This window comes from Thermus sediminis, from assembly GCF_003426945.1.
Taxonomy (GTDB): Bacteria; Deinococcota; Deinococci; order Deinococcales; family Thermaceae; genus Thermus; species Thermus sediminis.
On record NZ_QURO01000004.1, the window covers coordinates 273,828 to 330,910 of the forward strand.

Annotated in this window: 44 protein-coding genes, 3 pseudogenes and 1 CRISPR repeat array (2 of these 48 cut by a window edge); of the genes and pseudogenes, 19 read left to right on the forward strand and 28 right to left on the reverse strand. The window is 67.6% G+C overall.

Annotation, left to right across the window (positions count from 1 at the left end; all coding sequences use genetic code 11):
* The 6 genes from ATI37_RS02140 to ATI37_RS11560 form a co-directional block, all read right to left on the reverse strand.
* Positions 1–173, reverse strand: partial view of an ABC transporter ATP-binding protein gene (locus ATI37_RS02140; RefSeq protein ID WP_117236908.1) — the 5' portion only. 862 nt of this gene lie to the left of the window's left edge; 173 of the gene's 1,035 nt are visible here — the first part of the coding sequence; it begins with the start codon at positions 171–173; the stop codon falls past the left edge of the window.
* 186 nt (positions 174–359) lie between these two features.
* Entirely contained in the window at positions 360–1,649 is a 1,290-nt protein-coding gene (gabT, locus tag ATI37_RS02145; RefSeq protein ID WP_117236909.1) for a 4-aminobutyrate--2-oxoglutarate transaminase, read from the reverse strand.
* A 76-nt stretch (positions 1,650–1,725) separates the two neighbouring features.
* On the reverse strand, positions 1,726–3,105 hold the full coding sequence (locus ATI37_RS02150) for a PucR family transcriptional regulator (RefSeq protein ID WP_117236910.1): 1,380 nt from the start codon (positions 3,103–3,105) through the stop codon (positions 1,726–1,728).
* Positions 3,105–4,769, reverse strand: a complete 1,665-nt coding sequence (locus tag ATI37_RS02155; RefSeq protein WP_117236911.1) for an ABC-ATPase domain-containing protein — start codon at positions 4,767–4,769, stop codon at positions 3,105–3,107. Before ATI37_RS02155 ends, ATI37_RS02150 begins: the two co-directional genes overlap by 1 nt.
* Positions 4,770–6,086 carry an aminotransferase class III-fold pyridoxal phosphate-dependent enzyme gene (locus ATI37_RS02160; protein WP_117236912.1) on the reverse strand — a complete coding sequence of 439 codons (1,317 nt, stop codon included), beginning with the start codon at positions 6,084–6,086 and terminating at the stop codon, positions 4,770–4,772.
* A 686-nt stretch (positions 6,087–6,772) separates the two neighbouring features.
* A complete protein-coding gene (locus tag ATI37_RS11560; protein WP_157969072.1) occupies positions 6,773–7,027 on the reverse strand; it encodes a hypothetical protein in 255 nt (84 codons plus the stop codon).
* Between the two features lie 171 nt (positions 7,028–7,198).
* Between ATI37_RS11560 and galK the strand changes: the two genes are divergently transcribed.
* Complete coding sequence (galK, locus tag ATI37_RS02170) at positions 7,199–8,242, forward strand: galactokinase (RefSeq protein ID WP_117236913.1); 1,044 nt, start codon at positions 7,199–7,201, stop codon at positions 8,240–8,242.
* Here galK and cas6 read toward each other — a convergent pair.
* The 7 genes from cas6 to cas10 form a co-directional block, all read right to left on the reverse strand.
* The gene (gene cas6, locus ATI37_RS02175; protein WP_117236914.1) at positions 8,228–8,971 is read right to left on the reverse strand and encodes a CRISPR system precrRNA processing endoribonuclease RAMP protein Cas6; all 744 of its coding nucleotides are present in this window, start codon (positions 8,969–8,971) and stop codon (positions 8,228–8,230) included. The genes galK and cas6 overlap by 15 nt on opposite strands.
* Positions 8,972–9,061: 90 nt before the next feature.
* Positions 9,062–10,465, reverse strand: coding sequence for a TIGR02710 family CRISPR-associated CARF protein (locus ATI37_RS02180; protein WP_117236915.1), 1,404 nt, complete (start codon positions 10,463–10,465; stop codon positions 9,062–9,064).
* Positions 10,458–11,585, reverse strand: coding sequence for a type III-A CRISPR-associated RAMP protein Csm5 (csm5, locus tag ATI37_RS02185; RefSeq protein WP_198665487.1), 1,128 nt, complete (start codon positions 11,583–11,585; stop codon positions 10,458–10,460). Before csm5 ends, ATI37_RS02180 begins: the two co-directional genes overlap by 8 nt.
* A complete protein-coding gene (csm4, locus tag ATI37_RS02190) occupies positions 11,582–12,286 on the reverse strand; it encodes a type III-A CRISPR-associated RAMP protein Csm4 (RefSeq protein ID WP_232822418.1) in 705 nt (234 codons plus the stop codon). The genes csm5 and csm4 overlap by 4 nt, the downstream gene beginning before the upstream one ends.
* A gap of 171 nt (positions 12,287–12,457) precedes the next feature.
* Positions 12,458–13,189 (reverse strand): type III-A CRISPR-associated RAMP protein Csm3, encoded by a 732-nt coding sequence (gene csm3 / locus ATI37_RS02195; RefSeq protein ID WP_117236917.1) that lies wholly within the window; start codon positions 13,187–13,189, stop codon positions 12,458–12,460.
* A gap of 10 nt (positions 13,190–13,199) precedes the next feature.
* Complete coding sequence (gene csm2 / locus ATI37_RS02200) at positions 13,200–13,601, reverse strand: type III-A CRISPR-associated protein Csm2 (protein ID WP_117236918.1); 402 nt, start codon at positions 13,599–13,601, stop codon at positions 13,200–13,202.
* Positions 13,602–16,016 (reverse strand): type III-A CRISPR-associated protein Cas10/Csm1, encoded by a 2,415-nt coding sequence (cas10, locus tag ATI37_RS02205; RefSeq protein ID WP_117236919.1) that lies wholly within the window; start codon positions 16,014–16,016, stop codon positions 13,602–13,604.
* 69 nt (positions 16,017–16,085) lie between these two features.
* Between cas10 and cas1 the strand changes: the two genes are divergently transcribed.
* From cas1 to ATI37_RS02220, 3 genes are all read left to right on the forward strand, one after another.
* Entirely contained in the window at positions 16,086–17,033 is a 948-nt protein-coding gene (gene cas1, locus ATI37_RS02210; protein WP_117236920.1) for a CRISPR-associated endonuclease Cas1, read from the forward strand.
* Between the two features lie 363 nt (positions 17,034–17,396).
* A CRISPR array of direct repeats spans positions 17,397–18,630; the repeat unit is 36 nt; unit sequence GTTGCAGAACCTTTAGCCCCGTAAGGGGATTGCAAC.
* 56 nt (positions 18,631–18,686) lie between these two features.
* Positions 18,687–18,962, forward strand: coding sequence for a CRISPR-associated endonuclease Cas2 (gene cas2, locus ATI37_RS02215; RefSeq protein WP_117236921.1), 276 nt, complete (start codon positions 18,687–18,689; stop codon positions 18,960–18,962).
* Between the two features lie 9 nt (positions 18,963–18,971).
* Complete coding sequence (locus ATI37_RS02220) at positions 18,972–20,177, forward strand: TIGR02710 family CRISPR-associated CARF protein (protein ID WP_117236922.1); 1,206 nt, start codon at positions 18,972–18,974, stop codon at positions 20,175–20,177.
* Positions 20,178–20,362: 185 nt separating this feature from the next.
* Here ATI37_RS02220 and ATI37_RS02225 read toward each other — a convergent pair.
* The 3 genes and pseudogenes from ATI37_RS02225 to ATI37_RS02235 form a co-directional block, all read right to left on the reverse strand.
* Positions 20,363–21,439 (reverse strand): annotated as a pseudogene (locus tag ATI37_RS02225) (TRAP transporter substrate-binding protein).
* A gap of 59 nt (positions 21,440–21,498) precedes the next feature.
* Entirely contained in the window at positions 21,499–21,864 is a 366-nt protein-coding gene (locus ATI37_RS02230; RefSeq protein WP_117236923.1) for a response regulator transcription factor, read from the reverse strand.
* Positions 21,842–24,742: an ATP-binding protein gene (locus tag ATI37_RS02235; protein WP_117236924.1), complete on the reverse strand. Its 2,901-nt coding sequence runs from the start codon at positions 24,740–24,742 to the stop codon at positions 21,842–21,844. Before ATI37_RS02235 ends, ATI37_RS02230 begins: the two co-directional genes overlap by 23 nt.
* 101 nt (positions 24,743–24,843) lie before the next feature.
* Here ATI37_RS02235 and ATI37_RS02240 point away from each other — a divergent pair, with 101 nt between their 5' ends.
* Genes ATI37_RS02240 through ATI37_RS02250 form a run of 3 tightly spaced genes read left to right on the forward strand, consistent with a single transcriptional unit; the run spans position 24,844 to position 27,697 of the window.
* The gene (locus ATI37_RS02240; protein WP_117236925.1) at positions 24,844–25,989 is read left to right on the forward strand and encodes an acyl-CoA dehydrogenase family protein; all 1,146 of its coding nucleotides are present in this window, start codon (positions 24,844–24,846) and stop codon (positions 25,987–25,989) included.
* A gap of 11 nt (positions 25,990–26,000) precedes the next feature.
* Complete coding sequence (locus ATI37_RS02245; protein WP_117236926.1) at positions 26,001–26,744, forward strand: electron transfer flavoprotein subunit beta/FixA family protein; 744 nt, start codon at positions 26,001–26,003, stop codon at positions 26,742–26,744.
* A gap of 11 nt (positions 26,745–26,755) precedes the next feature.
* Positions 26,756–27,697, forward strand: coding sequence for an electron transfer flavoprotein subunit alpha/FixB family protein (locus tag ATI37_RS02250; RefSeq protein ID WP_117236927.1), 942 nt, complete (start codon positions 26,756–26,758; stop codon positions 27,695–27,697).
* 30 nt (positions 27,698–27,727) lie between these two features.
* Here ATI37_RS02250 and ATI37_RS02255 read toward each other — a convergent pair whose 3' ends face one another.
* A complete protein-coding gene (locus ATI37_RS02255; protein ID WP_232822419.1) occupies positions 27,728–28,132 on the reverse strand; it encodes a hypothetical protein in 405 nt (134 codons plus the stop codon).
* Between the two features lie 100 nt (positions 28,133–28,232).
* On the opposite strand from ATI37_RS02255, the gene ATI37_RS02260 reads away from it, so the two are divergent.
* Positions 28,233–29,795, forward strand: coding sequence for an acyl-CoA carboxylase subunit beta (locus tag ATI37_RS02260; protein ID WP_198665488.1), 1,563 nt, complete (start codon positions 28,233–28,235; stop codon positions 29,793–29,795).
* Positions 29,796–30,154: 359 nt separating this feature from the next.
* Positions 30,155–30,814: a uracil-DNA glycosylase gene (locus ATI37_RS02265; protein ID WP_117238485.1), complete on the forward strand. Its 660-nt coding sequence runs from the start codon at positions 30,155–30,157 to the stop codon at positions 30,812–30,814.
* Here the strand turns inward: ATI37_RS02265 and polX are convergent.
* Positions 30,792–32,518: pseudogene (gene polX / locus ATI37_RS02270) on the reverse strand (DNA polymerase/3'-5' exonuclease PolX). The gene ATI37_RS02265 and the pseudogene polX sit on opposite strands and share 23 nt — an antisense overlap.
* Positions 32,519–32,593: 75 nt before the next feature.
* Here polX and ATI37_RS02275 point away from each other — a divergent pair.
* Positions 32,594–32,842 carry an HTH domain-containing protein gene (locus tag ATI37_RS02275; protein WP_117236930.1) on the forward strand — a complete coding sequence of 83 codons (249 nt, stop codon included), beginning with the start codon at positions 32,594–32,596 and terminating at the stop codon, positions 32,840–32,842.
* On the opposite strand, the gene ATI37_RS02280 is transcribed toward ATI37_RS02275, so the two are convergent.
* Positions 32,808–33,806 carry a dihydroorotate dehydrogenase-like protein gene (locus tag ATI37_RS02280; RefSeq protein WP_117236931.1) on the reverse strand — a complete coding sequence of 333 codons (999 nt, stop codon included), beginning with the start codon at positions 33,804–33,806 and terminating at the stop codon, positions 32,808–32,810. The genes ATI37_RS02275 and ATI37_RS02280 overlap by 35 nt on opposite strands.
* Before the next feature lie 79 nt (positions 33,807–33,885).
* Positions 33,886–37,389: a pyruvate:ferredoxin (flavodoxin) oxidoreductase gene (nifJ, locus tag ATI37_RS02285; protein ID WP_117236932.1), complete on the reverse strand. Its 3,504-nt coding sequence runs from the start codon at positions 37,387–37,389 to the stop codon at positions 33,886–33,888.
* Between the two features lie 64 nt (positions 37,390–37,453).
* On the opposite strand from nifJ, the gene ATI37_RS11640 reads away from it, so the two are divergent.
* Together ATI37_RS11640 and ATI37_RS02290 are read left to right on the forward strand one after the other, a co-directional pair.
* A complete protein-coding gene (locus tag ATI37_RS11640) occupies positions 37,454–37,591 on the forward strand; it encodes a hypothetical protein (RefSeq protein WP_198665489.1) in 138 nt (45 codons plus the stop codon).
* Positions 37,592–37,622: 31 nt separating this feature from the next.
* A complete protein-coding gene (locus ATI37_RS02290) occupies positions 37,623–38,849 on the forward strand; it encodes an aminopeptidase (RefSeq protein ID WP_117236933.1) in 1,227 nt (408 codons plus the stop codon).
* 97 nt (positions 38,850–38,946) lie between these two features.
* Here the strand turns inward: ATI37_RS02290 and ATI37_RS02295 are convergent, their stop codons facing one another.
* Both ATI37_RS02295 and ATI37_RS02300 read right to left on the reverse strand, forming a co-directional pair.
* Positions 38,947–40,185, reverse strand: a complete 1,239-nt coding sequence (locus tag ATI37_RS02295) for a PLP-dependent transferase (protein ID WP_117236934.1) — start codon at positions 40,183–40,185, stop codon at positions 38,947–38,949.
* A gap of 9 nt (positions 40,186–40,194) precedes the next feature.
* Entirely contained in the window at positions 40,195–40,608 is a 414-nt protein-coding gene (locus ATI37_RS02300; RefSeq protein ID WP_117236935.1) for a universal stress protein, read from the reverse strand.
* Between the two features lie 95 nt (positions 40,609–40,703).
* Between ATI37_RS02300 and ATI37_RS02305 the strand changes: the two are divergent.
* From ATI37_RS02305 to ATI37_RS02315, 3 genes and pseudogenes are all read left to right on the forward strand, one after another.
* Positions 40,704–41,696, forward strand: a pseudogene (locus tag ATI37_RS02305) (ABC transporter substrate-binding protein).
* Complete coding sequence (locus ATI37_RS12410; RefSeq protein ID WP_117236936.1) at positions 41,683–42,429, forward strand: ABC transporter ATP-binding protein; 747 nt, start codon at positions 41,683–41,685, stop codon at positions 42,427–42,429. The pseudogene ATI37_RS02305 and the gene ATI37_RS12410 overlap by 14 nt, the downstream one beginning before the upstream one ends.
* Positions 42,414–43,169: an ABC transporter permease gene (locus ATI37_RS02315; RefSeq protein WP_117236937.1), complete on the forward strand. Its 756-nt coding sequence runs from the start codon at positions 42,414–42,416 to the stop codon at positions 43,167–43,169. The genes ATI37_RS12410 and ATI37_RS02315 overlap by 16 nt, the downstream gene beginning before the upstream one ends.
* Here the strand turns inward: ATI37_RS02315 and hslO are convergent.
* Positions 43,166–44,191, reverse strand: a complete 1,026-nt coding sequence (hslO, locus tag ATI37_RS02320; RefSeq protein ID WP_117236938.1) for an Hsp33 family molecular chaperone HslO — start codon at positions 44,189–44,191, stop codon at positions 43,166–43,168. The two genes, ATI37_RS02315 and hslO, sit on opposite strands and share 4 nt — an antisense overlap.
* Positions 44,192–44,227: 36 nt before the next feature.
* Between hslO and cysS the strand changes: the two genes are divergently transcribed.
* On the forward strand, positions 44,228–45,676 hold the full coding sequence (cysS, locus tag ATI37_RS02325; RefSeq protein WP_117236939.1) for a cysteine--tRNA ligase: 1,449 nt from the start codon (positions 44,228–44,230) through the stop codon (positions 45,674–45,676).
* A gap of 184 nt (positions 45,677–45,860) precedes the next feature.
* Here the strand turns inward: cysS and ATI37_RS02330 are convergent, their stop codons facing one another.
* The 5 genes from ATI37_RS02330 to ATI37_RS02350 form a co-directional block, all read right to left on the reverse strand.
* Positions 45,861–47,594 (reverse strand): acyl-CoA dehydrogenase family protein, encoded by a 1,734-nt coding sequence (locus tag ATI37_RS02330; RefSeq protein ID WP_117236940.1) that lies wholly within the window; start codon positions 47,592–47,594, stop codon positions 45,861–45,863.
* Positions 47,595–47,605: 11 nt separating this feature from the next.
* Entirely contained in the window at positions 47,606–48,799 is a 1,194-nt protein-coding gene (locus ATI37_RS02335; protein ID WP_117236941.1) for a thiolase family protein, read from the reverse strand.
* Positions 48,800–48,811: 12 nt separating this feature from the next.
* Positions 48,812–51,103: a 3-hydroxyacyl-CoA dehydrogenase/enoyl-CoA hydratase family protein gene (locus ATI37_RS02340; RefSeq protein WP_117236942.1), complete on the reverse strand. Its 2,292-nt coding sequence runs from the start codon at positions 51,101–51,103 to the stop codon at positions 48,812–48,814.
* 68 nt (positions 51,104–51,171) lie between these two features.
* Complete coding sequence (gene mfd / locus ATI37_RS02345) at positions 51,172–54,108, reverse strand: transcription-repair coupling factor (protein WP_117236943.1); 2,937 nt, start codon at positions 54,106–54,108, stop codon at positions 51,172–51,174.
* A 24-nt stretch (positions 54,109–54,132) separates the two neighbouring features.
* Positions 54,133–54,969, reverse strand: coding sequence for a DegV family protein (locus tag ATI37_RS02350; protein ID WP_117238486.1), 837 nt, complete (start codon positions 54,967–54,969; stop codon positions 54,133–54,135).
* 52 nt (positions 54,970–55,021) lie between these two features.
* Here ATI37_RS02350 and ATI37_RS02355 point away from each other — a divergent pair, with 52 nt between their 5' ends.
* The 3 genes in view from ATI37_RS02355 to ATI37_RS02365 are tightly spaced (each overlapping or abutting the next) and all read left to right on the forward strand, a layout consistent with a single transcriptional unit that may run on beyond the window.
* Positions 55,022–55,600: a pyroglutamyl-peptidase I gene (locus ATI37_RS02355; protein ID WP_117236944.1), complete on the forward strand. Its 579-nt coding sequence runs from the start codon at positions 55,022–55,024 to the stop codon at positions 55,598–55,600.
* Positions 55,597–56,643, forward strand: coding sequence for a glycosyltransferase family 4 protein (locus tag ATI37_RS02360; protein WP_117236945.1), 1,047 nt, complete (start codon positions 55,597–55,599; stop codon positions 56,641–56,643). The genes ATI37_RS02355 and ATI37_RS02360 overlap by 4 nt, the downstream gene beginning before the upstream one ends.
* Positions 56,636–57,083, forward strand: partial view of a glycosyltransferase family 4 protein gene (locus tag ATI37_RS02365; protein WP_198665490.1) — the start only. It continues 629 nt past the right edge of the window; the window shows 448 of its 1,077 coding nt (coding positions 1–448); it begins with the start codon at positions 56,636–56,638; the stop codon falls past the right edge of the window. Before ATI37_RS02360 ends, ATI37_RS02365 begins: the two co-directional genes overlap by 8 nt.

The following is a 57,083-nucleotide window of genomic DNA, read 5'->3' on the forward strand; positions in this document are numbered from 1 at the left end:
ACGATACGCAGGAGGGTGGTTTTCCCGCACCCGGAAGGCCCCAGGAGGGTGAAGAACTCCCCAGGGCGCACCTCTAGGGAAACCCCTTTTAGCACCTCGTGGTCCCCAAAGCGCTTGATTAGATTCTCAAGAGCCAACCCAGCTTCCTTCGCCTCTTCCACTTTGGTGGTCATCCTAACCCCGGCCCGACGCACACCGCCTCCTCCAAAAAATTCCATACAGTAAGTCATTCCCAAGGAGCCAGGCCCTTTTGCGAGGCGGAGTCTCGCCCCAATAGGAAAAGCTCCATACCATCCAGTGAATCTGGTCCAGTCTAGCTTTGAACACCCCCACCTGCACCGGCCTCAGACGCGGTGTGTTCATAGGCTAGCCTCTAGGGCCTCCTCCATTCGCCTAAGCCCCTCTTGGGCCTCTTCCAGAGAGGCTACCAAGGGAACCAGGATCCTTAAGACGTTGCCGTACATCCCCGCCTTGAGGAGGATGAGACCCCGATCCCTGGCCGCCTCCAGCACCGCCTGGGCAAGCTCTGGGGCAGGCTCCTTGCTTTTCCGGTCCCGCACCAGCTCCAGGGCCACCATGGGCCCCAGGCCCCGCACCTCCCCCACCTGGAGGAAGCGCTCCTGAAAACGCAAAAGCCCATCCCAAAGGACCTTGGCCAAAACTTCCGCTCGATCCAAAAGGCCCTCTTCGGCAAAGACATCCAACACCGCAAGCCCGGCGGCGCAGGCCAGGGGGTTGCCCGCGTAGGTCCCCCCCAGGCCCCCGGGCATAGGAGCGTCCATGACCTCGGCCCGCCCCACCACCCCCGAAAGGGGAAGCCCCGCGGCCACGCTTTTGGCGAAGGTGAGGAGATCCGGCACCACCCCGCTATGCTCAATGGCCCACATCCGCCCGGTGCGGCCAAAGCCGGACTGAATCTCATCAGCCACTAGGAGGATACCGTGGGCCTCGGTGATCCGGCGCACCTCCTTTAGGTACGCAGGCGACAGAGGAATAAATCCGCCCTCGCCCAGGATGGGTTCCAGGATCAAGGCGGCCACCCGCTCCGGGTCCACCTGGGTGCGGAAAAGCTCTTCGAGGCCCTCCACGGCCAGGCCATCGGAAACCCCCCGGTAAGGGTAGGGGGCGGGGGCGTGGTAGACCTCGGGGGCGAAGGGGCCGAAGTTCTGCTTGTAGTAGGAAGCCTTCCCCGTGAGGGACATGCCCAGGAGGGTGCGGCCGTGGAAGCTGTGGGTGAGGGCTACCACTGCTGGCCTGCCCGTATACGCCCGGGCGACCTTGACCGCGTTCTCTACCGCCTCCGCCCCCGTGGTAAGGAAGATGGCCTTCTTAGGAAAAGCCCCGGGAGAAACCTGGGCCAGGCGCTCCGCCAGGCGTACGTAGGCCTCGTAGGGGGTCACCTGGAAGCAGGTGTGGGTGAAGTGCTCTAGCTGGGCCCGCACCGCCTGAAGGACCCTCGGGTGGCCATGGCCCACGTTCATGACCCCAATGCCCCCGGCGAAGTCCAGATACTCCCGGCCGTCCACGTCCCAAAGCCGTACCCCCTTGGCCCGGGCCACGAAAATAGGGTGGGCCTGGGCCACCCCTCTCGGGACGTAGCGCTCTCGCAGTTGCCAAAGGGCTTGGTTGCGCCATGGGGTTTCGAGCACCTCGCCTCCTTTGAGACCGAAAGTTACGCCAAACCCCCGGCCCCTTCAATGTCATGGAAAGACAAAGTCCGGCGCTCTAATTGGTTTGAAGTGACCAAATCCGGGCGGCCAGCTCCAGGAGAAAGCGGTTATCGGGATCCTCCAGGGAGAGTCCCAACCGCTCCTCTAGCCGCTTCAAGCGGTAGCGCAGGGTGTTAGGGTGGACCCCCAAAGTCCTGGCCGCCTCCTGGAAGCGGAACCCCGCCCAAACCCAGGCCAGCAAGGCTTCCCGCTCCCTCCTAGGCAGCGGGCGAAGGATGTCTAAAAGCTCTTGGCGGGACTCGGGGTCCCCAAGAAGGAAGCGAGGGACCAGATGATCCTCGTAAAGGTAGACTCCCTCTTGGGCGAAAACCCGAAGGCGTTCCACCTCTGCCAAGGCCTGGACTAGGCGGTCCAGCGGGTGGGGGCGGGAGAAGTGGAGAGGCCAAGGACGGCCCAGGCTTTGGAAAAAGGCTTTGGGATCAAATACCTCAGGCAGAAGGAAGCGTAACTGGTTTAGGCTCAAGGAAACCACGGGCCTCACCCCTGAAGCCGCCAGGAAGTCCTTCACCTCCCCCAAAGCCCGTTCCCGCTCCTGGAAGCCTCTTTCAGAAAGGGGAAGGCTCAGGGGAAGGTGAGCGACGCCCAAGCGGTACCGCTTTTCCAGGTCCAGGCCAAAGGCCCGCACCCGCTCCAGGGTGAGGGCCTCCTGCCGCCCCTCCAAAAGGGCATCCAAAAAGGCGTATCCAAGCCTGGCCTCCCGCTCGGCCAGGGCCCGCTCATGGGCAAGGATAAGCCCGGCTACCAGGGCGGCGTTTTCCAAGGCCCGAGCCTCTACCTCCTCTGCTGTCCCCTCTAGGACCAGATACCCAGCCGGCCCCCGACCCAAGGGCACGGGCACGGAAAACCCTTCCCCAGGAACCTCGCTCCAGCGGACCTCCTTTCCCATGAGGCGGGAAAGCTGGGCCAGAAAAGAGGCCAAGTCTTCCCGCTCCAAGAGGGCGGCCATCAGGGCTCGGTGCAGGGTCTGGGCCCTCTTCTGCACCTCCAGCTGCTGGGCCAGAAGCCGCCTTAGAACCTCCTCGCTTACCTGAGCAAAGGGTATCTCCCAAGGAAGCTCCAGCACCGCCACCCCCGCCTGAGCCAGGACGGAAAGGACGGGTTCGGGAAAAGCTTCAAAGAACTGGGGCACCGCCAAGGCGATGGCGGCGGGCTCCGCTACTGCAAGCTCCTGGGCGAAGCGCCTCAGAGCCGAGGTTTCCCGGGGCCAAGCGTACCCAGTGGTGAGGACAAGCTGCCCAGGCCGAACCCAAGGAGCAGGCTCGGGCAGGTCCACCACGTGAACCCAGCTCACCCGCCTCCCTGGGTCCCCGGCCAAGAGGCGGGCCCGGGCAAGGGAAGGAAGCTGTAAAAGCTCGGCCAAGGGAAGGCCCGGCATTACCCCCCCACCTGACGCACCAAAAGCCCCCTCAGGCGGTTCACCGCCCCCCCAAGCTCCAGGGGGCGCACGAAGGCCAGCTCCGGGGCCTCCTCCAAGGCGAAGAGGTCCTCCACCTCCAAGGCCCTTTCCACCAGGGCCTTTAGGGGGGTCCTGCCGTCCGCGAGGCCCTGGAGGCGGCGAAAAAGGGCCCCCAGGAGGCGCACCTGGGCGTTCTCATGGAGGTCCAGGGCGGAGAGGTCCACCACCTCCTCCCCGTAAAGGAGCTCCTTTACGCCCCGGCCCTTGACCCGTTCCCGGCTTCCCCGCCTAGGGTCAAAGCTTTCGGGCAGGGGGGCCCGGGGCATGACCCTAAAGGGATACCGGGGCTCGCCGTAGCGGCGGCCCGTGGGGTGGCCCCGGGCTATGGCCCTGGCCTCCCCCGTCACCTCCTTGGGGATGTACTCCTCCATGAGGACCACGGTGTCCGCCAGGTCCAGGTAGTCCCCCACGCCCCCCACCACCAGGACCAGGCTCACGCCCAGGACCTTAAAGTCCCCCACCCGGTCCAGGAGGGGGGTGAGGGTCTCCCGCCGCACCAGGGCCTGCATGCGGGCGTCCCGCACCAGGAGGTTGGTGGCCGAGGTGTCCTCGTCCAGGAGGAGGGTCCGGGCCCCAAGCTCCAAGGCCTCCAGGATGGCCGCCGCCAGGCTGGTGGAGCCCGAGGCGTCCTCGGTGGAGAAGCGGGCCGTGTCCTGGCCCAAGGGGAGGTCGTGGACAAAGGGCCTGAGGTCCACCCCCTTGACGCTCCTCCCGTCCTCGGACTGGACCCTTTGGGCCAGGGCCTCGGTCACCACCCACTCCCGCCCGTCCCCGGGAACGTGGGGGTGGACCCCGTGGACCAGGGCCTCGAGGAGGGTGGTCTTCCCGTGGAACCCGCCCCCGGTGATGAGGGTGAGGCCCCGGGGAAGCCCCATGCCCAGGACCTCTCCCCGGTGGGGGACCTGGAAGCGGACCCGGAGGGAAGGGGGGCTTTGGAAGGGGATGGCCCCCTTGAGGGGCCTCTGGCTCACCCCGCTTTCCCGGGGGAGGATGGCCCCCTCCCCCACGAAGGCCACGAGGCCCCTTTCGGGAAGCCGCTCCTGGATGTGGGCGAAGTCCTCCGCCTGGCGCACGTGGGCCAGGAGGACCCCCCGGTCCAGGTCCTCCAGAAAGCCCCTAAGGTGCCCCTCCAGGGCCCCAAAGAGCCTCGCCGCCTCCTTGCCCAGGATGCGCCGCCCTTGGGCGGGAAGCCCTAGGCGGAAGCGCAAGGAGAGCCCTTCCCCCAAGTGGGCCCCGGCCCGCTTCAGGACCTTGGGGCTCTCCACGGCCACATGAACCTCCCCCGAGTGGCCGCTTCCTCCGATCCGGGGGAGGGCCTTTAGGCGGGCCTTGAGGCTCCTTAGGAGGAAGTCCTCCAGGGCGATCTGGCCCTCGGGGCGGGCATAAACCCTAAGCCCCGCCACCCTCCCCTCGGGGTAGCGCACCTCCAGGACGCTGGGGGTGGCGAAGGGGTCCCCTTGGACATGGACGAAGCGGAGGGTAAACCCCTCCCCCTGCCACAGGCCCCTCAGGTCCTTGTAGAAGGGGTAGGGCCGGCCCTCCAGGGAGGCCAGAAGGGCCAGGAGGTCGCCGTAGCGCCGCACCTAGCCCACCTCCACCCCCGCCCGCCTAAGGGCCCGGCCCAGGCGCTCCACCCCTTCCCGGAACTCCTCCTCCCGGATGGTGAGGGGCGGGGCCAGGATGAGGACGTTGTGCTTGGCGAAGAGGTAGACCCCCTCCTGGAGGAGGGCCTTGAGGAGGGCCTGCATGGGGGGGCTATAGGGGGCGTGCCAGGGGGAAAGGGGTTCTTTGGTGGCCCGGTCCCGCACCAGCTCCACCCCATAGAAGGCCCCAACCCCCCGCACCTCCCCCACCCAGGGATGGGCCTCCAGAGACCTTAGGGCCTCGAGGAAAACGGGCTCAAGCCGCCCTACCCTTGCAAAGACCCCCTCCTCCCGGTAGGCCTCGAGGGCCGCTAGGCCCGCGGCCACAGCCAGGGGGTGGCCGGAGTAGGTGTGCCCCGTGGGCAGGGGGACCTCGTCAAAGGCCTGGGCCAGCCCCTCCCGCACCAGGACCCCGCCTAGGGGCACGTAGGCCCCCGTCACCCCCTTGGCGAAGGTGATGAGGTCCGGCACGACCCCAAGGCGCAGGGCGGCGAAGCCCGTCCCCACCCGGCCAAACCCCGTCATGACCTCGTCAAAGACCAGAAGGATCCCATACCGGTCGCAGATCTCCCGCACCCCCTTCAGGTAGCCCTCGGGGTAGACGATGACCCCGTTGGAGCCCACCACCGGCTCCAGAAAGAGGGCGGCCACCCGCCTGGGGTCCTCGTGGAGGAGGACCCGTTCCAGGTGGTCTAGGGCCCTCTGGGTCTCCTCCCTGGGGTCCTCGGTGTAGAAGGGGCTCCGGTAGGGGTAGGGGGCGAAGAAGTGGACCACCCCGGGGATGGCGGGCTCGGCGGGCCACCTGCGGTTCTCCCCGGTGAGGGCGGCGGCGCCATGGGTGGCCCCGTGGAAGGAGCGGTAGGCGGAAAGGACCTTGGGGCGCCCCGTGAGGTGGCGGACGAACTTGAGGGCATCCTCATTGGCCTCGGCGCCCGAGGGGGTGAAGAAGACCCGGGCCCCCTCGGGCCAGGGGGCAAGGTCGGAGAGGGCCTTGGCCAAGAGGGCCCTCTTGTCGTGGAAGAGGCTTGGGGCGGCGTAGGCCAGGGTGGCCGCCTGCTCGGCGATGGCCCGGACCATCCTGGGGTGGGCGTGGCCCAGATTGGCCGCCACCAGGCCCGAGGAAAGGTCCAGGTACCGCCCCCCTTGGGCGTCGTAGAGCCAGACCCCCTCCCCCCGGACCACGAGGGGCGGGTCCAGGGACCCCTGGGGAAGCCAGGGGGTGAGGACGTGCCGCCTGTGGAGGGCCTTGAGGTCCATGGCGGGGATTATACGCCAAGACCCTCACCGCCAGTGCCCGGAAGCCCGCACAGGGACTCCTCCAGCCTGCCCCCCGTTCCACACCCCCCAGGATTCCCCCAAAGACGGGTTCTCGCCAGAAGCTCCCCATCTCAAAGGAACGCTTTTGGAGGCGGAAGGTCTCCCCCGTGGTCGGTTCACGGGCGTGGGTCTGGTCGGAGAATGAGGTTGGTCCGGGAGTGGCGCATCCAAAGCATCGGACTCCTCACCCTGCCTCAGCGGCGGCCAAAGAGGGGAATACCTAAAGGTTCCTTACGCCTTGCCGCGGGAAGGACCCGTGGGAGGCCTCCAGGAAAAGGGTACCCGCCAAGTGTGGAACCAATCCCACCCCACGGCCCATGGCCACGAGAAGCATTTCCATCTGCCGTTGCCAAGTTTCCCGCAGTCATTCTAAGTACCTGGCCACACGGCTTTGGCCCTGGAAGGGATTCGCCCTCTGTACCTGCCAAGAAGCCCCGGTTTCCCAGACCCGAAGCCCCTAGGCCTAGGCTGGCACCCCCTCAGGCCTCCCGGCGCAGTGGTGGCGTCTCCCCCAAGGGGACCGGAAAGGGCCATGGCGTTGAGGTAAATGTTCTCCACTTGGAGGGCCCCCTCCCCTTTGGCCGCTGGGAAGACTGGGGAGGGAGGCTCTCCCCCCTGGGCGCCGGTCAGACCCCAGGAACTCCAGGAAGCGGAGGAGGCCCCCCATCGGCCAGGACCACCTTCCACCCCCCGGGCAGATCCAAGGCGAAGCCGTGGAGACGGTCCGTCACCCCCTCCGCGTGCCCCCGGCAGAGGAGGGCTCCGAAAAGGCCCAAAACCCTGGGAAAGGGTTCCACCGCCAGCGGGGTCTCCACAGGCGCCACCCCCCGGGGCAGAAGGGCGCCATCCGTGAGGAAGCCCACGGAGAGGACCACGCCCACGGCCCCTGCGACCCCTGCCTCTGGCCGGACCCCACCTACGCCGAGGCCATCGCCAAAGAGCTTTGCCCCCTGGATCCCGCAGGGTCTCCACCGAGGCCCTGGACGATGAAGCCCGAAGCTATCTGGACCTTCTGGAGGGCAACCTGAGGGCCCTTTGCCCATAATGGGGGCATGGGCTTCAAGGAGATCTTCGGCGCCCTTCCCGAGGCCAGCGCCCAGGCTCCGGGACGGGTCAACCTCTTGGGCGAGCACACGGACTACCAGGAGGGCTACGTCCTCCCCACCCCCCTCCCCCACTGCACCCAGGTGGAGGCAGGAAGGGCCGAGGGCCGGGTGGAGGCCTACAGCGAGAACTTCAAGGAGCTTCGCGCCAGGCCCCTCACAAGCCCCCCCCAAGGGGACTTCCTGGACTACCTCCTGGGGGTCGTCTGGGCCCTTAGGGAGGCGGGGCATGGGGTGCCCGGGGCCCGGTTCTACGTGCGGAGCCAGGTGCCCATGGGGGCGGGGCTTTCCAGCTCCGCGGCCCTCGAGGTGGCGGCCCTCAAGGCCCTGAGGCTTCTTTACCGTTTACCCCTCTCTGACCGGGAGGTGGCCCTGCTGGCCCAAAAGGCCGAGGTGGATTACGTGGGCGTGCGTTGCGGCATCATGGACCAGATGGCGGCGAGCCTTGGCGAGGCGGGCAAGGCCCTCTTCCTGGACACCCGCACCCTGGCCCACGAGAACCTCCCCCTCCCCCCGGGAACCCGGGTGGCCGTCCTGGACCTGGGCCTGGGCCGCCGCCTGGCGGAAGCCGGCTACAATGAGCGGCGCCGGGAGGCCGAGGAGGCGGCGAGGCGGCTTGGGGTGCGGGCCTTAAGGGACGTGGCCGACCTCTGCCTGGTGGAAAGCCTCCCCTCCCCCCTGGACCGGCGGGCCCGGCACATCGTAGGGGAGAACCTCAGGGTCCTAAGGGGCGTGGAGGCCCTAAGGCGGGGGGACGCCCGGGCCTTCGGGGAGCTCATGACCCAAAGCCACCGCTCCCTGGCCCAAGACTACGAGGTGAGCCTCCCCGAGCTGGACGCCCTGGTGGAGGAGGCCCTAAAGGCGGGGGCCCTGGGGGCCAAGCTCACGGGGGCGGGGTTTGGGGGAGCGGTGGTGGCCCTGGTGGAGGCCCCCCGCTACGCCGCCTTCCAGGAGGCCCTAAAGGCCCGCTTTCCCAGCCTAAGGACCCTCTAGCTCCGGCGAAGCCTCCGCGTAAGGCCTCACCAGGCCGTAACCTAGGCCCGTCTTGGCCCCCAACCCGCTAAAGAAGGCGAAGCGGCCCAGGGCGGTAAGCCAAAGGGCCTCCTCCTCCGTGGCCCTGGGAAGGTGGTAGACCACCCGGCCCACGAAGCCCACGGTGTCCACCTCCGCCCGGGCCATCCGGGTCCTCCCCTCCAGGAAGCGCACCGTGGTCCGTTCCAAAAGGCCCTCCCGCACCCCCTCGGGAGCCCTCAAGGGCCCGAAGGCTTCCAGCCTGCGCAGGAGGCTTTCCAGGACCAGGCGCGGCTCAGGAAGGGGGTACTGGACCCCCTTCCGCCGGAAGAAGGTGGGGGTGTGGAAGCGCAGGGGCAGGTTGGGGCTTCCCGGCCCCTGGAAAAGGCGGGGGTAGGTGGTGAGGCCCGCCCAGGGGTGGCCTTCCTGCAAGACGGCCCTCACCCGGTAGGGCCTGCCCAGGCGCACCTCCTGGCCCTCGAGGCCAAAGAGCTTTGGGGAAAGCCGGGCGTAGAGCTCCTCCTTAAGGAGGCTCACCCGGGCCCAAGGCTGGCCCCTCCAGACCCCGAAGCCCAGGGCGAAGGGGTTCTCCCCTTGGTCGTGCACCTCGGGAAAGGCCTCCTTGAGGAGGGTGTAGAAGAAGCCCCGGAGGCCCAGGGGCTCAGGCGTCCCCTCCCCTTCCAGCACCAGGACCATGGCGGCCAGGACCATTCTCTCCTTCCTCCGCTCTGCCAGTTCAGAAAAGCCTCTTGGAAACCTTCTGCCAGGGCCCCTATTAGCTTGGGCCAGCACGGGGTGGTATCAGAACCCCAGGGGCACGGGCTCCAGGCTCACGCCCAAGAGGCGGCTACCCTTCAGCCTGGCCTCGAGGTCCTGAAGGAGCTCCCCCACAAGCTCCTTCAGGGGCTTGATCTGCCCTTTCTTGGGCACGTCCAACCCGTGGATGAGGAGGGAGGAGTTCCTGGCCTGCAGGACGCCCACCAGGCCCTGGAGCTTGTCCAAGCCCTTCCGGGAGAGGAGGGGGTCCTCAAGGGCCCGAAGGAGGGCAAGGAGATGCAAGAGGCCCAGCTTTCGGGGAAGCTCCACCTCCGCCTCCGGCTTTCGGGTAAGCTCCGCGAGGGCCTTCCGCAGCCGGGCCTCCTCCTCCGGGGTGAGGTCCGGCTCCTCGGCCCTCCGTCCGTAAAGGGAAAAGAGCCTCTCCTGGAGGAGGAGCTCCAGGGCGCGGTAGGCGTAGAGGGCCGCCAGAACCGGCCTCTCCTCCCTTTCCGAAAGGAGCCTTAGGGAGCGGGCCAGGCCATACACGCCCTCCCTCCTCCCCAGGTCCTGGGTCTCCAGGAAGTGGCTAACAGCCTCCAAAAGGTCCACCTGGCTTCGCAAGGAAGCTCGGTTTTGGTTGAGCGGGTGGTCCAGCCAGGCATTCTCAGAAAGGCGAACCAAAAGGCTCTTGCCCTTCTTTTGGGCCTCGGCGAAGTCCAGGGCGCGCCAGGCGGCGTACATCTCCACCAGCTCTTTGTAAAGACTCCAGTGCAGATTACCCGTCCCTCCGACCATCTCCCCGAAGTAGGCCGCCGCCCGGGGGAACTCCTCCTTTTGGTAAAACTCTTTGGCGAAGAGGGCATCCACCTCTCCCAAGGCCTCGTGGGGGTCCTTAAGGATAACGAGCTTCTCCGTCCCGGCTTTAGGACGCCTGAGCTCGGGGTCATAGTCCTCGTTGTCCACGTAGACCACCCGCACCTTGGGGTAAAAGCGCCGGAAGAAGAAGCCCACCGCCGCCAGGCCCGCGCTCATGGCCTTGGTGCCGCTCGTGAGGTCCAGGGCCAAGGACACATCCCCGTGCTCGTCCAAAAGCCGCTTCACCTCCCGGTAGATGGCGGTCACGTCGCTCTTGCCCACCTGCACGGCCTGGATGGCCCTACCCGTGTCTGCCCGTAGGCGCTCCAGATGCTGGGCGCTTTCCTTCGTGTGGAGCACGTAGACCCGCCCGGCCCCCGTGCCCAGGATGGCCAGGATGGTGGCCTCGGGGCTGGTACCCAGGGTGTGCACGGACACGGCGAAGGTCTTCCGGTCCGGGTAGACCTCGGGGGCCTCCCGCCACTTGGCCAGGAGGTGGGGCCAGACCATCTCCTGGTACAGGCCCTCGCGATCGCCGCCAGCGCGGACAGCCTGTTTGTAGGTTTCCCAGAGGGTTTGCAGGTCCTCAGGCATGGAACCTCCCCACCATCCAGCCTAACGGCAATCCATCCCGAGGGTTTTGGCTTCCCACGGTCTTCCTGGTCTTGGGCTCCTGGGCCTCAGGGTGGTCCTCGGGAAGGAGAAGGGCAAGCCTTAGGGAAAGGCGGCCCGAGCCAAAGCCCACCCTCAGGGGGAAGACCTCCGGGTCCTCCAGGCGAGAAAAGAGCTCCTCGTAGACCTTGAGAGCGTTTTTAAGCCCGTGGTCCTCGGCGAAGTCCCGCTCCCACTCCGCCACGCGCCCGTAGTATTCCCGCAGGGCCCTCACCAAGGCTTCTGGAGGGATGGGCATGGACACCCCCCTGTGGCGGCTTAAGCCCCCGTGGTAGCGGAAGCCCAGGGTGAAGCGGCTCCCCTTGCGGAAGGTCTCCGCCAGGAGGACCAGGCCCGTGGTGTCCTTCTTTGGGTGGAATACCCCAATGCGGTTCAAGAAGGTCTCCTGGGGGGCGGAATCCGTGAGGCGCACCGCCCGGAAGGGGTCCCGGTAGAGGTCAGGCCTCCCATTCCCGGCGTATCCAAGCACCACGGCTTCAAAAGCTTGATTTTGCTCTTGATTTTTCTTGGGCTTCAGGGCCCGGGGAGGATAGATGCGGACCTCCTCCTGAGCTCGCCTTGGCCGCAAACGCCAGGCTCCTCCGTCAAACTCCGCCACCTGGTCCCCTTCCACCAACACCTGGAAGAGCCAGGCGGTGCGCAGGGCCCCCTTGACGCTGGAACCCGGCAGGTACGGGCCTAAGGGGGAATAAGGAAGGGGCCGGTACTCCAAAAGGGCCTCTTCCGTAGCCTTCTGGATGGTATTCAAGAAGGCCGTGCTGGCGGGGAGGGTTCGGACCACGGCCTCCTGAGGGAGCTGACCCTCCTGGTAGAGGTAGCGCAGGACCTCCTGGGCCGCCTTGGGGCCTTGGGCCACCTTTTCCAGGTACTGGCGCCGCCTGGCCTCAGGCAGGGCGAGGAGAAGGGTGCCGGGGTCCAGCAGGTGGACCTCCTTCTTCTGGAAATCGGGTACGTAGGCGTAGGCGGGATAGGTCTCCCCCGTACCCACATGCACGGGGCTTAGGGCCTCGAGCTCCAAGCGAAAGGCTTCCAGAAAGCTCATACCCTCACCCCCAAGGGGAAAACCCCCAGGAACTCCCATACCCTGGCCCCTGCCTCAGGGGGCTCCTCGGGGGTGGTGTCCAGAAGGAGGTCCTTGGCCTCCCGGTACACGCTCCCCTCCCTGGTGCGGAAGTAGGGGCTCTTGAAGGGCCTGGCCCCCACGTACCCGCCACCCAGGCGGCCCCAGTGGGGCTCCAGCTCGTAGTAAAGGGCCCCCTCCAGGGGGCCAGGGGCCAAGGTGGCGTAGGCGTTGGCCCCTTGGGCCTCGGGGAGCTCCGCCCCAAAGGGGCCCTCCACCCTAAAACGCCCCAGGCCCACGCTGGCCCCTCCGCCAAAGCCCATCTCCCCCACAAAGGCGAGTGCGTCCCGCAGTTCAAAGGGGGGCTCCCCCATCATGTAGAGGGCGTAGGGGGTCCTGGGGTCGGGAAAGAGGAGCTCCTGGGTGAAGAGGATGCCCCTTCTGGCCGCCCCCGTGGCCCGCTCTATGCCCACCCGGCTCCGGCGGAGGCGCCGGGGCTCAGGCGGCGCCTTGGGGCCCTGCACCTCCGGGGATTCCAAAAGGGCCTCCTCCCCCTTCTCGGCTACCTTCTGAAAGGTTTCCAGGGTAATGAGCCTCAGGTTTTTCAAGGCCTTGCGGAGCACCGTGTCCTCCACCTGGACCGGGGGGACCTTGGGCCTGGGGAGCCAGCCCTCGGGGTACACGCTGGAAAGGCGGAAGGGGGGTCCTGGCGAAAGCGCTCCAAAAGGCCTTCCAGGGCCTCCCGCCCGTGGATGTAGCGGTACCACCAGAGGAGGTGGCCGAGAAGGGTGGGCGCCCGGGGAAGCTCCTTGAGGGGCCCTTGGAAATAGAGGCGGAAAAGGGTCGCCCGCATGCTAGCCCTCGAGGGCCACTTCCTCCAAAAGTAGCCTGTCCCTTAGGGGAAGGCCCTCCTGGGCCTCGAGGGGCTTTTCCGGGTGGAGGAAGTAGACCTGGCCGTACCCCCGGCTGATATGCCCCCCCAGGCCGTCCATCTCCAGTAGCTCCAGGGCCCTCAGCAGGTACTTTCCGAAGTACTCCTCGTCCAGGTCTTCCAGGACGCGGTAGGCCATCTCCACGCCGAAGCGGGCCCCCGCGGGTACCCTCTCCGTGGTGCGGGGGTTAGCATACCCGCCCAGGCGGGGGATGAAGACCTCCTGCTTGATCTCGGTGTAGAGGCCGCTCCGGGCCGTGGTGCGCTCCAGCTCCCGCTTGGAGTCCTCCAGAAGGTAGGCGTCCCGCACCAGGAGCCGGGTGGGGCCCCGTTCCCGGGCCACCCTCAAGGAGGCCTCGTCGTTCCCCGGGGCGAGGCCGAAGATGCGGGCCACGGGGTCCTTGGGGTCGGGGGAGGCGTAGACGTGGTTGTCCTTGGCCTTCAGGATGTAGTCCCCCCCCAGGGACCACTCCAGGAGGTAGCGGAGCTTCCCCTTGAGGCTGGAGCCCGGGATGTAGGGCTCGTCGGTGAGGGGGTTGCGGATCACCGGGTTATCCAGGTCCCCGATGGCCATCTGGTCGCGGCTCATGCCGATCCTGAGGCCCGTCTTAGCCAGGAGCACCGAGCGGATGCGGATCACCTTCTTGAGCTTCATCCCCGTCCTCCTACTTCCCCGAGGCGTAGAAATAGGCCAGCACCGCCTCCACGTACTTCATCATGGCCTCAAAGTCCTTGGGGCTCCGCTTGCCCGCCTCCAGGGCCTCCTCCATGAACTCCACGAACTCCTTGGCTTCCTTTAAGGGGCCCTTGGGTCGGGTGTTGTAGAAGAGCTTGGCCTTGAGGAGCTCCAGCTGGGGCACGAGGCGGGCGAAGGCCAAGGCCTCGTCCCCCTTGCGGTCCCTTTCAAAGCGGCTCTCCAGGGCCCGGAGCTCCGTGAAGTAATTGCGGAACTGGCTGGAGCTGAGCTTGCCCTTGGCGAGTCCCTCGGCCACCTCCCGCGCCCGCTCAAAAACCTTGGGGTCTAGAACCCCCCGCTCCTTGTCCTTGAAAAACTCCAACGCCGGCATTCACGCCTCCCTTTCCAAATAGAGTCCCCACTGGACCCAGACCGGCAGGTGGAGCCAGACGGGGTCCATATGGTCCAAAAGCCTTAGGTACCGCTTCCACGCTCCCTCGTCCCGCTCCCTGACCCGCCTCAGGGCGTAGGCCAGGAGGGGCTTGTAGCGCATCCTCTCCCCCTCGTCCATGTTCTGCCCCCACAACCGCCGCCATAGGGCCAGCCACCGGTAGGCCTGGGCCTGGGAGACCCTCCCCTCCCGAAGGTCGCGGGAAAGGTCTTCGGCCCGGGCCCTAAGCCCGGGAAGCTCCCGCCAGGGCACCGCCTGGCCGAAGAGGAAGAGCCTTCCCCGCCCCGCCTCCTTGGCGGCCTTCTCCGCCCGGGTGAGGAGGCGGGAAAGCTCGGGGATGGGCAGGCTGGGCCCCGCCAGGACAAACCCCCCGGAGAGGGTCAGGGCCTCGTGCTGGGTGAAGAGACCGTAGAGCCGTTCCAGGTCCAGGGCGAAGTCCAAGAGGACGTTCCAAGGGCCTAGGAGGAAGAGGTCGTCCCCCCCGGAGTAGACGCTGTAGATGAGGGGGTAGCCCTCCCCTTTCCGCCTGGCCTCGAGGGCATCCCACCCCAGGCGCTGGGCGTAGAGGCCCGGGTTTTGGATGAGGGTGAGGACCTCGGTGGCGAAGAAGACCTCCAGGGTGCGGGAGAGGGCAGCGATGCGGCTTGGGCTGGCTAGGTCCCGCCCCTCCCTGCGGAACCCGGTGGCGAAGGCCTCCCCCATCCGGTCGGCGTCCAGCATGAGGGCCCCCAGGTAGGGGGCGCCTTGGGAAAGGGCCGCCAGCTCCCCAAAGGTGAGGACCCGGTCCTCCCCTCCTTCCTCCTCCTCCAAAAGCCCCTCCTCCCGGGCCCAGGCGGTGTATTCCTCCAGGGACATCCCCTTGACCCTTAGGGCGTGGGCCACCCGGGGGAGGTGGCCCAGGAGGGGCTTCACCTCGGAGGGGGTGGGCCGGGGAGAGAAGTCCAGGTCCGCCCGGAAGGCGTGGAGGGCCCCAGGCCCCTCCTCCAGGGCCACCTTTAGGCCGGGAAAGGCGAAGAAGGGCCTTGGGGCCTCCCTGGAATGGAACCCCACCCGGTCCCGCTTGGGGAGAAGCCCCCCCACCTCCTTTTCCCGCTGGCAGTCCCCGCAGAGGCTTCCGGGCTCGTCCCGGAGGGCGGGCCGGAGGCCGCAGGCGGCGCAGGGCCTTAGGGCCTTTCTCACCGCCTCCTGGGTGCTTTGGAGCACGGTGAAGGGCCTAAGCTTGGCCCGGGCCAGCTCCCCGTGAACCCGCCCGAGGAGGGCACCGAAATCCGCGAAGTCCGCGCCCCGGAAGGCGAGGTGGGCCAGGTGGGGCACCAGGCTTCCTCCCCGTTCCAAGGCCCACCGCTCCCAGGCCTCCTGGGCCTCCGCCAGGGCCCTCGAGGCCTCTTGGGTGTTGGGCAGAAGGAGGTAGAACTTGCCCCCCGCCCCCATGATGCGGTTCAGGGGGGTCAGGCCGAGCCGCCGGAGGATCCCCAAGGCCATGGTCTCGGCCGCCAGGCTCACCTCCAGGCTCCTGGCCCTGAGCCGCTTGGCGATCCCCCCCACCCCCGTCTCCGCCCCGGAGATGCGGTAGATGTGCCCCTGGATGCCCCCCAGGTCCCCCACCACCAGCAAAAACTTCTCCCCATCCCGCCGCAGGTCCTCCACGGAGGGGTTCCCCCCGTGGTAGAGCCAGAGGGCGTGGGCGATGGCGGCGGTGAGGCGCAGGTGGTCGTAGAGGCTCACGTCCGGTTCGGACTGGGTGTCGGCGGGGACCAGGGAGAGGACCTCCTGGAAGGCCAGGGCCAAGTTGGCGAGGAGAGCCTCCTTGCCCAGGGAGAGGTGGGCCATGGCCCGCAAGCGCTCCTCCAGCCTCTCCACAAGCCGCCTGTAGGTGTCCTTGCTCACCTGGGGGGAGGCGGACGGGTAGAGGGCCCCAGGGGCGAGGCCCACCCGGCCCTCGTCCACCGGAAGGTACCCCCCTCCCCTTCCCTCCTTCCCCTGGAGGCGGAGCTGGCTGAAGGGGGGCCTCAGGGGGACCTCCGGAGGGCTTCCCCCTTCCCCACCCTCCTCCCGCTCCTTGGAGGCGTAGGTGTCCGCCAAGGCCACGCACCAGGCCTCGGGGGTCTGGGGCTGGTACTGGGGCCGGTCCCGCCAGCCCTCGTGGTGGCGGCTTGCGGTCTGGGCGAGGCCCTCGAGGTCCAAGCCCGCTCCTTGGAACAAGGCGGCGTGCCTGCGCACGAAGTCGGCGGTGTAGGCGGTGTGGGTGCGGTCCGGCATCCCCTCGTCCCACTCCCCCCAACGGGCCCGGGAGTAGAGCTTGCCCACGTCGTGAAGGAGACCCGCCAGGGCTAGGTCCAGCCCATCCCGGTTCATGCCGTCCAGAGTATACCCATCCTTCCGCCCCCCATGTGACATTTGCACATGCCGCAGTATACATGGGCCATGACCCTGCACCTCACCCACCAAGGGGCCACCCTGCGGCTTAGGGCGGGCCGCCTCCTCCTGGAAAAGGACGGAACCACCCTAGGGGACTTCCCCGTCCGCCAGGTGCGCCAGGTGGCCCTTTGGGGCCACGTGCGCCTCTCCACCCCCGCCCTCACCTTCCTCCTGCGCCAGGGGGTCCCCGTCCTCTACCTCTCCCAGGAGGGCCTCCTCTATGGCGTGGCCGGGCCCTCCGCCGACCCCGACCCCACCCACCTCCGGGCCCAGCTTAGCGCCCCTTCCCTTCCCCTGGCCCGGGCCTTCGTAACGGGGAAACTCCGCTCCGCCCACGCCCTCCTCTCCCGCTATGGGCTTGCCCAGGCGGTGGCGGTGAAGGAAGCCCTGGCCCAGGTGGAAAGGGCCCGGACCCTGGAAGCCCTGCGGGGGACAGAGGGCCTGGGAAGCCGGGCCTACTTCGCCGGGCTGACGGAGCTTTTGGGCCCCCACGGCTTCTCCGGCCGAACCCGGAGGCCCCCCAAGGACCCCGTGAACGCCGCCCTCTCCTATGGCTACACCCTCCTGTTGGGGCGCGTTTTGGTAGCGGTGCGCCTGGCTGGGCTCCATCCGGAGGTGGGCTTCCTCCACGCCGAGGGGCGGAGGAACCCCGCCCTGGCCCTGGACCTCATGGAGGAGTTCCGCGTGCCCGTGGTGGACCAGGTGGTCCTCGCCGCCTTCCGCCGGGACCAGCTCACCCCCGCCCACGCCGAGCCCCGGCAGGGGGGCGTGTACCTGAACGAGGAGGGCAAGAAGCGCCTCATCGCCCTAGTGGAGGCCCGGCTCGCCGAGGAGGCCACCCACCCTCTGGGCTTCCGCAAGACCTACGGGGAGCTCATAGAGCTCCAGGCCCACCGCCTGAAGGCGGCCCTCCTGGGGCGGAGGCCGTACACCCCCTTCTACCTCTGGCGGTAGCGGGGCCTTTACTACACTTATCAGCAAAATTGCGATGCAAACGGCCTTCTTCGCGCTTTGAAAAACGAAGACCCTTTGGCAGGCCGCTTTTTCACCTACTTTTTGACCCCGTCTAAGGTTGCTATGTGTGCTATACTTTTCCTAACCCGGACCTCCGGGTGGGGACCTTGAAAGCCAGTTCTTCCCTTGGGGATGGGCAATATGCGTTTTCATCTTCTCATCGGCCCTTTCTCCTGTGTGATTTCATGGGCACAAACCCCCAAAAACCCCCGTTATTCGCCTTATGCATATTCCAAACTTCATCTTTCTCATAAACCCCCCCTCCGGCGGCCCCGTCCAGGACGGGATTCTTAGAGGGGTAGAGTTGCAGAACCTTTAGCCCCGTAAGGGGATTGCAACCAAGATCCAGGTTCAGTTGCTCAAGGCCTTCTTGCATGAAGGTTGCAGAACCTTTAGCCCCGTAAGGGGATTGCAACTCATAGATGCGGTAAACTACCGCGTCGTCTTCCTTATCGGTTGCAGAACCTTTAGCCCCGTAAGGGGATTGCAACTTTTGTATTCGTCCAAGGCCTCCATGGCCCACCACGGGTTGCAGAACCTTTAGCCCCGTAAGGGGATTGCAACTTGGCGAGTAGACCGAAGTCCCTATCCTGCAGGGCCTTTTGTTGCAGAACCTTTAGCCCCGTAAGGGGATTGCAACCCAGTTTTTTCAGGACCTCGGAGTCGTTGCGGAGCATGTAGTGTTGCAGAACCTTTAGCCCCGTAAGGGGATTGCAACTGTTTTACTTCGCCAACGATACCCTGCGGTTTTGGGTGGGTTGCAGAACCTTTAGCCCCGTAAGGGGATTGCAACAGGTCACGGTTACCCGGTTGAAGGGGATCTCCACCCCAGTTGCAGAACCTTTAGCCCCGTAAGGGGATTGCAACTCCCATCCCACTTCCACGCTACCTTTGACGAGGGGGTCTCCTGTTGCAGAACCTTTAGCCCCGTAAGGGGATTGCAACTGATTGCGGTGGGCGACCCCAGGCAACAGATCTACGCGTTGCAGAACCTTTAGCCCCGTAAGGGGATTGCAACCCACCACCGGCCTTTGGCCGGCGGGGAGGACGCCCCCCGTGTTGCAGAACCTTTAGCCCCGTAAGGGGATTGCAACCCATTCTTCCTTGAGGAGGAGAGGGTGGATCACACCTCGTTGCAGAACCTTTAGCCCCGTAAGGGGATTGCAACAGGACGTGCGGGCGGAGCTCCTCATGGAGGGCCAAGGGTTGCAGAACCTTTAGCCCCGTAAGGGGATTGCAACCCTTCCCGCAACTCCACCCACTCCTTGGCGGACTCGTGTTGCAGAACCTTTAGCCCCGTAAGGGGATTGCGACATCACTATCTGGGCCAGGATGTGGGAGACGTTGGGGAGAGTTGCAGAACCTTTAGCCCCGTAAGGGGATTGCGACTCGAAGTGGTCCCCCCGGCCCTTGCTCACCGTCACCAGTTGCAGAACCTTTAGCCCCGTAAGGGGATTGCAACCTGAGGTCAAGCGGGGCCAGAGGAGATTCGGGGCCAGATGTTGCAGAACCTTTAGCCCCGTAAGGGGATAGATACACGCGAACACTGACGCTTGCATCCCAGGAGTCAGGGCCTTGGGGTAAAATGCCCCTATGCCCAAGCGGCTCTACGCGGTGGCCTACGACGTGGCCGACGACACCCGGAGGGTTAAGCTGGCGAACCTCCTGAAGAGCTATGGGGAAAGGGTCCAGCTTTCCGTGTTTGAGTGCTACCTGGACGAGGAGCTCCTTCAGGACCTGAAGGCCCGGGCTCGGCGGGTGCTGGACCTGGGCCAAGACGCCCTCCGCCTCTACCCGGTGCGTGGGGAGGTGGAGGTGCTGGGCGGGGGGCCTCTTGGGGCCCAAGACCCCTCCTTCGTGGTGGTCTAGAATGGACCCATGCGGGTCCTCATCCTCACCGTGGGGTTTACAAAGGAGCCCCTCGAGGTCTCCATCGCCGAGCACGCCCCCGAGGGCGTGGTCTTCCTGGCCAGCCAGCAGAGCCAGACCACCGTGGCCGAGGTGCTGAAGACCTGGGAAGGGAGCTTCCGCCACCACACCCTCCTTCTGGAGGATGCGGAAAGCCTCATGGAGGCTTACCAGGCTGCCACCAGGGCCCTTAAAAAGGCCCTGGAGTGGGAGGCCACCGCCCTCATCGCCGACCTCACCGGGGCCACCAAGCCCATGGCGGCGGGGCTTGTCCTGGCCCTCACGGGGAGGGGGGTTACCTTCAGCTACGTGGGCGGGGAAAAGCGGGACCCCACCACGGGCCGGGTCCTTTCGGGAGCGGAGCGGCTTAGGCTCCTGGAGGACCCTACCGCCCGGCTGGGCCTAAGGGAGTGGCAGGCCTTCACCCGGGCCTGGAACGCCCTCAACCTGGGGGTGGCCCTGGGGGAGCTGGAGGCTCTCCTAGGGAAGGAGCTTTCCCCCTCGGAAAGGCGCTTTTACGAGGCCATGAAGGGCGTGGTGGAGGGGCTTTTGGAGTGGGACCGCTTCCGCCACCGGGAGGCCTGGGAAAGGCTCTCGCCAAGCCTGCCCGTGGCCCTGGCGGTGGCGGAGGCCTGGGGGCACGGGGCCAAGGCGCGGGTGCTGAAAGGGCTGGAGGAGGCCCTTCCCACCCTGAAGGCCTTAGCGGGATCGGGGGGCAGGCCCACCTTTCCCCTCCTCCAGGACCTCCTGGCCAACGCGGAGCGCCGGGCGGAGGTGGGCCGCTACGACGACGCCCTGGCCCGCCTCTACCGGGCCATAGAGCTGGCCGTGGAGGCGGACGTCCAGGAGCGCCTGGGCTTCCTCCTCAAGGACCCCAGGACCTGGCCCCAGGGCTTCCCCGAGACCTTGAGGGAGCGCATCCTGAAGCCCAGGGGCCTCATGGACCTCCTGGAGGCGGCCTTTGAACTGGACCTGGCCTTTGGGGCCGCGGGGACCCTGGCCCAGAGGCTCTTTGGCCAGAAGAACCGCCTGCAAGCCCTCCTGCAGAAGCGGCATGAGAGCATCCTGGCCCACGGCACCAGGCCCGTGGAAAAAGGGGAGTACGAGGCCTTGAGGGACTTCCTCCAGGGCATGGACGAGCGGCTTAGGCCCCTGCCCCCCTGGCCCAAGTTCTAGGCCTGGGGATAGACGGGGGGCATGGAACAACCAAGCCTGGTCCTCCCCAGGGCAAGGTGGGAGGCGAGCGCCGTGCGCCCCAAAAAGGCGGATTAATGCCCTTTCTTCCTGGTTCCTTCGCTCTGCCGGCTTAGAAGGGCCCCTTGGGAACCTTCCATGCTGGCTTGGGCCAGCACGGGGCGGCCCTAAAGAGCGGGGAAGGCAGAGGTCTCGTAGCCCAGCTCGGCCACGGCGAACCAGCGGAACTGCTCCTGGCGGAAGGCCCAGTAGGCGGTGTAGATCCTCCGGTAGTTGGGGTCCCGGGCTGCTTGCTCCTCATAGAGGGCCCGGGCCTCCTCAAAGGCCCTCCTCATGATCTCCGCAGGCCACTTCCTAAGGCGCACCCCCGCCCGGAGGAGGCGCCGCAAGGCGGGAGGATTTTGCGCATCGTACTTGGCCATCATGGTGAGGTTCACTTCAGCGGCAGCTACCTGGAAAGCTTCCTGGAACTCTTTGGGTAGGCGGGCCCATTCCCGTTGGTTCACTAAGAAGGAGAGCTGGGCGCTGGGCTCCCAGAAGGAGGGGTAGTAGTAGTAGCGGGCCACCCTGTGGAAGCCTAGCTTCTCGTCGTCGTAGGGTCCGGAGAACTCGGTGGCGTCGATGGTACCCCGCTCCAGCGCCGGGTAGATATCCCCCGCCGCCAGGGTCTGCGGCACCACCCCAAGCCGCCCCATCACCGCCCCCCCAAGGCCAGGGATGCGCATGCGCAGGCCTCTGAGGTCGGATAGGGTCTGGATCTCCCGGCGGAACCAGCCCCCCATCTGGGCCCCGGTGTTCCCCCCGGGGAACTGGAGGACCCCGAAATCCGCATAGACCTCCCGCAGGAGTTCCAAACCGCCGCCATAGCGCATCCAGGCGTTGTGCTGGCGGTAGGTCATGCCGAAGGGCACACCCCCGTCAAAGGCGATGGCGGGGTTTTTACCTATGTAGAAGGGGCCATAGGTGTGTCCCGCCTCCACGGTCCCTGCCTGAACGGCGTCCAGCACCTGCCCCCCGGGGACGATCTCCCCTGCCTGGAAGGCGCGGATCTAAAACCGGCCCCTTGTGAGCTCGGCGACCCTCTGGGCCAGGTCCTCAGCCCCCCCGTAGAGGGTGTCCAGGCTCCTCGGGTAGCTGGAGACCAGGCGCCAGCGGACCGAGGGCGCGGCCTGGGCATGGGCCCCATAAAAGAGGCTCAACCCCAGGCCCACTCCCGCCTTCTTCAGAAAGACCCGCCTTTGCATATACCCTCCTTATGGGCTTTATATGCTACCACCCCGTGCGGCCACCTGAACCCAAATGGCTATGCCCCTTCTCCCTCCCGGAGAAGCCTGCCCACCTGGGCGAGGAGGGCCTGGCCCTCAAAGGGCTTTCCCAAAAAGGCTTGGGCTCCAGCCTCGAGGGCCTCCTCCTGGCTCTTTGTGGAGACGCTAGCGGAAAGGGCCAGGACCGGGGTGGCCCCGCGGGCCCGCACCTGGCGGATGACCTCGAGGCCCGAAACCCCCGGCATCACCAGGTCGCAGACCACCAGGTCGTAGGCCTCCCCTAGCCTTTCCAGGGCCGCCTGGCCCGAGGGGACCCAGTCCACCTGGTGACCGGCCTTTTCCAGCATGCGCCGGACCGTGTGGGCCACCAGGGGCTCGTCCTCAACCAGGAGAATCCGGGCCATACAGGGGTAGGATAACCCGGAAGAGGCTTCCCTGGCCCTCTTCGCTCTCCACCTCTATCCGCCCCCCGTGGGCCTCCACGATGTGCTTGGAGATGAAAAGGCCCAGGCCCGTGCCGGAGACCCCCCGGGCCCGGGCGTTCCCGGCGCGGGCAAAGCGCCCAAAGAGCTTGGGAAGCTCCTCCTTGGGGATGCCGGGGCCAGTGTCCACCACCTCCAGGACCACGCTTTTCCCATTAGCAAAGGCCCTAAGCCGCACCTCCCCACCCGGCGGGGTGAACTTGAAGGCGTTGGCGAGGAGGTTTCCCACCACCTGGACCACGCGGTCGGGGTCGGCCTCCAGGAGGGGAAGCTCCGCCACCTCCACCCTGAAGTCCACCCCGGAAAGCCGGGCCACCCCCCCAAAGCTTTTGGCCAGGTCCAGGAGGAGGGGCCCTAGGCTCGTCGGACGCTTGGACACCTCAAAGCGGCCCGCCTCGAGGCGGCTCGTATCCAGGAGGTTGTCCACCATGGTCTTGAGGCGGAAGGCGCTCTCTAGGATGAGGTCCACGGACTCCTGGGCAGAAGGAGAAAGGCCCTCCTCCTTGAGGAGTTCCGCCAGGCCCATGATGACGGCTAGGGGGGTCCTGAGCTCGTGGCTCACGGCGGCGATGAACTCCCCCTTCACCCTTTCCGCCTCCAGGTGGGGCCTCAGGTCCCTCAGGGTGACCACCACCCCCCTCACCCGGGGGTCTTGGAGCAAGTTCCGGCCCCAGGCGCTCACGGGAATGGGGGTCCCGCCAGCGTGGAGGACCCTGAACTCCGCCACCCGCACCTCCCCCGGCCGGGCCAGAAGCTCCCGGAAAAGGGCCTCCGCCTGGGGCCGGTCCTCGGGGTAGACGAAGTCCAGGGCCCGGATGAGGGCCTTTTTGTATCCCTCGGGGTCGTAGCCCAGGATGGGGCGCACGCTCTGGGAGACAAAGCGGACCAGCCCCTCCTGGTCCAGGACGTAGACCACGTCCTGGGCGTGCTCCAAAAGGGCCTTGAGCCTGGCCTCCTCCGCCTCCAGAAGGGCCAGGAAACGGGCCTTCTCCAGGACCAGGGCCAGGAGGGTGCCCACCTGGCGGAACCTGGCGAGAAGCCTATCGGAAAAGCGCCGCTCACTGCGAAAGCCCAAAAGGAGTGCCCCCCGGAAGCTTCCTGCCCGGAAGGGGACCACCAGGGCGCTCCTTAGGCCCAGGGCCCCGGCCAGGGCGCAGTCCCCAGGACCCAAGCCCTCCACGGCCAAGGGGGCCTCCTGGGCCAGGGCCCGCTCCAGGAGGTTGGGGCGGGGAAGGTTTTCGGGTAGGGCGCAGGTGGCGAAGAGGACCTCCTCCCGCCCCCCCTCCTCGGAGACGAGAAGCCCCTCATCGGCGGCGAAGAGGCCCCTTAGGCGAAGGGTGATGGCCTCACCCAGGGCCCCCAGGTCCCTCTGCCTCAGGGCCTCCCGGGCCAGGTCCACCAAGGTCTGGGTGAAGGTCACCTGCTCCCTCAGGGCCCGCTCCATCCGGGAACGCTCGCTGATGTCGTGGAGGACCAAAAGCTGGGCCTCCCCCACCCTCCGCCCCCGGACGCTGTAGGCGCTCCCGCCCAGGGAGAGCTCCAGCCGCCCCCCCTCGAGGGCCGGCGCTAGGGCTGCGGGCAGGTCCTCCAAGGCCACCTCTAGCCCCAGGCCGAGGATTTCCCGGGCCCGGCCGTTGGCGAAGCCCCGCTCGTCGAAGAGGACCACCACCCCGTCGGGTAGCTCCTCCAGCACCTCGGAAAGCCGCTCCCTCTCCGCGGCCAAGGCCAGGGAAAGCTGGGTCTTCTCGCGGAAGAGCTCTGCGTTGCGAAAGGCCACCCCGGCCGCCCCCGCAAGGAGCTCCACGTAGCGCAGGTCCTCCTCGGCGATGGGCGGCCCCCCGGGACCGTGGTCCAAGGCCAGCACCCCCAAAACCCTCTCCCCACCCCCCTCGGCCAGGACGGGCACATAGGCCACGTTGGGTCCAGCCTCCCGGGCCACCTCCTCGGGCAGGACCTCCTGGGGAACGAGGAGGCTTCGCCGCTCCCGGGCGGTCCGGGCCATGGGGTCGGGGGAAGAGGCCAGGCTTAGGCGGATGCGGCTCCGCCCCTCGGTCCAGTAGACCTGCCCCCCCTTGACGGTGAGGTGCCCCTCCAAGAACTCCCCCCGCACCAGGGCTACGGTAGCCCGATAGAAACCGAAGCGCTCCACCAGGGCCCGGGCCAGGGTTTCCAGAACAGCCCCGGGTTCCAGGGCTTTCGCCACCTCCCGGGTCAGGGCCATCACGTGGGAAAGGGCATCGGCGTGCCGGGAAAGCCGGGCCAGGGCCTGGTTCCTTTCGGCGAGAAGCTCCCCGTTTTTCAGGGCTAGGGCCGTGAGCTGGGCCAAAAGGGGGAGGAGGGGAACCAGGTTCTGCGGGACCCCCTCGAGGCTCAGCACCCCCTTGGCGGCGAACCGGTGGCAGGAGGGGCAGACCAAGGTCCGGGTGGCCCGGGTGGCCCGGGGCCTTTCCGTGCAACGCCCCTCGGGGTCCGCCCAACAAAAATCCCCCTCCCCCACCACGGGCAGGAGCCACGCCTCCTGACGCTTCAGGGGGCTCTCGCTGAAGAAGGCCTCCTGCACCGGGCCCCCCTGGTAGAGGGGTAGGGCGATGGCGGAGACCGTGTAGTGCCGCCCGCGCCCCGAGGCCACCTCGCCCACCAGCTCCCGGGTCCTGGGGTGATAGAGGAAGAGGGCTGCCCGTTCCACGCCCTCCTCCGTGGCCACCTCCAGAAGGTTTCTGAGAATCTGGGTGGGCTCGAGGTCCCTGAGAAGCGCCCGCTGAAACCGGGCCAGGACCTCCATCTGCCCCACAAGGCGCATCCTGCCCCAATGGTAGCATGGGGACCGGGGTTGCCAGGGGCGAGGGAATATCTTAGACTTGGTCAAAGGGAAGGGCCCCCTGGCCCGCCAGGAGGTGCGGGATGCCCATAGACTTCAGCCTCACGGAGGAGCAGAAGCAGCTCCAGGCCCTGGCCCGGCGGTTCGCCAAGGAGGTCATCCTGCCCGTGGCCCGGGAGTACGACGAGAAGGAGGAGGTCCCCTGGGCCATCATAGAGAAGCTCCACGAAGTGGGCCTCCTCAACGCCATCATCCCCGAGGCGTACGGGGGGATGGGCCTCGGGATGCTGGAGGAGGTCCTCGTGGGGGAGGAGCTGGCCTACGCCTGCATGGGGATCTACACCATCCCCATGGCCAGCGACCTGGGCATCACCCCCGTGCTCCTCGCCGGGACCCACCAGCAGAAGGAGCGCTTCCTAAGGCCCCTCACGGAGAAGCCCGCCCTGGCGGCCTTCGCCCTCTCCGAGCCCGGAAACGGCTCGGATGCCGCCGCCCTCAAGACCAGGGCCATCCGCCGGGGGGACCACTATGTGCTGAACGGCACCAAGATGTGGATCTCTAACGGGGCCGAGGCGGAGTGGATGGTGGTCTTCGCTACCCTAGACCCCGAGCTCCGCCACAAGGGGGTCGTGGCCCTGGTGGTGGAAAGGGACACCCCGGGCCTCAAGGCGGTCAAGATCCACGGTAAGATGGGGCAAAGGGCCAGCGGCACCTACGAGCTGGTCTTTGAGGACGTGAGGGTGCCCCTGGAAAACCGCCTGGGCGAAGAGGGGGAGGGGTTCAAGATCGCCATGCAGACTCTCAACAAGACCCGCATCCCCGTGGCCGCGGGCAGCGTGGGGGTGGCCCGGAGGGCCCTGGACGAGGCCCGGAAGTACGCCAAGGAGCGCGAGGCCTTCGGAAGGCCCATCGCCGAGTTCCAGGCCATCCAGTTCAAGCTGGCGGACATGCTGATGGGGATAGAGACCGCCCGCACCTACACCTACTACGCTGCCTGGCTGGCGGACCGGGGCCTGCCCCACGCCCACGCCAGCGCCATCGCCAAGGCCTACGCCTCGGAGGTGGCCTTTGAGGCGGCCAACCAGGCCATCCAGATCCACGGGGGCTATGGGTACGTGCGGGAGTTCCCCGTGGAAAAGCTCCTAAGGGACGTGAAGCTCAACCAGATCTACGAGGGGACCAACGAGATCCAAAGGCTCATCATCGCCAGGCACGTGCTCGCGGACTAGGGAGGTGAACGGTGAGGTTTGTGGCGGTGATCAAGCAGGTGCCCGACGGGGAAAGCCGGCTCAAGATCCAAGGGGGAAGGGTAGACCTCTCGGGGGCCACCCTGATCCTGGACCAGATGGACGAGTACGCGGTGGAGGAGGCCCTGCGCCTCAAGGAGAAGCACGGGGGGGAGGCGGTCGTGGTGGGCTTTGGCCCCGAGCGCACCGAGGAGGCCATCCGCACCGCCTTGGCCATGGGCATGGACCGGGGGGTGCACGTGGTCTTTGAGGGCTACGCCGACCCCGTGGCCGTGGCCCAGGCCCTGGCCCCGGTCCTCAAGGAGGAGGCCCCCACCCTGGTCCTCACCGGGGGGCAGCAGGCGGACTGGGACAGCCAGGCCCTGGGGGGCACCCTGGGGGAGGCCCTGGGGGTTCCGGTGGTGGCCTGGACCACGGCCCTGGAGCTAGAGGGGGACACGGCCAGGGCCAAGCACGACCTGGACGAGGGGGCCGAGTGGGTGCGGGTGCGGCTTCCCGCCCTTTTCACCACCCAGCAGGGCTTGAACGAACCCCGCTACCCCACCCTACCCGGGATCATGAGGGCCAAGAAGAAGGAGATCCGCAAGGTCCAGGCTGAGGTACGGCCCAAGGTGGCCCTCCTCGCCGAGGAGATCCAGGAAAAACAGCGCCTAGGCAAGATCCTGGACGGCAAGGACCCCGTGGGGGCGGCAGAGGAGCTGGTGCGGCTCCTCCACGAGGAGGCCAAGGTCATCTAAGGGAGGGAAGCATGGTGCTCGTTGTCCTGGACCACGATGGCAACAGGCTGAGAAAGGGGGCCCTCGAGGCCCTAACCCGGGCCCGGCAGTTGGCCGAGGGCTTGGGGACCAAGGTGGCAGGGGTACTCCTGGCCGAGGACAAAGCCCCTTTGGAGGAGGCGAAGAAGTACGTGGAAACCCTCTACACCGCCACCTTGGGCCCCTACACCGCTGAGAAGTGGGCAGCCGGAGTGCTGGCGGCAGCCAAAATGGGGGCGAAGGCGGTGGTGGCCCCCTCCTCCAGGCAGAGCCGGGCCTTTTTGGGCCGGGTGGCCTACGCCCTGGAGGCTGGGTTTTTGGAGGACACCCTGGACTCCTCCCTGGAGGCAGGCGAGGTCCAGGCCACCCGCTACGCCTACCTGAACCGGGTCACACAGAGGGTAAAAAGCCCTCTGCCCGTGGTCCTCACGGTGAAGCCCAACACCACCCCCCTGGCCGAGCCCCTGGAGGCCGAGGCTGAGGTGGTGGCCCTAAAGGTCCCCGAGATCCCCACGGTGGAGGTCTTGGAGCGGGTAGAGGAGGAGAAGAAGGGGGTTTCCCTCACCGAGGCCAACGTGGTGGTCACCGGGGGGCGGGGGATGGGGGGCCCCGAGGCCTTCCGTCTGGCCGAGGAGCTCGCCGCCCTCCTAGGGGGGGCCGTGGGGGCCACCCGGGCGGTGGTGGACGCGGGTTGGCGGCCCTACAGCGAACAGGTGGGGCAGACGGGCAAGACCGTCCAGCCTGCCCTCTACATCGGCCTTGGGGTTTCCGGGGCGGTGCAGCACCTGGCGGGGATGAACAAGAGCAAGTACATCGTGGCCGTGAACAAGGACCCCGAGGCCCCCATCTTCAAACACTCGGACTACGGCGTCGTGGCGGATGTGCACCAGATCCTCCCCGCCCTGGTCCAGGCGGTGAAGAAGCTCAAGGACTAGTCCGGAAGGGGAAGGCCTTGGGGCCCACGGTCAGGCCTTCCCCTCTTCCCCCGGCTTGGGCGGGGCTCCTTCGTCCACCATCCGGGCCTCCTCGGGGGAGGGGGAGGGAGAAGACCCCCCTTCCTCCTTGGAAGCCCCTTTGCCCGAGCCCCGCAGGAAGCGGAAGAGCAAGAGGAGGAGGATCAAGACCAAAACCACCCCCACGGCATAGGGCCAGACCGGGGCCCCGGGAACCTGGGGCGGCTCGGGAAGGCCAATGGGGGGGCCAGGGGCCTGGAAGACCTCCTCCTCCACCTTGCCGAGCCTCTCGGAAAGGGCCTTTAGGGTCTCCCCTTGGGCTTGGAGTTGGGCCTCGAGGGCGCTCACCCGGGAGGCCAGATTCCCGTAGGCTTGGAAGGCCGCAAGTCCCGCCCACGCCAGCAGCAGAAGCAACACCAACCCCACAACCATGGCCCACCAACGCTGCACGCGCTACCTCCCTTCTGGGCCAGACCCTTCGGGAAAGGCCCGGCTCCAGTGTATCATGGCCGCCAGGATGGCCGACAACGCCAGGCTTCTCTTGGACGAACTTTTGGCGGAGCTGGAGGAGCGCCGGCGCAAGGTTTTGCTGGGCGGCGGGCCTGAGAGGGTCAGAAAGCAGCACGAGCAGGGCAAGCTCACCGCCCGGGAGCGGATCGCCCACCTCTTGGACGAGGGGAGCTTCGTGGAGCTCATGCCCTTCGCTGAGCACCTGGAAACCGGGCTCATGGAGGGCCTCGAGGCCCCCACCGACGGCGTGGTCACGGGCTACGGCACCATCGGGGGCAGGCTCGCCTTCGTCTTCAGCCAGGACTTCACCGTCTTGGGGGGCTCCCTGGGCAAGATGCACGGCCGCAAGATCGCCAGCCTCATGGACCTGGCGGCCAGGGTAGGGGCGCCCGTGATCGGCCTCAACGACTCCGCCGGGGCCCGGATCCAGGAGGGGGTGGACAGCCTCTCCGGCTACGGGGAGGTCTTCTACCGCAACGCCATCTACTCCGGGGTCATCCCCCAGATCTCCGCCATCCTGGGCCCCTGCGCCGGGGGGGCGGTCTACAGCCCGGCCATGACCGACTTCGTCCTCATGAGCCGCAGGGCCTACATGTTCATCACCGGCCCCGAGGTCATCCGAAGCGTCACCAAGGAGGAGGTGAGCTTTGAGGCCCTGGGCGGGGCGGCGGTGCACATGGAAAGGAGTGGGGTGGCCCACCTGGAGGGGGAGGACGACCGGGAGGTCCTGGACCTCATCAAGAAGCTCCTAAGCTACCTGCCGCAAAGCAGCCGGGAAAAGCCCCCCATCCTAGACCCCAAGGACGACCCCCACCGCCCGGTGCCCGAGGTCCTGGAGATCGTCCACCCCGACGCCCGGAGGCCCTACAACATGCACGCCCTCATCCGCGCCCTCCTGGACGAGGGGGAGTTTCTGGAAATCCAGCCCCGCTTCGCCCGTAACCTCATCGTGGGCCTGGGGCGGCTTGGGGGGTATCCCGTGGGGGTCATCGCCAACAACCCCCGCTTCATGGCGGGCGCCCTGGATATCAACGCCTCCGACAAGGCCGCCCGCTTCATCCGCACCATGGACGCCTTCGGCATCCCCCTCCTCACCCTGGTGGACGTGACCGGCTTCCTGCCCGGGGTGTCCCAGGAGCACGGGGGCATCATCCGCCACGGGGCCAAGATGCTCTTCGCCTACGCCGAGGCCACGGTGCCCAAGATTACCCTGATCGTGCGCAAGGCCTACGGGGGGGCCTACCTGGCCATGAACTCCAAGGACATGGGGGCGGACGTGGTCCTGGCCTGGCCCACGGCGGCGGTGGCGGTCATGGGGGCGGAAGGGGCCGCCAACATCGTCTTCCGCCGGGAGATCCAGTCCTCCCCCAACCCGGAGGAGACCCGCAGGAGGAAGATTGAGGAGTACCGCCGGGCCTTTGACAACCCCTGGGTGGCCGCGGGCCGGGGGTACATTGACGACGTCATAGACCCCGCCGAGACCCGCCGCCTGCTTTACTCCCACCTGAGGATGCTCTGGGACAAAAAGGAGGAGCGCCCCTGGAAAAAGCACGACAACATCCCCCTGTAGCGGGCCCCCAGACCTACGACCAAAGTCCTAAGTACCCCACCGCGGCTTTCGCCGCGGTGGGTGCCCCAAAAAGTTCCCCCACAGCCCTGATACCCTCGGGGCCCCGATGCTGGCTTGGGCCAACATGGGGTGGTATGACTTGGGCCTCCCATGTTGCAAAACCAAAGCGCGGGCATTTAGCTGAGAAAAGCCTCCCGGGAACCTTTTACCGGGGCCCCTGGCTTGGGCCAGCATAGGGTGGCATGAAACAACCGCGCCTTCGTCCAGCCCGGCCCCGAGGCCTGCCCCTTCACGAGCCCCTACTGAAGGCCTGGCCCAAGAAGCCCCCCATTCTGGGGGGCTTTTTTATGCTGGAGGCCATGGACCTGGAGACCTTTGCCCATAGCCTAGCCGGGTGCCGCCTCTGCCCCAGGCTCGTGGCCTGGCGGGAGGGGGTGGCGGGGAAGAGGCGGGCCTTCCGGGACGAGGCCTACTGGGCGAGGCCCGTGCCCGGCTTCGGGGACCCAAGGGCCAGAATCCTCCTCTTCGGCCTCGCCCCCGGGGCCCACGGCGCCAACCGCACGGGCCGCCCCTTCACCGGGGACGCCTCCGGGGCCTTCCTCTACCCCCTCCTCCACGAGGCGGGCCTCGCCAGCAGACCCCAAAGCCTCCCCGGGGACGACCTAAAGCCATATGGCATTTACCTCACCGCCGCCGTGCGCTGCGCCCCGCCAGGGAACCGGCCCACCCCGGCGGAGATCAGGACCTGCGCCCGTTGGACGGAAGCGGAGCTCGCCCTCCTCCCCGAGGTCCGGGTCTACCTGGCCCTGGGCCACATCGCCCACGAGGCCCTTCTCGCCCATTTTGGCCTCAGGAAGCGGAACTTCCCCTTCGTCCATGGCCAGGCCTACCCTCTAGGAGGGGGGCGCTACCTGGTGGACAGCTACCACGTCTCCCGTCAGAACACCCAGACGGGGAGGCTCACCCGGGAGATGTTCCTGGGGGTCCTCCTCCGGGCTAAGCGCCTCGCCGGGCTTTGAGCCAGGCCATGAGCTCAGGGTAGGAAAGCGTGTTCAGAACCCTCTTCGGGCCGATCCAGGCCCTTTGGGCCGTGCCCACCGCGAGCTCCATGAAGCGGAGGTGGTCCACCTGGTGGGCGTCGGTGGAGAGGCTCACCCAAAGCCCCATCGCGTAGGCCATACGGGCCAGATCGTCGGGGAGGTCCATGCGGTCGTAGTAGCCGTCGATCTCCACCGCCACCTCCCGCTCCAGGGCCTTCTGGAAGACGGCCTCCCAGTCGGCCTCGATGGGGGGCCTCCGGCCGAGGAGCCGGGCGGTGGGGTGGGCGAGGACGTGGACGAAGGGGTTCTCCAAGGCCTTCAGGATCCGCCTCGTCTGTTCGGCCTTGGGGAGCCGGAAGCCGGAGTGGATGGAGACGAGGACCAGGTCCAGCTCCCTTAAGACCCAGTCCGGGTAGTCCAGGGAGCCGTCGGGCCTGATGTCCACCTCCGCCCCCGCCAGGAGGTAGGGTGGGGCGTGGGCCTCGTTGAAGCGGCGGATGGCCTCTATGCGCTTTAGGGCCTCCTCCGCCGAGGGCCCTCCCGCCACCCGCACCGCCGGGGAGTGGTCGGTGATGGCCAGGTACTGGTAGCCCAGCTCCCTGGCCGCCCACCAGAGCTCCTCCAGGGTGTTCTTCCCATCGGAGTAGGTGGAGTGGACCTGGAGGTCCCCCTTCACTTGGGAAAGCTCCAGGAGCCGGGGAAGCCTGCCCCTTTGCGCCGCCTCTATCTCCCCCTGGTCCTCCCTTAGGGGCGGGGGATGGAGGGGAGGCCCAGGGCGGCGTAGACCCCTTCCTCCGTCTCCCCGGCGATGCGCTCCTCCCCGCGGAAGACGCCGTACTCGGAAACCTTCAGGCCCATCCCCTGGGCCAAGGCCCGAAGACGGATGGAGTGCTCCTTGCTCCCCGTGAGGTACTGGAGGCCCGCCCCGTAGCTTTCCGGGGGTACCACCCGGAGGTCCACCTGGAGGCCGCTCTTCAGAAAAACCGTGGCCCGCTCCTTCCCCCGGGCGTAGACCCCTTCCACCCCGGGCAGGGCCACGAAGCCGGCCACCGCCTTCTCCGGCTCCCCGCTCGCCGCCAGGTAGTCCAGGTCCCCCACGGTGTCCTTGTAGCGGCGGGCGGAGCCACAGAGTTCGGCCTGCTCCACCCCGGGAAGGGCCCGGATCTGCTCCAAAAGGCTCCGGGCCAGGGAAAGCACCGCCCCCAAAGGCCTACGCTTGCTGGCGGCCTGGGCTAGGAAAAGCCCCTCCTTGATGCGCGCCGCCTTCTTGGCCCCAAAGCCCCTAAGCCTCAGGAGATCCCCCCGCTCCAAGGCCTCTTTCAGCTTCTCCAGGGAGTCCACGCCCAAGGCCTCGTAGAGCCCTCGCGCGGTCTTGGGCCCCACCCCGGGGACCTCCATCACCGCCAGGACCCCCCTTGGCACCTCCTTGGCCAGCTCCTCGTGCTTCCCCACCTTGCCCGTAGAGAGGTACTCCAGGATCTTCTCCGCCAGGTCGGGGCCGATGCCAGGAAGCCCCAGGAGGGCCTCCCTCCCCTTCTTGGCGATCTCCTCTATGGGCGTGTCCAGATCGTAGAGGGTACGGGCCGCCTGGTGGTAGGCCCGGACCCGGAAGGGGTTGTCCCCTAGGAACTCGCTCATCAGCCCGATCTCCTCAAAGATCCGGGCCAGCTCCTGGTTGCTCATGGCCCCACTATACTGTCCGGGGCCCCTGTTCCCGCCCCCAAGGATGGGGCGGCGCAAACGGGTATACTGCCCAAAGTGCCCAGGCCGGACCGCTTCCGCAAAGCCGTGGTGGAGCTCCTGAAGCAGGAGGGCCGCCCCCTCCACTACACCGAGATCGGCCGCCGCCTCCAGGAGAGGGGCCTCTGGGCCTCGGTGCGGGAGCCGGAAAAGATCGCCAGGATCCGCCTCTCCGCCCTGGCCCGCTGGGCAAGGAGCCCGGTGGTGGCCCTAGGCCGGGGCCTTTACGGTCTCAGGGAAGAGGGCAGCACGAGGCCAGAACCTTGAGGTAGTTGGCCCGCTCAAAGGCGGCGGGCTCCGCCACCTTCTGGTAGCTCATCACCCCCCGCATCTCCTGCACGCTTTCGTACCCCTTCTCCTCCATAAAGGCCTTCAGCTCAGAAAGCACGGCGCAGAAGTGGCCCGGCCCCCTTTGGAGAACGGCCGAGGTCATCATGACCACCTGGGCCCCCGCCATGAGCCCCTTCACCGCCTCCTTGCCCGAGTGCACTCCCCCCGTGAGGGCCAGCTCCAGGTCCACCCGACCAAAGAGAAGCGCGATCCAATGGATACGGAGGAGGGACTCGTAGGGCTGGGAGAGGCTTAGGGTAGGGACCACGGAGAGGGTCTCCAGGTCAAAGTCCGACTGGTAGAAGCGGTTGAAGAGGACCAGGGCCTTGGCCCCCGTGGCCTCCACCCTTTTGGCGAAGTGGGCGAAGGCGGTGAAGGCGTGGCCCACCTTGACCGCCACGGGGATGCGCACGCTTTCCACCACCGCCTGGATGGTGTCCAGGTACATGGCCTCCACCTCGGCCCCGGAAAGGGCGGGATCGGTGGGGATGTAGTAGAGGTTGAGCTCCAGGGCGTCCGCCCCCGCCTCCTCCAAGAGCCTGGCGTACTCCACCCAGCCCCCCCGGCTCACCCCGTTCAGGCTGGCGATGATGGGAACGGAGACCCGCTCCTTGGCTCGGGCGAGGAGGTCCAGGTGGCGCTCGGGGGTGAGGCGGTACTCGTGGGCCCGGGGGAAGTAGGAGAGGGCTTCGGCGTAGCTCTCGTGGCCGTAGTGGAGGTAGTGGTCCAAGGCGGCCTCCTCCTCCAGGATCTGCTCCTCAAAGAGGGAGTGCATGACGATGGCCGCCGCCCCCCCATCCTCCAGGCGCAAAAAGCCGTCCAGCCTCTCCGTAAGGGGGGAGGCGGAGGCCACGAGGGGGTGCTCTAGCTCAAGCCCCAGGTAGGTGGTCCTTAGATCCATGGCTTCCTCCTTATACCCATCTTTCCCTGCTCCCAGCTTTCTGCCGGGGTCCCCATGCTGGCGCCAGCATGGGGTGGTATTAGACGCTCTCCGGCACCTTGGCCGCCATCCGCATGAGCCTCTCCCACCTGGCCCGCACCGCCTCCTCCGCCAGCCTCAGGATGGTCTCCGCCTCCTCGGGATGGGTCTGGAGGAGGAGGCGGTAGCGGTTTTCCGCGTAGAGGTATTCCCGCAAGGGAAGGGTGGGCGGCTTAGAGTCCAGGATCAGCCCTTCCCCGGGCTTGTAGCGGAAAAGGGGCCAGTAACCGGAGCGCTCGGCCATCTTCTGGTGGTCCATGCCCTTGGCCATGTCAATGCCGTGGGCGATGCAGTGGCTGTAGGCGATGATTAGGGCGGGGCCGGGGTGAGCCTCGGCCTCGAGGAAGGCCCTAAGGGTCTGGGCGTCGTTGGCCCCCATGGCCACCTGGGCCACGTAGACGTGGCCGTAGCTCATGGCCATGAAGGCCAGGTCCTTCTTGGGGGTGGGCTTGCCCGCCGTGGCGAACTTGGCAATGGCCCCTAGGCCCGTGGCCTTGGAGGCCTGCCCCCCGGTGTTGGAGTAGACCTCGGTGTCCAGCACCAAAACCCGCACCCTGGCCCCGCTGGCCAGGACGTGGTCCAGGCCCCCGTAGCCGATGTCGTAGGCCCAGCCGTCCCCACCCACGATCCAGACGGAGTGGGGGATGAGGGCCTCGGCTACCGCCGAGAGGTCCCTGGCGCGGGGGTCCTCCAGGGAGGCGAGCCTCTCCTTCAGGAGGGCCACGTCCTTCCGCCTTTCCTCTATGGCCTCAGGGCCCGCCTCCTGAAGAAGCCTCGCCAGAAGCTCCTCCCCCAGGAACTCCCGGAACTCGGGAAGGAGCCTTCTCGCGTACTCCGCCTTCTTGTCCAGGGCCAGGCGCATGCCCAGGCCGAACTCGGCGTTGTCCTCAAAGAGGGAGTTGGCCCAGGCGGGGCCCCGGCCCTCCCGGTTCTTGGACCAGGGGGTGGTGGGCAGGTTGCCCCCGTAGATGGAGCTGCACCCGGTGGCGTTGGCCACGAGGATGCGGTCCCCGAAGAGTTGGGAAAGGAGGCGGAGGTAAGGGGTTTCCCCGCACCCGGCGCAGGCCCCGGGGAACTCAAAGAGGGGCTCTAGGAGCTGGACGTCCTTGACGGTGTGGAGCTTGAGGCCCGCCCTAGGGGTCTCCGGCAGGGAGAGGAAGAAGTCCCAGTGCTCCTTCATGGCCTCCCGGACCTCGAGGCGGGGAGCCATGTTCAGGGCCTTGCGGCTGGGGTTCCGCTTGTCCTTGGCGGGGCAGGCCTCCACGCAGAGGGAGCACCCCGTGCAGTCCTCGGCGCTGATGGCGATGGTGAACTCCCCGGAAAGCTCCCTCCACATGGCCTTGCGGTGGAGGAAGCCCTCCGGAGCCCCAGTTAGGGCCTCCTCCGGCACTACCTTAGCCCGGATGACGGCGTGGGGGCAGACCAGGACGCACTTCCCGCACTGGACGCAGACCTCGGGGTCCCAGGTGGGCACGAACTCGGCGATGCCCCGCTTCTCGTAGCGGGCGGTGCCCGTGGGGTAGGTGCCGTCGGGGGGGAAGGCGGATACGGGGAGGCTATCCCCTATGCCCAGGGCGATGGGCCCCAGCACGTCCCGCACAAAGGGGGGTGGGTCCCCCACCATGGGGGGGATCAGGCCTCGCTCCGAGGTGATGCGGCCCGGGATGGGCAGGGGCTCCACGGCATGGAAGCCCAGCTCCACCGCCTGGAAGTTCCTCTCCAACACGCTCCTTCCCCGCTTGCCGTAGCTCTTTTCAACGCCCTTCTTGATGCGGGCCTTGGCCTCCTCCTCTGGGAGAACCCCAGAGAGCTTGAAGAAGGCCGCCTGCATGATGGTGTTGATGCGCCCGGGGAGGCCCACCCTTCGGGCCAGCTCGTAGGCGTTCACCACGTAGACCCTGAGGTTCTTCTTGAGGATCTCCTCCTGCACGGGCCGGGGCAGGCGGTCCCAGACCTCCTCCTTGGGGTAGGGGGCGTTGAGGAGGACCGTGGCCCCCTCCTCCGCTAGGTGGAGCATGGGGAAACGCTCCAGAAAGCTCCACTGGTGGATGCCCACGAAGCTGGCCCGGCCTATGAGGTAGGGCTTCTCCAGGGGGTTGGGCCCGAAGCGCAGGTGGCTCACGGTGCGGGAGCCCGACTTCTTGGAATCGTAGACGAAGTATCCTTGGGCGTAAAGCGGGGTCTCCTCGCCGATGATCTTGATGGTGTTCTTGTTGGCGGAAACCGTCCCATCGGCCCCCAGGGCGAAGAAGACCGCCCGCACGGAGGCGGGGTCCTCAAAGTCCACCTCCGGGTAAGGGAGGCTCCTGCCCGTGAGGTCGTCCAGGATGCCCACGGTGAAGCCGTGGCGGGGCCGCTCCTTGCCGAGCTCCTCGTAGACCCCCAGGGCCATGGCGGGGGTGAACTCCTTGGAGGAAAGCCCGTACCGCCCCCCCACCACCACCAGAAGGGCGCCCCCTTTGAGGGCCAAGGCGGCGGCCACCTCCTGGAAGAGGGGCTCCCCTACCGCCCCGGGCTCCTTGCCCCGGTCCAAAACGGCCACCTTGCGGACGCTTGGGGGCAGGGCTTTCAGGAAGGCTTCCCCGTGGAAGGGGCGGAAGAGCCGGACCCGCACCATCCCCACCCGCTCCCCCCGCTTGAGGAGGTACTCCACCGCCTCCTCCACCGCCAAGGAGGCGGAGCCCATGACCACCACCACCCGCTCCGCCTCCGGGTGGCCGAAGTACTCGTAGGGGAGGTAGCGCCTGCCCGTGACCTGGGCGAAGCGGTCCATGACCTCCTGGACCACTCCCGGCAGGCGGTCGTAGTAGGGGTTGATGGCCTCGCGGTTTTGGAAGTAGTGGTCGGGGTTTTGCGCCGTGCCCCGGATCACCGGAGCCTCGGGGGTGAGGGCCCGCTTGCGGAAGGCCTCGAGGGCCTCCCAAGGGAAGAGGGCCTTGAGCTCCCGGTCGGAGAGGGGGGTGATCTTCTGCACCTCGTGGGAGGTGCGGAAGCCGTCCATGGCGTGGAGGAAGGGCAGGCTGGCCTTAAGGGCCGAGATGTGGGCCATGGCCGCCAGGTCCTGGGCCGCCTGGACGGACTCGGAAACCAGGATGGCCCACCCCGTGGGCCGCACGGCGTAAAGGTCCTGGTGGTCCCCGAAGATGGAGAGGGCGTGGGTGGCCAGGGACCGGGCCGCCACGTGGATCACCCCCGGCAGGGCCTGCCCGGCGATCTTAAACATGTCGGGGATCATGAGAAGGAGACCCTGGCTGGCGGTGAAGGTGGTGGCCAGGGCACCCTCCTGCAAGGCCCCGTGCAGGGCCCCGGCGGCCCCGCCCTCGGACTGCAGCTCCACCACCTTGGGCACCAGGCCTAGGAGGTTGGGCTCCCCCTTGGAGGCCCACTCGTCGGAGAGCTCTGCCATGGGGCTGGAAGGGGTGATGGGGTAGATGGCGATGGTCTCGGAAAGCCGGTAGGCCACCCGGGCCACCGCCTCGTTGCCGTCCACGGTGATGGGGCGCATAGGCTTCACCTCTTCCCTACCCTACCCCCACCCCGAGGTAATGTCCCGGAGGTAGAATGGGGGCGTGCTGGGCCCTTTCCGCTACCCCTTGGCCCTCCTCTCCCTCCTCCTGGCCTTGCTCCTCGAGGCCTACCGCCCCCTCTTCCTCCTCCTCGCCGGCCTGGCCCTCCTCCTCAGGCCCCGGTCCTGCCCCCGGCCTTGACGAAACCCCCTTGGGGGCCAAGACTTAGGGCGTGGACGCCCTGGAGAAAAACCTGGAAAAGTTAGCGGAGCTGGCCATAAGGGTGGGCCTGAACCTGGAGGAGGGGCAGGAGGTGGTGGCCACCGCCCCCATTGAGGCGGTGGACTTTGTCCGCCTTCTGGCGGAGAAGGCCTATGAAAACGGGGCCAGCCTCTTCACCGTCCTCTACGGGGACAACGCCCTCGCTAGGAAGCGCCTGGCCCTGGTGCCGGAGGAGGGCCTGGACAAGGCCCCCGGCTGGCTTTACGAGGGGATGGCCAAGGCCTTCCGCGAAGGGGCAGCCCGGCTGGCGGTGAATGGGAACGACCCCAAGGCCCTGGAGGGCTTCCCCCCTGAGCGGGTGGGCCGGGCCCAGCAGGCCCAGAGCCGGGCCTACAAGCCGGCCCTCTCCGCCATCACCGAGTCCGCCACCAACTGGAGCCTCGTCCCCTTCGCCCACCCGGGCTGGGCCAGGACCGTCTTCCCCGACCTGCCGGAAGAGGAAGCGGTGGAGAGGCTCTGGCAGGCCATCTTCCAGGCCACGAGGGCGGACCAGGAAGACCCCGTCGCCGCCTGGGAGGCCCACAACCGGGCCCTGCACGAGAAGGTGGCCTTCCTGAACGAGAGGCGCTTTTACGCCCTCCACTTCCTAGGCCCCGGCACGGACCTTACCGTGGGCCTGGCCGAGGGACACCTGTGGCAGGGCGGGGCCACCCCCACCCAGAAGGGGCGGCTTTGCAACCCCAACCTGCCCACGGAGGAGGTCTTTACCGCCCCCCACCGGGAGCGGGTGAAGGGGGTAGTGCGCTCAAGCCGCCCCCTGGCCCTCTCCGGCCAGCTGGTGGAGGGGATCTGGGCCCGGTTTGAAGGGGGCGTGGCCGTGGAGGTGGGGGCCGAGAAGGGCGAAGAGGTCCTCAAGAAGCTCCTGGAAACCGACGAAGGGGCGAGGCGCCTGGGGGAGGTGGCCCTGGTGCCCGCGGACAACCCCATCGCCAAAACCGGCCTCATCTTCTTTGACACCCTTTTTGACGAGAACGCCGCCAGCCACATCGCCTTCGGCCAGGCCTACGCTGAAAACCTCGAGGGCCGCCCCAGCGGGGAGGAGCTCAAGAAGCGGGGAGGGAACGAGAGCCTCGTCCACGTGGACTGGATGATCGGCTCCGAAGAGGTGGACGTGGACGGCCTCTACGAGGATGGGACCCGGGTGCCCCTTATGCGCAAAGGGGTTTGGGTGATCTAGGCTTCCCAGAGCTAGCTGGGAGGGCCTCAGGCCCTCCCTTCCCGGCCGGCTTTTTGTGATTTCTTTCACGATTATCCAGGCTCGTGCCTTTACTCTCCTACATAGACTCTAAGGCCTCCAGGAACATCCCAAGGAGGTCCCCCGGAGCCTCGAGGCCCACGGAAACCCGCACCAGGCCCGGGGTGACCCCCGCCCGGAGCCTCCCCTCCTCCGGGAGGCGGCTATGGGTGGTGGTCCAGGGGTGGACAAGGAGGGTGCGGGCATCCCCCAGGTTGGCCGCCTTGGGCAGGGGGATGGCCCGGAGGAAGCGGCTCGCCGCCTCCTGGCTCCCCAGGTCCAAGGTCAGCACGGGGCCGAAGTGGGCCAGGTACCGCCTCGCCCTTTCGTGGGCTGGGTCCTCGGGGAGGCCCGGGTAGCGGAGGTCCTTCACCTTGGGATGGCCCCAAAGCCGCTCCGCCAAAAAGGCCGCCGTCTCGCTCATCCGCCGCACCCTTAAGGCCACGGTTTCCAGGCCCTGGAAGAGGAGGTAGGCGTGGAAGGGGGAAAGGGCCATGCCGAGGAGGGAAAGCCCCAGGGTGCGGACCCTCTCCGGGTAGCACCGCCCCCCTAGAGCCTCCCAGGGCACCTGGCCCCGAGGGTCCTTCTCCAGGAACTGGGGATAGCGGGCCCAGAGCGCCGTGTCCCGGGAAAGGACGGCCCCGCCCAGGACCGAGCCGTGGCCGCTCGCCCACTTGGTGAGGCTTTGCACCACCCCATGGGCCCCCCACCTGAGGGGCTGGCAGAGGGCCCCTGCGGCCCCGAAGGTGTTGTCCACGATCAAAGCGACCCCCCTCTCCTCCGCTAGGGCGGCCAGGCCCTCGAGGTCTGGGACCAGGAGGGCGGGGTTAGCCATGGTCTCCACGAAGATGGCCCGGGTGCTGGCACTTAGGGCCTCCCGCACCCGGTCGGGCTCGGGGTCCACGTAATGGACCCGCACCCCCATAAGCCCCAGGACCTGGCCGAAAAGCCCAATGGTCTGGCCGAAGAGCCCCTGGGCCGCCACCACCTCGTCCCCCTGGCGGAGGAGGGCGAGGAGGGCGGCGAAGGTGGCCGCCTGGCCGCTGGCGAAGGCCACGGCGTAATCCGCCCCCTCCAAGGCCCGAAGGCGCTCCTCCAAGGCCTTCCCCGTGGGGTCCTTCTGCCGGGCGTAGACGTACCCCTCCCCAGTGGCGAAGCGCTCCGTCCCCTCCTCGAGGGTCTTGAAGCCGTAGGCGGCCACGGCGTGGATGGGAAGGCCCAGGGCCCCGTGGGGGTCCTCGGGGAGGCCGGCATGGACCGCCAGGGTCTCGTACTCCACGCCGCCCTCCTAGCGCACCAGAAGCACGGGGCAGGGGGCCTCGGCCACCACCTTCTGGCTCTGGCTCCCCAGGAAGAGGCTCCCCACCGCCCCCAGGCCCCGGGTGCCCATGACGATGAGGTCCACCCTCTCCCCTATGGCCGCCTGGAGGATGGCCTCCGCCGCCCGCCCCTCCAGGAGAAGGGCGTCCTCCTTGGGAACCCCGGTGAGGGCGATGGCCTCGGCCAGCACCTTCTCCGCCCTCTCCAGCCGCCTCTTCAGGGCCTCCTCAAAGAAGGGCTCCCCCAGGTAGTCGGGCACGGGCTCGTAGGCGTACACCACGACAAGCCTCGCCCCGTGGGCCTGGGCCTCGGCCTTGGCCATCCCCGCCGCCCGCTTGGCGTGGTCCGAGCCATCGTAGGCCAAGAGGATGGTCTTGAACATAGGGGCATTTTACCTGGAGCGCTGGGAAGGCCAGGCCAGGCGCCGGGGGAAGAAATACCCTTGACAAAGTGAAACTCAGGTAGCACCACGACGGTATGGGCTGCTGCTTGGACCGGCGCAAGGTGGTGCAGGGGCTTTCAGGGCTGGCCTTGGGGGGGCTAGGGTTGGCGCAAAGGAGGAGGCGGCTACGCCTGGCCTTCTGTTCCCAGCTCCTTTGCATCATCCCCTATGAGGTGGCCTTGAAGCGGGGCTACTTTGCCGAGGAGGGCCTGGAGGTAGAGCTGGTCTACGCCCGGGGGGGGAGCCAGGCCCTGCAGTTCCTGGTGGGGCGGGCGGTGGACTACGCCGCCACCAGCCTGGACGCTGCCCTCCAGGCCTACTAGCAGGGAGCCCCCCTCCTCCGCTTCGCTTCCACGGGCCGCCTCCCCCTCTTCGCCCTGGCCACGGGCCCCAGGAGCGCCATTAGGGGCCTAAGGGACCTCGAGGGGAAGACCGTGGGGGTCTCGGCCCTGGGCAACGCGGACCACGTCCTCCTCGTCTACCTCCTGAAGAAGGCCGGGGTGGACCCCAGGCGGGTGCAGTACGCCACCCTGGGCCCCAACCTCTACGAGGCCCTGAGGGCGGGGTACGTGGAGGCGGGGATGGTCCAGGAGCCCGCCCTCACCCTCCTCAAGGAGGCCGGGGGGCGGGAGCTGGTGAACCTCATGGACCTGAGGCAGGCCCAGGCCTACCTGGGCGGGCCTTACGAGTTCATGGGGGTGGCCCTGCGGCGGGAGGAGCGCCAGGCCAGGCTGGAGGAGATGAGGGCCCTGGCCAGGGCCCTGGAGAAGGCCCTCCGCTTCGTCCACACCGCGAGCGCCCGCCTCATCACCGACACCCTGCCCAAGGCCCTGATCGCGGGCGGGGATGAAGAGAGGCTTCGGGCGGTCATTGAGCGCTACCGCAAGGACCTCTACCCCACGGGGGTCCGGATTGACCTGGAGGCCGCTCGCCGGGTGGCGGAAAGCCAGGTGGAGGCGGGACTCCTCCCCCCCTCCTTCCGCGTGGAGGCCCTTTTGGACCTAGAGGTGCTAGGTGCTTCGGGTTGAAAACCTGGCCCTGGGGTACGGCAAGGTTCCCGTCCTGGAGGGGGTGAGCCTCCAGGTGGCGGAAGGGGAGTTCGTGAGCCTGGTGGGGCCCTCGGGGAGCGGCAAGAGCACCCTCCTCCGGGCCATCGCCGACCTCCTCAGGCCCCTTTCCGGGGAGATCCGGCGGGGGTTTCCTGGGGGCGCCTTGGGCTTCCTCTTCCAGGAGGACGCCCTCCTCCCCTGGCGCACGGCCCGGGAGAACGCCGCCCTAGGCCTCAGGGTCCGGGGCCTGCCCAGGGGGAGGGCCCTGGAGGAGGCGGAGGCCTGGCTTGATCGCCTGGGGCTAAGGGGCCTTGGGGACCGCTTCCCCCACGAGCTCTCCGGGGGGCAGAGGAAGCGGGTGGCCCTGGCCCAGGTCCTGGCCCTGAGGCCCCGCCTCCTCCTCATGGACGAGCCCTTCGCCAGCCTGGACGCCATCCTGCGCACGGAGATTACCCGCGACCTCCTGCGGCTGGTGGAGGGGGAGGGGATCTCCGTCCTCCTGGTGACCCACGACCTCGAGGAGGCCCTGGCCCTCTCCGACCGGGTCTACCTCCTCGCCCAGGGGCCCAGGGCCCGGATCGCCCAGGAGTACCCCGTGCCCTTCCCCAGGCCCCGGGACCCGGTGGGCGTGCGGAGCGACCCCCGCTTCGGACCCCTGCTTCGGCGGCTTTGGCAGGACCTGGAGGAGGTGGCCCTATGCGCCGCATCCTAGGGGTCCTCAGCCTCCTCCTCCTCTGGGAGGGGTTTGCCGCCATGGGGTGGGCGAACTCCCTCTACGCCCCACCCCCCCATGAGGTCCTCCTCACCCTTTGGGGCCTCCTCGCAGGCGGGGAGATCTGGCCCCACCTCCAGGCCACCTTCAGCGCCGCCCTCCTGGGGCTCCTCTGGGGCCTCCTCCTGGGAGGGGCCCTGGGGCTCTTGGCCGCCTTCAGCCCCCTCGTCGCCGACCTCCTGGGGCCCGTCATGCTCCTGTTGAACGCCATTCCCCGGGTGATCCTCGCCCCCCTCTTCGTGATCTGGCTGGGCATCGGCCTGGCCTCCAAGGTGGCCCTGAGCCTGGTGCTGGTGGCCTTGCTCATCTTTTTCGCCGTCTATGGGGGGGTGCGGAACGTGGACTCGAGGCTTGTGGAAAGGGTCCGGACCCTGGGGGGTGGCAGGCTTTGGCTCCTAAGGGAGGTCTACCTCCCCTCCCTCGCCGCTTGGGTCCTCTCCTCCCTAAAGGTGGCCGTGGGCTTCGCCTTCACGGGAGCGGTGGTGGGGGAGTTCGTGGCCGCGAGCCAGGGCTTAGGCTACCTCCTCTCCTTCGCCCAAAGCACCTACAACGCCGAGCTCTCCCTGGCCCTCATCGCCCTCATCGTCCTCTTCGTCCTCCTCCTCTTCTTCCTCTTCGACCGCCTGGAGCGCCACCTCCTCCGCTGGCGGCCGCAGGCGAGGGAGCAAGCGCGGGGCTAGGCCTCGACCCGCCCCTCCGGGGGGACCTCCACCCTCCGCCCGCAGCGGCAGACCTCTCCCTCTACGCGGAAGAGGGTGCCGTCGGAGCGGGGGTAAAGCCAAAGGGCCCCGCAGTCGGGGCAGCGGACCTCGGCCACCAGGGTGCGGATCTCCTCCGGGCGAAAGCGGTAGACCTCCCCGCACCAGTGGCAGACCACCTCCGCCCCCCCGTCCTTGACGATCATCTCCTCCCGCTCCTCGGGGGTGAAAAAGACCAAGGCCTCCAGGGCCTTTTCCCGGCTGCAGCGGCAACGGAACTGGGCGGGGATCCCGTTCAGGGGGTAGCCTAGGGCCCTGAGGTCCGTGGGCGCGTAGCCGAGCCCCTGGAAGATGGCCGCCAGGGCTCCCTCGAGGCCCTTCTCCCTGAGCAAGGGGGTGAGACCCGGGAGGCCCGCTAGGTTGGCCTCGAGGCGGCCCACCACCGCCTCGGGGGCCCCAGGCACAACCTGCACGGCCACGCCCCCCGCCATCTCCACCTCCCCTTCCCCCCTGACCCGCACCCCCAGGAGAAGGGCCGAAGGGATCTGCTCCGACTGCCAGAGGTAGTGGGCCAGGTCCTCGGCGATCTCCCCCGAGACCAGGGGCACGGTGCTGGTGTAGATCTCCCCACCCGCCAGGCTCCGGTCCACCCGCAAGAAGCCCGCTCCCACGAGCTCCCCCACGTTGAGCTTCCCGTCCTCCCGCAGGGGAACCTCCGCCTGGGGGTTTTTCACGTACCCGCGAACGTTCCCAAAGGCGTCCGCCTCGGCCACCAGGCCCCCCAAGGGCCCCGTGCCCTCTACGCGCAGGGTAAGGCGCTCCCTGGGGGTTTTGAGGAGGAGCTGGGCCAGGAGAAGCGCCCCGGTCAGGGCCCGGCCAAGGGCGGCGGTGGCCGTGGGGGAGAGCCCGTGGCGAAGCCGGGCCTCCTCCACCACGTCCCCCGTCTCCGCCGCCACCACCCTAAGGTGTCCCTCTCCTGCCAAACCCCTGAGGATCCGTCCCATACCCCGCCATTTTGCCACAACCCCTATAATCGCCCTATGGGCCTCGTCCTCTACGACACGATGCAGAGGAAGAAGGTCCCCTTCCTCCCCACCACCCCGGGGCACGTGGGCATCTACGTCTGCGGCCCCACCGTCTACGCCGACCCCCACCTGGGCCACGCCCGGGGCCCCATCGTCTACGACGTCCTAAGGCGCTACTTCCTCCACCAGGGCTACAAGGTGCGCTTCGTCTCCAACATCACCGACGTGGGCCACCTCACGGACGACGCCGACCAGGGGGAGGACAAGGTCGCCAAGCGGGCCAAGCTGGAGCAGCTGGAGCCCATGGAGGTGGCGGAGAAGTACACCTGGAGCTACTTTGACGCCATGGAGGCCCTGAACGTCCTCAGGCCCTCCATCACCCCCAGGGCCAGCGGCCACATCCCCGAGATGTGGGAACTCACGGAGAGGCTTCTGGAGAGGGGGGTGGCCTACGTGCGGGAGGGGAGCGTCTACTTCCGGGTACGGGCCTTCCCCGAGTACGGGAAGCTCTCCGGGAAGAGGCCCGAGGAGCTTCGGGCTGGGGCCCGGGTGGAGGTGCGGGAGGAGAAGGAGGACCCCCTGGACTTCGCCCTCTGGAAGCGGGCCGAGCCCGGCCACCTCATGCGCTGGAAAAGCCCCTGGGGGGAGGGGTATCCCGGCTGGCACATCGAGTGCACCGCCATGAGCCTCAAGTACCTGGGGGAGGGGTTTGACCTCCACGCGGGAGGAATCGACCTCCAGTTCCCCCACCACGAGTGCGAGATCGCCCAGGCGGAGGCGGCGGGGTACCGCTTCGCCCGGTACTGGATGCACCACAACCACGTCCTCCTCGAGGGGGAGAAGATGGCCAAGAGCACGGGGAACCTGGTCCTTCTCCACGACCTCCTCCGGGCCCACGAGCCCATGGCCCTGCGCTTTTACCTCCTGCAGACCCACTACCGAAGCCCCATGGACTTCACCTTTGAGGGCCTAGAGGCCGCCAAAAGGGGGTACCTACGCCTCCTCAACGCCTACCGGGAGGTGCGGGCCAGGCAGGGGGCGGCCTCCCCCGGCACCACCCCGGAGCTGGAAAGGGCCCTGGACGCCCTGGAGAAAGGGGTCCTGGAGGCCCTGGAGGACGACCTCTCTACCCCTGAGGCCCTGGCCCAGTTCTTCACCTTCCTCCCCGAGCTCCACCGCCTCCTCCCCGAGGCCAGGCGGGAGAGCCTGGAGCGGGCAGAAGGGGTCTTCCACACCCTGGGCGAGGGGCTTCTTGGCCTATTCCCGGAAAGGGTCCTGGAGGAAAAGCTCTCCGGCCCCCTCCTGGAGGGCCTCATAGGCCTCTTCCTGGAGCTCAGGGAGGAGGCGAGGCGGGCCAAGGACTATGCCAAAAGCGACCGCATCCGGGAGAGGCTGAAGGCCCTGGGGGTCGTCGTGGAGGACACCAAAGAAGGCCCTAGGTGGCGCATAGAGGCGCTGCGATAGCCTTCTAGCTCCCTTCGCTCTTTCAGCTCAGAAAAGCCTCCCGGGAACCTTCCGCCAGGGCCCCATGCTAAGTACCCCACTGCGGCTTTCGCCGCAGTGGGGGCCCCAAAAAGTTCCCCCACAGCCCTGATGCCCTCGGGCCCCCATGCTGGCTCGGGCCAGCATGGGGTGGTATGAAGGGCCCTTAGCGGGGGATGGGGTAGCCCTGGGCCTCGAGGACCGCCTCGGCCACCCTCCGCCTCAGGGCCACCAGGTCCACGGGCTCCCGCTTGGTGAGCCTGCGGGCGGCGGAGTAGACCACCCGGGCCTCGTCCCCCTCCACCAGCCTGGGCAGGACGGAAAGGGCCCGCACCTGGGCGCGGTCCAGCGCTTGGACCAGGTAAATCCGGGCCATGGCCTGGGCCAACTCCCCAAGCCGCCTGGCCCTTAGGAGGGCGCTTTCGGCGGCGTAGGCGTCGATCAGGATGTCGGCGGCAGCAGCGAGCACCTCCTGCTCCTCCTCCACCCCTTGGCCGTACTTCTGGGCCGCCAGGCCCGCCACCGTGAGGAAGAGCTTCTTGAGCCCAGCGATCTGGTGGAGCTCCAGGTCCTCGGGCTCCTCAAAGCTGGGCTCCAGGAGCTCCTTCTGGAGCTTCATGGCCGCCTGGAAGAGGGGAAGTTGCCCTTTCAGGGCCCGGCGGAGGAGCATCCCGGGGATGAGGAGGCGGTTGATCTCGTTGGTGCCCTCAAAGATGCGGTTGATGCGGGCGTCCCGGTAGGCCCTCTCAATGGGGTAGTCTTGGGAGTAGCCGTAGCCCCCGTGGATCTGCACCCCCTCGTCCACCACGTAGTCCAGGACCTCGGAGCCCAGGACCTTGATGATGCTGGCCTCCACGGCGTACTCCTCAATCCCCGCCATCACCGCCTCAGGGCCTTCCCTGCCCAAAAGGGCCTCGTCGATGAGGCCCACGGTGCGGTAGACGGCGCTCTCGGCGGCGTAGATGCGGCTCGCCATCTCCCCCAGCTTCTCCTGGATGAGGCCGAAGCGGGCGATGGGGCGGCCAAACTGCACCCGCTGGGCCGCGTACTGGGCGGAAAGCTCCAAGGCCCGCTTGGCCCCGCCCACGGCCCCCGCCCCCAGCTTGTAGCGGCCCACGTTGAGGACGTTGAAGGCGATCTTGTGCCCCTTGCCGATCTCGCCCAGGACGTTCTCCACCGGCACCTTGGCGTCCTCCAGGATCACCTGGCGGGTGCTGGAGGCCTTGATGCCCATCTTCTTCTCCTCGGGGCCAAAGGAGAGGCCCGGGGTGTCCCGCTCCACCAAGAAGGCGGTGAAGTGCTCCCCGTCCACCTTGGCGAAGACGGTGAAGAGCTGGGCGAAGCCGGCGTTGGAGATCCACTGCTTGACCCCGTTCAGGATGTAGTACCTCCCGTCCTCGGAGAGGGTGGCCCGGGTCTTGGCGGAGAGGGCGTCCGAGCCCGAGCCCGGCTCCGTGAGGCAGTAGGCGGCGATCCACTCCCCAGTGGCCAGCTTGGGGAGGTACTTCCGCTTCTGCTCCTCGGTGCCGAAGTAGACCAGAGGCAAGGTGCCGATGGAGGTGTGGGCCCCGTAGGTGACGGAAAAGCCCCCGGTGCCGGAAAGCTCCTCCCCCACCACGGTGGAGACCACCTTGGGCAGGTCCAGGCCCCCGTAGGCCTCGGGGATCTCTATGGCGAGAAGCCCGAGCTCCCCCGCCTTCCTCATGAGGGGCACGTTGAGGGAAAGCTCCCCGTGCTCCAGGCGCTCCAGGAGGGGAAGGACCTCCCTTTCCACGAAGGTGCGCGTGGTGCGGGCGATCTCCTTGACGCTCTCGTCAAAGTCCTCCGGGGTGTAAACGCCCTCCGGGCTCTCCAGAATCCAGCCGCCGCCCTTTTGCCAAAGCTTCTTCTCCTCGGTCATGGTCTCCCCCTTTACGCCGGATACACCTCAAAGACCCCGGCGGCCCCCATGCCGCCGCCGATGCACATGGTGACGAGGCCATACCCCCCACCCCGACGGGAAAGCTCAGCGATGAGCTGGGCGGTGAGCTTGGCCCCGGTGGCCCCCAGGGGGTGGCCCAGGGCGATGGCCCCGCCGTTCACGTTGGTCTTCTCCTCGGGCATTTCCAAAGCCCGCATCACCGCCAGGACCTGGGCAGCGAAGGCCTCGTTGAACTCGATGAGCCCGATCTGGTCCAGCCTGAGCCCGGCCCGCTCCAGGGCCTTGGGCACCGCCTTCACCGGGCCGATGCCCATCACGTCCGGCTCCACCCCGGCCACGGCGAAGCTCAGGAGGCGGGCCAGGGGCTTTAGGCCTAAAGCCTCGGCCTTCTCCCGGCTCATGACGACGAGGGCCGCCGCCCCGTCGGAGTAGGGGCTTGCGTTCCCCGCGGTCACCGTGCCCCCCTTCTTGAAGGCAGGGCGGAGCTTGGAGAGGGCCTCGAGGCTGGTGTCGGGCCGCACGGTCTCGTCCCGCGCAAAGAGGACCTCCTCCACCCGCTTCTTGGTGCCCTGGTAGGTGACCTTGGGCACCCGGATGGGGACCACCTCGCTAAAACGCCCCTCGGCCCAGGCCTGGGCCGCCCTTTGGTGGCTCCTTAGGGCCCAGCGGTCCTGGTCCTCGCGGCTGATGCCAAAGCGCTCCGCCACCCGCTCGGCGGTGAAGCCCATGCCGATGTAGGTGGAGTACCCCTCCGGGCTCCACTCCGTGGGGGTGAGGTCGGGGTGGAGGCGGGTGTGGAAGCCCGACATGGGCACCTGGCTCATCATCTCCACCCCGCCCGCCAGTACCGCGTCCGCCATCCCCGTCATCACAGCCTGGGCCGCCATGGCCACGGTCTGGAGGCCCGAGGAGCAGAAGCGGTTGACCGTGGCCCCCGCCACCTCCACGGGAAAGCCCGCCCGCAGGAGGGCCAGACGGGCGATGTTCAGCCCCTGGGCCGCCTCGGGCATGGCGCACCCCCAGAGGACGTCCTCAAGCTCCCTAGGGTCCAGGCCCACCCGCTCCACCGCCCCCCGCATCACCTGGGCGGAGAGGTCCACCGGGTGCAGGGTGGCCAAGGCCCCATCCTTCTTGCCCCGGGCCACGGGGCTCCTGACCGCGCTCACGATGACCGCTTCCCGCATCTTCTCCCCCTTCTAGTTCCTAAGAGGCTTCCCCGTCTTCAGGGTGTAGGCGATGCGCTCCTGGGTCTTCCGGGTGCCGAGGAGCTTCAGGAAGGCCTCCCTTTCTAGGTCCAAAAGGTCCCACTCCGAGACCTCCCGCGCCGGGCCTTCCCCGCCGGAGAGCACGTAGGCGATCTCCAGGCCGATCCGCATGTCGTGGTCCGTGATCTCCCCCGCCTCATGGAAGGCCCAGACGGCGTAGCGGAGGTTGCCCAACGCCTCGCTACCCAGGACCCGGATCCTGGGGGAAAGGGGCGGGCGGTAGTCGGGGGCGAGCTCCAGGACGCGCCGCTTGGCGTCGGCGATGAGGAAGTCCCGGTTCATGGAGATCCGGTCCCTATCCCTCAGGAAGCCCATCTTCCGGGCCTCGAGGGCGCTCGTGGAGGTCCTGGCCATGGCGATGAGGCCGAAGGCCCGTTTCACCGCCTCAAAGGGATCGGCCTCCTCGTAAGGGCTTAGCTCCTCGGTGAAGCGGAGGAGCATCTCCTTGGTGCCGCCCCCAGCGGGCAGCAGGCCCACCCCGGCCTCCACGAGGCCCATGTAGAGCTCGGCGTGGGCCTGGACCAGGTCAGCGTGCAGGGTGAACTCCGCCCCACCCCCCAGGGTGAGGCCGAAGGGGGCCACCACCACGGGGAAGGGGCTGTAGCGCAAGGACATGGAGGCCTTTTGGAACTGGCGCACCGCAAAGGAGAGCTCGTCCCAATCCCCCTCCTGAGCCCCGGAGAGGATCAGGGCCAGGTTGGCCCCGGCGGAGAAGGCCCTGGGGTCCTCGTTGCCGATGACGAGGCCCAGGTAGCCCTTCTCCTCCACGTACTCCAGGCTCTTCTGGAGCATGCGGATCACCCCCTCCCCGATGGCGTTCATCTTGGTGCGGAACTCCAGAAGGACCACCCCGTCCCCCAGGTCCAGAAGGGCCGCCTCCTTGCCCTCTAGAAGGGTTTTCCCTTCGGACCTTAGGGCCTTGAGGGAGACCACCCCTTCCCGCTGGGGCAGGGGGTGGTAGGCCCCGTCAAACCCCAGGAAGGTATTCCCCTTGTAGAAGGCCCCGTCCGCCTTCTCTAGGAGCTCGGGGAGGGGGAGGCCATGCTCCGCGAGGAGGTCCTTCACCCTCGCAAGGCCCACGGCGTCCATGTTCTTGAAGGGGCCCATCTCCCAGCCAAAGCCCCACTCCAGGGCCTGGTCCACGGCCACCAGGTCGTAGGCGATCTCCGGTGCCTTTTCCAGGGTGTAGTGGGCGGTCTTGGCGAAAAGCTCCCTGAGGAAGGCCCCGTACTTGCCGGGAAGCTCCAAAACCCGGGGAAGGCGCTCCGCAAGAGGGAGATCGCGAAGGGTCCTAACCTCCGGGAGGTCCGGCTTGGCCCTGGGCCCGTAGTCTAGGGTCCTGGGGTCCAGGGTGAGGATCTCCCCGTTCACCCGCTTGTAGAACCCCGCCCCAGCCTTCTCCCCCAAACGGCCCTCCTCCACCAGGCGGAGGACCCAAGGGGGCAGGGCGAAGTCCTCCCCGGTGGCCTGGGCGAGCTCCTCGGTCACGAGCCTGAGCACGTCCAGGCCCGTGAGGTCAGCGGTGCGGAAGGTGGCGGAGTTAGGGCGGCCCAGGAGAGGCCCGGTGAGGGCATCCACCTCGTCAATGGAAAGGCCGTGTTTCTCCATGAGGCGCACCGCCTGGACCATGCCGTAGACCCCCAGGCGGTTGGCGATGAAGCCCGGGCGGTCCTTGGCCAGGACCGTCCCCTTGCCCAGGATGCGCTCGCCGAAGCGGCGGATCGCCTCCAGGACCTGGGGGTCGGTCTCGGGGGTGGGGATGAGCTCCAGGAGGTGGAGGTAGCGGGGCGGGTTGAAGAAGTGGGTCCCCAGGAAGCGCTTGCGGAAGCCCTCGGAGCGCCCCTCCAAGAGGACTGCCATGGGGATCCCGCTCGTGTTGGAGCTCACGATGGCCGTGGGCTTGAGGAGGCCTTCGAGGCGAGCGTAGAGGGCCTGCTTGGGCTCGGGCTTCTCAACGATGGCCTCCACCACCCAGTCGCAGTCCCTGAGCCTCTCTAAGTGGTCCTCGGTGTTGCCGATCTCCACGTTCCGGGCGAGGTCGGGGTCCATGAAGGCCGCCGGCTTGGCCTTCAGGGCCCGCTCCAGGCCCTTCTTGGCGGGTTCGTTCCGGTCCTCCTTCCCGGGGATGTCCAGGAGGACCACCGGGACGCCGGCGCTCACCAAGAGGGCCGCGATCCCGCTCCCCATGGTCCCCGCGCCCACCACGCCTACCTTCTTGATCATGGCTAACCTCCTTATACTGAGTCAAAGTTTACCCCCACCCCCGGGGCCCTGTCAAAGGGGAGGTTCACCTAGCGGTCGGCGAAGAGGTAGAGGGCCTGCATGAGGGCCTCGGGGTAGTCCCGGGGCCTCAGGCCCCTTTTGGCCAGGCGGAAGCCAGGGGGGTACTGGGTGATCTCCACCCGGAAGGGAAGCTCCCTCAGGGCCTTGGCGTCGTAGTCCAGGGGGAAGCGGGGGAAGACGGCCTGGAGGTGGGTGAGGTCCTCGGTGAGGGAGAGCACCCCCTTCCTCTCCGCCACCAGGCGGAGCCGGGTGAGGTTGACGAAGTTCTCCGCCTCCTCGGGGAGAGGGCCGTAGCGCTCCTTGAGCTCCCGCACCAGGCGGGAAACCTCCGCCAGGGTCTTGGCCTCGGCGAAGCGGCTGTAGTAGCGGCTCCTGGCCTCGAGGCTCCCCACGTACTCCGCGGGAAGCCGGGCGGAGAGGGAGAGGTCCAGGGTCACGTGGGGCCTCTCCTCCGCCTCCTCCCCCTTGAGCTTCCTCAAGGCCTCCTCCAGGAGCTCCGTGTAGACCTCCAGGGAGAGGGCCCGGATGTGGCCGTGTTGCTCGGGGCCCAGGAGGTTCCCCACACCCCTGATCTCCATGTCCCGCTCCGCCAGGAGGTGGCCGCTTCCCAGGTCGGAAAGGTCGGCGATGGCGTGGAGGCGCTTCTCCGCCGCCTCCGTGAGCCTTGGCGGGTGGAAGAGGTAGGCGTAGCCCTCCTGGTCCCGCCTTCCCACCCGGCCCCTTAGCTGGTAGAGGGTGGCGAGGCCCAAGCGGTCCGCCCGCTCAATGAGGATGGTGCCCGCCTCGGGGATGTCCAGACCCGCCTCAATGATGGTGGTGGCGAGGAGGACATCGTAAGCCCCCTCGGCGAAGAGGAGCATGGTCTCCTCTATGAGGGCCTCGGGCATCTGCCCGTGGACCACCCCAATCCGGGCCTCGGGGACCAGGTTCTCCAGGTAGCCCCGCCTAGCCTCTATGGAGGCCACCCGGTCGTGCACGTAAAAGGCCTTTCCCCCCCGCTCCAGCTCCATCAGGATGGCCTCCCGCACGAGAAGGGGGTCAAAGGGCGCAAGGAAGGTCTGGATGGGCTTCCTTCCCGGCGGTGGGGTCTGGATGCTGGAGAGGTCCTTGAGGCCCACCAGGGCCGAGTAGAGGGTGCGGGGGATGGGGGTGGCGGAGAGGTAGAGGGTATCCACGTTCTCCTTGAGTTCCCGAATGCGCTCCTTCTGGGCCACGCCGAAGCGGTGCTCCTCGTCCACGATGAGAAGGCCCAGGTCCCTGAAGGCCACATCGGGCTGGAGGAGGCGGTGGGTGCCGATGACGAGGTCCAGGGTGCCCTCCCTCAGGCCCTTCAGGATGGCCTCCTCCTCCTTGGGGGGGGTGAGGCGGGAGAGGACCCCTATGCGCACGGGTAGCCCCCGGAAGCGCTCCCGGAAGGTCTTGCCGTGCTGCTCGGCCAGCAGGGTGGTGGGCACCAGGAAGGCCACCTGGGCCCCGTGGCCCACCACCCGGTGGGCGGCCCTTAGGGCCACCTCCGTCTTGCCAAAGCCCACGTCCCCCGAGACCAGGCGGTCCATGGGATGGGGGCTTTCCAGGTCCTTTAGGACCTCCTCGAGGGCCCGCCTCTGGTCGGGGGTGAGCTCATGGGGGAAGCCCGCCTCCACGAGGGGGTCCCACTCGGGGAGAGGGGGAAAGGCCCGGCCCGGGGTGGCCCTCCTCTTGGCGTGGAGGACAAGGAGCCTGGCGGCTAGCTCCTCCACGTCCTTCCTGGCCCTCTCCTTGGCCCTCTGCCACTCCCCCTTGCCCAGGGAGGAGAGCTCCGGGGGGTCGTCGGTGGTGCCAGGGTGGCGCTTGAGGAGGGGAAGGCCCTCCACGGGCAGGTAGAGCCGCCCCTCCCCGGCGTAGCGGAGGACCAGGTAGTCCCGCTTGGCCCCCAAGACCTCCCGGGTCTCCAGGCCCAGGTACTGGCCGATGCCGTGCTCCGGGTGGATGAGGAAGTCCCCCGGGCTCAAGGCCCCGGGATCGGTAAGGCCCTCCCCTAGGCGCAACCTGGCCTTTGCTGCCCCGGTGGCGAAGACCAGGGCCTCGGTGAGGAGGACCTCCTCCCCCCACTCCGCCCCGCCCTCAAAGGCCCCGGGCAGGAGGGAAAGCCGCCCCTTAGGCCCGGGGTACCGGTCCAGGACCAGGGGCGAGAAGGCGGCGAGGCGCCCCTTCAGGTAGTCCAGGGTGCGGGCGTGGCCCACGAAGAGGTGGACCCGCTTCCCCTCAGCAAGCCAGCGGGAAAGGTCCTTCTCCAAGGCCTTGAGGCTTCCCCGGTAGGGGGGGATGGGCCTCGTCCCCAGGTCCAGAGGGGGAAGCTCCACCCCCGCCCCCAGGGCCACCAGGGGCCTCCCCGCAAGAAGGGGCCAGAGCGCCTTGGGGGCCAGGGAAGGGATGTCCAGGTAGACGGGACCCGGGAAGTGGAGGACCTTTTGGGAGGTGAAGCCCTCGGCCTTCCCCGGCTTGGAGAGGAGGACGTGCCGCCTCTTTCCCTCACCCGCGACGAAAAGGCGCTCCAGTTCCTCCCCGAAGAACTCCAGGCGCACCTCCCCCACCTCCAGGACCTCCCCTAGGACCCTCACCTCCTCGTCCCGGGCGTAGCCCATCCCCAAAAGGCGCTCCAGGAGTCCCTCCCGGGAATAGATCCGGCCCACCTCCAGCACGAGCCGAAAGGCCCCGGGATCCTCGGGGAAGGGGCTCAGGGCCTCCTCGTAGCCCATGACGAAGAGGGCCCGCTCCTCCAGGGCCTCGAGGCCCGGATTGGGGTAGACGGGCACCCCGAAGGCGGAAAGGTCCCGGTAGCGCCTAAGGCGCTCCTCTGGGACCAGGAGAAGGGCCGGGGGCTTCTCCCGGGCAAGGAGCAAAGCAGCAGCCACCTGGGGCAAGGCGACCCGGTGGCCGTAAAGCTTCTCCAGGGCGATCTCCATGCTGGGCCCCAAAGGGGCCAGGGGCTATTCTACCGCGTAGGCGTGCACCGCCAAAGCCCCGAGGCCCACGTTGGCGGCGATGGTGGCCCCGGAGCGGGTGATCCGGCCCCGCTCCAGACGAAGGGCGCTCTCCAGACTCCGCTTTAGGCCCTCCAGCCACTCGCTCTTGGCCTCGGTGTGGGCGATGGTGATGCGGGCCACCCGCCCCCGGAACTCCCCCAGGATCAGGCCAGCCAAGGCCTCGGGTACCGCGCTCTCCCGGGCCACCTTGAGGAAGCGGATGTGCCCCTTCTCAATGCGCAGGATGGGCCTTAGGCCCAGGAGGTTCCCCACCACCTCGCCAAAGCGGGGAAGGCGGCCGTTGCGGGCCAGGTGGGAGAGGTCGGCCACGCTGAAATAGAGACTGGAACGCTTCATCCGTTCCATTTCCCGCACCACCGCCTCCTCCTCAGCACCCCTCTTCAGCATCTCCACCGCCCTTAGGACCATGGCCCCAAGCCCCGCCGAGACCATCCCTGAGTCCAGCACCCGGATGCGGGTGGGGGCCACCTGCAAGGCCGCCTCCCGGGCCCGTTGCACGGTCTTGGAGAGCTCCCCGGAGACGTGGAGGGAAAGGAGGCGGTCGTAGACCTGGAGGTGGCGCTCGTAGACCTCGGCGAAGTCCTCCGCGCTGGGAGGCTCGGTCACGGGCTCCGCCCCCGCCCGCATGGCCTGGTAAAGGGCGTCCGGGGTGAGTTCCTGCCAGTCCCTGTAACGCCTCCCCAAGAGGTGGACGTAGACGGGCACCAGGCCCACCGCCTCCTCCCGGAGAACCTTGGGGGAAAGGTCCGAAGCCGAGTCGGTGACGAGACCCAAGTCCACGCCCCCCATCTTATACCAGGTCAAAGGATGGCCCCCCTATAATGGCAGGGGCATGGTCCTGGTCACCGGCTTTGAGCCCTTTGGCGGCCTACCCCACAACCCCTCGGAGGCCCTCCTCCCCCTCCTACCGGAGGCCATAGGGGGAAGGCCCCTTCGCAAGGCCCTGCTCCCCGCGGACACGGAAAGGGTGGGAGAGGCCCTTTTGGCCCTTTACCGGGAGGGGCCAGAGGCAGTCTTACACTTGGGCCTGGCGGAGAAAAGACCCCTTATCTCCGTGGAGCGGCTGGCTGTGAACCTCCTGGATTTTGAGCGCCCCGACAATGGGGGGAGGGTCCTCGAGGACACCCCCATCCTTCCCGAAGGCCCCCTGGCCCTCCCCGCCCGCTTCCCCGTCAAGGCGGTCCTAAGGCGCTGGCGGGAAGCGGGCATCCCGGGAAGCCAGAGCCTCTCCGCCGGAAGCTACCTCTGCAACCAGGTCTTCTACCTCTCCCTCTACCACCTGCCCGAAGGGGTCCCGGTGGGCTTCCTCCACCTTCCCCCCGACGAAACCCTGGCCTTGGAGCGGCCCGGCCCCTATGTGCCCCTCGAGGTCCAGGCCCGGGCCGTTCTCCTCGCCCTGGAGGCCCTGTGAGGGTCCTCTTCCTCACCGACGCCAAGCGGATTGGAGGAAGCGAGGTCTACCTCCGGGAGATGCTTCCCCGCCTCAAAACCTTGGGACTAAGTCCCGAGGCCGCCCTGCCTCTGGCCGAAGGCAACAGGCCCATCCGGGAAGCGCTTCTGAAACAGGGAATCCCAGTCCACGCTTACCGGACCCTAAAAGATCTGCCGCGGGGGTTTGACCGCGTGGTGGCCTCGGCCTGGTACCCACAGAGCTACAGGGCCTTCTTCACCCACTATCCACGGTTAACGCTTCTTATTCATGACCAGATAGAGGTCTTTTATCCCCTGGGAGGCCGGTACCTTTACCGCCTGGGTTATCGCCTTCTCCAAGTACCTAACCTAAAGCGCGCCGAAGCGGTCATCACCGTCTCCCAATGGGCCGCCAGATGGCTAAGGGAGGTCCATGGGATAGAAAGGGTCTTTGCTGTTCCCAACGGCGTGGATACAGAGCGCTTCCGCCCACCCCTTCCAGGGGAAAAGGAAGCTCTCAGGGCTCGGTATGACCTGAACCGATACACCGTTCTTGTGCCCGCACGCATGAGCCCGGAAAAGAACCACTTGGCCGTCCTCCTCACCGCCAGGCTTCTCCCTGAGGTAGACTTCCTCCTGGTGGGAACGGGCGAGCTGGAGGGGCTTTGGCGAAAGATGGCGCAAGTTTTGCGCCTTCAAAACGTGCGCTTCCTAGGAAGGCGAGAGGATATGCCTGACCTCTACCGAGCCGTGGACACCGTCCTCCTCCCAACCCTAGGGGAGAACCAGTCCTTGGCCACCCTCGAGGCCATGGCCTCAGCCCTCCCCGTGGTCACCACTCCCATCCCCGCCCAAAAGGAGCTCATTCAGGATGGATACACTGGGAGACTTGCCAATCCTTCCCCTTGCGAACTTGCTCTTACTTTGAAAACCTTGCCCTCTACGCTGGGCAAAGCCGCCCGTGCCTGGGTCCTAGCCCGTCACAACTTGGAACAAAGCGCCCTCCAGCTAGCCCAAACGCTTCGTGAGGTACATCGTGCTTGAAGTCGCCTTCATCACCGACGCTCCGCGGGTAGCGGGGAGCGAAGTTTGGCTTAGGGAAACCCTTCCGCTTTTGCCAGCCCTGGGCGTCAAACCAACCGTCTATCTCGCCGCGCACCCTAAGCTGAAGCCCTTTTCTAACCAGCTGGGCCGCGCAGGCATCACCACTGTGCTTTATCGCTCTTTAAAAGAACTCTCCTCGGAAACTGAAGGCTATCCCATACGCGTTCTCCAAAGCTGGTTTCCCAAAACCTATGCCATACTGCTTTCTACCTTACGTTTCCCCCTCGCTGTATACATTCATGATCAGTTGGAATATCATTATCCACTCGGCCTAACCCACCTTTTTCGTTGGATTTATGGATTTACCAAGGCCAAATACCTCCACCGGGCTACCTGCCTGTTCGTAGGGACTTACTGGGCGTCTTCATACCTTCAGCGCC

Bases quoted from the DNA above. Each gene is read 5' to 3' on its own strand.
- csm3 (WP_117236917.1), bottom strand. From the start codon at position 13,189: ATGAAGCTCAAGAAGGTGATCCGCATCCGCTCGGTGCTCCTGGCTAAG.
- hslO (WP_117236938.1), bottom strand. From the start codon at position 44,191: ATGGGACGGATCCTCAGGGGTTTGGCAGGAGAGGGACACCTTAGGGTG.
- ATI37_RS02220 (WP_117236922.1), top strand. From the start codon at position 18,972: ATGCGGGTCCTCATCCTCACCGTGGGGTTTACAAAGGAGCCCCTCGAG.
- cas2 (WP_117236921.1), top strand. From the start codon at position 18,687: ATGCCCAAGCGGCTCTACGCGGTGGCCTACGACGTGGCCGACGACACC.
- ATI37_RS02280 (WP_117236931.1), bottom strand. From the start codon at position 33,806: ATGGATCTAAGGACCACCTACCTGGGGCTTGAGCTAGAGCACCCCCTC.
- csm5 (WP_198665487.1), bottom strand. From the start codon at position 11,585: ATGAGCTTTCTGGAAGCCTTTCGCTTGGAGCTCGAGGCCCTAAGCCCC.
- ATI37_RS02160 (WP_117236912.1), bottom strand. From the start codon at position 6,086: ATGGACCTCAAGGCCCTCCACAGGCGGCACGTCCTCACCCCCTGGCTT.
- cysS (WP_117236939.1), top strand. From the start codon at position 44,228: ATGGGCCTCGTCCTCTACGACACGATGCAGAGGAAGAAGGTCCCCTTC.
- ATI37_RS02180 (WP_117236915.1), bottom strand. From the start codon at position 10,465: ATGCCTGAGGACCTGCAAACCCTCTGGGAAACCTACAAACAGGCTGTC.
- cas1 (WP_117236920.1), top strand. From the start codon at position 16,086: ATGACCCTGCACCTCACCCACCAAGGGGCCACCCTGCGGCTTAGGGCG.
- cas10 (WP_117236919.1), bottom strand. From the start codon at position 16,016: ATGAACCGGGATGGGCTGGACCTAGCCCTGGCGGGTCTCCTTCACGAC.
- ATI37_RS02340 (WP_117236942.1), bottom strand. From the start codon at position 51,103: ATGATCAAGAAGGTAGGCGTGGTGGGCGCGGGGACCATGGGGAGCGGG.
- ATI37_RS02300 (WP_117236935.1), bottom strand. From the start codon at position 40,608: ATGTTCAAGACCATCCTCTTGGCCTACGATGGCTCGGACCACGCCAAG.
- ATI37_RS02240 (WP_117236925.1), top strand. From the start codon at position 24,844: ATGCCCATAGACTTCAGCCTCACGGAGGAGCAGAAGCAGCTCCAGGCC.
- ATI37_RS02315 (WP_117236937.1), top strand. From the start codon at position 42,414: ATGCGCCGCATCCTAGGGGTCCTCAGCCTCCTCCTCCTCTGGGAGGGG.
- ATI37_RS02335 (WP_117236941.1), bottom strand. From the start codon at position 48,799: ATGCGGGAAGCGGTCATCGTGAGCGCGGTCAGGAGCCCCGTGGCCCGG.
- ATI37_RS02250 (WP_117236927.1), top strand. From the start codon at position 26,756: ATGGTGCTCGTTGTCCTGGACCACGATGGCAACAGGCTGAGAAAGGGG.
- cas6 (WP_117236914.1), bottom strand. From the start codon at position 8,971: ATGGTCCTGGCCGCCATGGTCCTGGTGCTGGAAGGGGAGGGGACGCCT.
- ATI37_RS02235 (WP_117236924.1), bottom strand. From the start codon at position 24,742: ATGCGCCTTGTGGGGCAGATGGAGGTCCTGGCCCGGTTTCAGCGGGCG.
- ATI37_RS02265 (WP_117238485.1), top strand. From the start codon at position 30,155: ATGGACCTGGAGACCTTTGCCCATAGCCTAGCCGGGTGCCGCCTCTGC.
- ATI37_RS02150 (WP_117236910.1), bottom strand. From the start codon at position 3,105: ATGCCGGGCCTTCCCTTGGCCGAGCTTTTACAGCTTCCTTCCCTTGCC.
- galK (WP_117236913.1), top strand. From the start codon at position 7,199: ATGGGCTTCAAGGAGATCTTCGGCGCCCTTCCCGAGGCCAGCGCCCAG.
- ATI37_RS02260 (WP_198665488.1), top strand. From the start codon at position 28,233: ATGGCCGACAACGCCAGGCTTCTCTTGGACGAACTTTTGGCGGAGCTG.
- mfd (WP_117236943.1), bottom strand. From the start codon at position 54,108: ATGGAGATCGCCCTGGAGAAGCTTTACGGCCACCGGGTCGCCTTGCCC.
- ATI37_RS02355 (WP_117236944.1), top strand. From the start codon at position 55,022: ATGGTCCTGGTCACCGGCTTTGAGCCCTTTGGCGGCCTACCCCACAAC.
- ATI37_RS02330 (WP_117236940.1), bottom strand. From the start codon at position 47,594: ATGACCGAGGAGAAGAAGCTTTGGCAAAAGGGCGGCGGCTGGATTCTG.
- csm2 (WP_117236918.1), bottom strand. From the start codon at position 13,601: ATGCCGGCGTTGGAGTTTTTCAAGGACAAGGAGCGGGGGGTTCTAGAC.
- nifJ (WP_117236932.1), bottom strand. From the start codon at position 37,389: ATGCGCCCCATCACCGTGGACGGCAACGAGGCGGTGGCCCGGGTGGCC.
- ATI37_RS02230 (WP_117236923.1), bottom strand. From the start codon at position 21,864: ATGGCCCGGATTCTCCTGGTTGAGGACGAGCCCCTGGTGGCCCACACG.